At 60.9% G+C, this 57,184-nt stretch carries 52 protein-coding genes and 1 riboswitch (1 of these 53 cut by a window edge); of the genes, 27 read left to right on the top strand and 25 right to left on the bottom strand.

The window, feature by feature from the left end; all coding sequences use genetic code 11:
- On the bottom strand, positions 1-283 hold the 5' end (the start) of the coding sequence (dmeF, locus tag M0D68_RS30190) for a CDF family Co(II)/Ni(II) efflux transporter DmeF (protein WP_211707127.1). It extends 752 nt beyond the left edge of the window; the window shows 283 of its 1,035 coding nt (coding positions 1-283); its start codon is at positions 281-283; its stop codon lies beyond the left edge, outside the window.
- A 13-nt stretch (positions 284-296) separates the two neighbouring features.
- Positions 297-572 carry a metal/formaldehyde-sensitive transcriptional repressor gene (locus tag M0D68_RS30185; RefSeq protein ID WP_054035422.1) on the bottom strand — a complete coding sequence of 92 codons (276 nt, stop codon included), beginning with the start codon at positions 570-572 and terminating at the stop codon, positions 297-299.
- Positions 573-767: 195 nt separating this feature from the next.
- On the opposite strand from M0D68_RS30185, the gene M0D68_RS30180 reads away from it, so the two are divergent.
- Positions 768-1,601 carry a phytochelatin synthase family protein gene (locus M0D68_RS30180; protein WP_211707126.1) on the top strand — a complete coding sequence of 278 codons (834 nt, stop codon included), beginning with the start codon at positions 768-770 and terminating at the stop codon, positions 1,599-1,601.
- 65 nt (positions 1,602-1,666) lie between these two features.
- Here the strand turns inward: M0D68_RS30180 and M0D68_RS30175 are convergent, their stop codons facing one another.
- The 3 genes from M0D68_RS30175 to M0D68_RS30165 form a co-directional block, all read right to left on the bottom strand.
- Positions 1,667-2,314 carry a glutathione S-transferase family protein gene (locus M0D68_RS30175; protein WP_211707125.1) on the bottom strand — a complete coding sequence of 216 codons (648 nt, stop codon included), beginning with the start codon at positions 2,312-2,314 and terminating at the stop codon, positions 1,667-1,669.
- A 135-nt stretch (positions 2,315-2,449) separates the two neighbouring features.
- On the bottom strand, positions 2,450-3,922 hold the full coding sequence (locus M0D68_RS30170; protein ID WP_200618865.1) for a sodium:solute symporter: 1,473 nt from the start codon (positions 3,920-3,922) through the stop codon (positions 2,450-2,452).
- On the bottom strand, positions 3,919-4,134 hold the full coding sequence (locus M0D68_RS30165) for a DUF3311 domain-containing protein (RefSeq protein ID WP_154560458.1): 216 nt from the start codon (positions 4,132-4,134) through the stop codon (positions 3,919-3,921). Before M0D68_RS30165 ends, M0D68_RS30170 begins: the two co-directional genes overlap by 4 nt.
- A 347-nt stretch (positions 4,135-4,481) precedes the next feature.
- On the opposite strand from M0D68_RS30165, the gene M0D68_RS30160 reads away from it, so the two are divergent.
- Both M0D68_RS30160 and M0D68_RS30155 read left to right on the top strand, forming a co-directional pair.
- Positions 4,482-5,159 (top strand): MarC family protein, encoded by a 678-nt coding sequence (locus M0D68_RS30160; RefSeq protein ID WP_200561711.1) that lies wholly within the window; start codon positions 4,482-4,484, stop codon positions 5,157-5,159.
- A gap of 96 nt (positions 5,160-5,255) precedes the next feature.
- Complete coding sequence (locus tag M0D68_RS30155) at positions 5,256-6,089, top strand: class II glutamine amidotransferase (RefSeq protein WP_200654203.1); 834 nt, start codon at positions 5,256-5,258, stop codon at positions 6,087-6,089.
- A gap of 5 nt (positions 6,090-6,094) precedes the next feature.
- Here the strand turns inward: M0D68_RS30155 and M0D68_RS30150 are convergent, their stop codons facing one another.
- Positions 6,095-7,846, bottom strand: coding sequence for a cobalamin biosynthesis protein CobT (locus tag M0D68_RS30150; RefSeq protein ID WP_211707124.1), 1,752 nt, complete (start codon positions 7,844-7,846; stop codon positions 6,095-6,097).
- Positions 7,847-7,883: 37 nt separating this feature from the next.
- Positions 7,884-9,110 (bottom strand): AAA family ATPase, encoded by a 1,227-nt coding sequence (locus M0D68_RS30145; RefSeq protein WP_211707123.1) that lies wholly within the window; start codon positions 9,108-9,110, stop codon positions 7,884-7,886.
- A 285-nt stretch (positions 9,111-9,395) separates the two neighbouring features.
- On the opposite strand from M0D68_RS30145, the gene M0D68_RS30140 reads away from it, so the two are divergent.
- The 3 genes from M0D68_RS30140 to tkt all read left to right on the top strand — a co-directional run bounded on the left by M0D68_RS30140 (position 9,396) and on the right by tkt (position 13,329).
- Complete coding sequence (locus M0D68_RS30140) at positions 9,396-10,502, top strand: porin (RefSeq protein ID WP_200618882.1); 1,107 nt, start codon at positions 9,396-9,398, stop codon at positions 10,500-10,502.
- A gap of 267 nt (positions 10,503-10,769) precedes the next feature.
- Positions 10,770-11,015, top strand: coding sequence for a DUF6723 family protein (locus M0D68_RS30135; protein ID WP_093644253.1), 246 nt, complete (start codon positions 10,770-10,772; stop codon positions 11,013-11,015).
- Between the two features lie 229 nt (positions 11,016-11,244).
- Positions 11,245-13,329, top strand: coding sequence for a transketolase (tkt, locus tag M0D68_RS30130; protein ID WP_211707122.1), 2,085 nt, complete (start codon positions 11,245-11,247; stop codon positions 13,327-13,329).
- A gap of 34 nt (positions 13,330-13,363) precedes the next feature.
- Here the strand turns inward: tkt and zapE are convergent, their stop codons facing one another.
- The 4 genes from zapE to M0D68_RS30110 form a co-directional block, all read right to left on the bottom strand.
- Complete coding sequence (zapE, locus tag M0D68_RS30125; protein WP_211707121.1) at positions 13,364-14,482, bottom strand: cell division protein ZapE; 1,119 nt, start codon at positions 14,480-14,482, stop codon at positions 13,364-13,366.
- A 19-nt stretch (positions 14,483-14,501) separates the two neighbouring features.
- Complete coding sequence (locus tag M0D68_RS30120) at positions 14,502-16,823, bottom strand: PAS domain S-box protein (RefSeq protein ID WP_093644247.1); 2,322 nt, start codon at positions 16,821-16,823, stop codon at positions 14,502-14,504.
- Positions 16,824-16,827: 4 nt separating this feature from the next.
- Positions 16,828-17,634 carry an alpha/beta fold hydrolase gene (locus M0D68_RS30115; protein WP_093644245.1) on the bottom strand — a complete coding sequence of 269 codons (807 nt, stop codon included), beginning with the start codon at positions 17,632-17,634 and terminating at the stop codon, positions 16,828-16,830.
- A gap of 125 nt (positions 17,635-17,759) precedes the next feature.
- Positions 17,760-18,662, bottom strand: coding sequence for a YihY/virulence factor BrkB family protein (locus M0D68_RS30110; protein WP_093644243.1), 903 nt, complete (start codon positions 18,660-18,662; stop codon positions 17,760-17,762).
- A gap of 566 nt (positions 18,663-19,228) precedes the next feature.
- Here M0D68_RS30110 and M0D68_RS30105 point away from each other — a divergent pair.
- The 4 genes from M0D68_RS30105 to M0D68_RS30090 all read left to right on the top strand — a co-directional run bounded on the left by M0D68_RS30105 (position 19,229) and on the right by M0D68_RS30090 (position 25,091).
- Positions 19,229-19,687 (top strand): response regulator, encoded by a 459-nt coding sequence (locus tag M0D68_RS30105; RefSeq protein WP_175051437.1) that lies wholly within the window; start codon positions 19,229-19,231, stop codon positions 19,685-19,687.
- Between the two features lie 291 nt (positions 19,688-19,978).
- Positions 19,979-22,195: a glycogen debranching protein GlgX gene (glgX, locus tag M0D68_RS30100; RefSeq protein ID WP_211707120.1), complete on the top strand. Its 2,217-nt coding sequence runs from the start codon at positions 19,979-19,981 to the stop codon at positions 22,193-22,195.
- Between the two features lie 172 nt (positions 22,196-22,367).
- A complete protein-coding gene (locus M0D68_RS30095; RefSeq protein WP_200618875.1) occupies positions 22,368-22,547 on the top strand; it encodes a DUF2934 domain-containing protein in 180 nt (59 codons plus the stop codon).
- Between the two features lie 375 nt (positions 22,548-22,922).
- Positions 22,923-25,091, top strand: coding sequence for a hybrid sensor histidine kinase/response regulator (locus tag M0D68_RS30090; RefSeq protein ID WP_266226236.1), 2,169 nt, complete (start codon positions 22,923-22,925; stop codon positions 25,089-25,091).
- Positions 25,092-25,136: 45 nt separating this feature from the next.
- Here the strand turns inward: M0D68_RS30090 and M0D68_RS30085 are convergent, their stop codons facing one another.
- Both M0D68_RS30085 and M0D68_RS30080 read right to left on the bottom strand, forming a co-directional pair.
- Positions 25,137-26,156 (bottom strand): class I fructose-bisphosphate aldolase, encoded by a 1,020-nt coding sequence (locus tag M0D68_RS30085; protein WP_266226234.1) that lies wholly within the window; start codon positions 26,154-26,156, stop codon positions 25,137-25,139.
- Positions 26,157-26,197: 41 nt separating this feature from the next.
- The gene (locus M0D68_RS30080; protein WP_093644233.1) at positions 26,198-26,518 is read right to left on the bottom strand and encodes a thioredoxin family protein; all 321 of its coding nucleotides are present in this window, start codon (positions 26,516-26,518) and stop codon (positions 26,198-26,200) included.
- On the opposite strand from M0D68_RS30080, the gene M0D68_RS30075 reads away from it, so the two are divergent.
- On the top strand, positions 26,517-27,002 hold the full coding sequence (locus tag M0D68_RS30075; RefSeq protein WP_266226232.1) for a hypothetical protein: 486 nt from the start codon (positions 26,517-26,519) through the stop codon (positions 27,000-27,002). The genes M0D68_RS30080 and M0D68_RS30075 overlap by 2 nt on opposite strands.
- A 40-nt stretch (positions 27,003-27,042) precedes the next feature.
- Here M0D68_RS30075 and M0D68_RS30070 read toward each other — a convergent pair whose 3' ends face one another.
- Entirely contained in the window at positions 27,043-27,459 is a 417-nt protein-coding gene (locus M0D68_RS30070; protein ID WP_054035429.1) for a MarR family winged helix-turn-helix transcriptional regulator, read from the bottom strand.
- 184 nt (positions 27,460-27,643) lie between these two features.
- On the opposite strand from M0D68_RS30070, the gene M0D68_RS30065 reads away from it, so the two are divergent.
- The 5 genes from M0D68_RS30065 (at position 27,644) to M0D68_RS30045 (ending at position 32,262) form a co-directional block, all read left to right on the top strand.
- A complete protein-coding gene (locus M0D68_RS30065) occupies positions 27,644-28,024 on the top strand; it encodes a DUF2628 domain-containing protein (RefSeq protein WP_200652748.1) in 381 nt (126 codons plus the stop codon).
- 108 nt (positions 28,025-28,132) lie between these two features.
- Complete coding sequence (locus M0D68_RS30060) at positions 28,133-28,603, top strand: hypothetical protein (RefSeq protein WP_256458329.1); 471 nt, start codon at positions 28,133-28,135, stop codon at positions 28,601-28,603.
- A gap of 174 nt (positions 28,604-28,777) precedes the next feature.
- Entirely contained in the window at positions 28,778-30,097 is a 1,320-nt protein-coding gene (locus tag M0D68_RS30055) for a sugar efflux transporter (protein ID WP_266226229.1), read from the top strand.
- Between the two features lie 407 nt (positions 30,098-30,504).
- Positions 30,505-31,542: a phosphogluconate dehydrogenase (NAD(+)-dependent, decarboxylating) gene (gene gnd / locus M0D68_RS30050; RefSeq protein ID WP_200621878.1), complete on the top strand. Its 1,038-nt coding sequence runs from the start codon at positions 30,505-30,507 to the stop codon at positions 31,540-31,542.
- Between the two features lie 15 nt (positions 31,543-31,557).
- A complete protein-coding gene (locus M0D68_RS30045) occupies positions 31,558-32,262 on the top strand; it encodes an HAD family hydrolase (protein ID WP_093644223.1) in 705 nt (234 codons plus the stop codon).
- A gap of 43 nt (positions 32,263-32,305) precedes the next feature.
- On the opposite strand, the gene M0D68_RS30040 is transcribed toward M0D68_RS30045, so the two are convergent.
- On the bottom strand, positions 32,306-32,431 hold the full coding sequence (locus tag M0D68_RS30040) for a hypothetical protein (protein ID WP_266226226.1): 126 nt from the start codon (positions 32,429-32,431) through the stop codon (positions 32,306-32,308).
- Between the two features lie 324 nt (positions 32,432-32,755).
- Here M0D68_RS30040 and M0D68_RS30035 point away from each other — a divergent pair, with 324 nt between their 5' ends.
- From M0D68_RS30035 to M0D68_RS30020, 4 genes are all read left to right on the top strand, one after another.
- Positions 32,756-32,878, top strand: a complete 123-nt coding sequence (locus M0D68_RS30035; protein WP_266226224.1) for a hypothetical protein — start codon at positions 32,756-32,758, stop codon at positions 32,876-32,878.
- A 32-nt stretch (positions 32,879-32,910) separates the two neighbouring features.
- Positions 32,911-33,117, top strand: coding sequence for a hypothetical protein (locus tag M0D68_RS30030; protein ID WP_093644221.1), 207 nt, complete (start codon positions 32,911-32,913; stop codon positions 33,115-33,117).
- A gap of 377 nt (positions 33,118-33,494) precedes the next feature.
- Positions 33,495-35,888 (top strand): phosphoketolase, encoded by a 2,394-nt coding sequence (locus tag M0D68_RS30025; protein WP_266226222.1) that lies wholly within the window; start codon positions 33,495-33,497, stop codon positions 35,886-35,888.
- A 12-nt stretch (positions 35,889-35,900) separates the two neighbouring features.
- Entirely contained in the window at positions 35,901-37,073 is a 1,173-nt protein-coding gene (locus M0D68_RS30020; protein ID WP_266226220.1) for an acetate/propionate family kinase, read from the top strand.
- A gap of 2 nt (positions 37,074-37,075) precedes the next feature.
- Here the strand turns inward: M0D68_RS30020 and M0D68_RS30015 are convergent, their stop codons facing one another.
- Positions 37,076-37,345: a BON domain-containing protein gene (locus tag M0D68_RS30015; RefSeq protein ID WP_093644215.1), complete on the bottom strand. Its 270-nt coding sequence runs from the start codon at positions 37,343-37,345 to the stop codon at positions 37,076-37,078.
- A gap of 317 nt (positions 37,346-37,662) precedes the next feature.
- Here M0D68_RS30015 and tssI point away from each other — a divergent pair, with 317 nt between their 5' ends.
- The 4 genes from tssI to M0D68_RS29995 are packed head-to-tail and all read left to right on the top strand — an operon-like array spanning position 37,663 to position 45,538.
- A complete protein-coding gene (gene tssI / locus M0D68_RS30010) occupies positions 37,663-39,795 on the top strand; it encodes a type VI secretion system Vgr family protein (protein WP_266226218.1) in 2,133 nt (710 codons plus the stop codon).
- 41 nt (positions 39,796-39,836) lie between these two features.
- Entirely contained in the window at positions 39,837-40,259 is a 423-nt protein-coding gene (locus M0D68_RS30005) for a DUF1795 domain-containing protein (RefSeq protein ID WP_200652742.1), read from the top strand.
- A 13-nt stretch (positions 40,260-40,272) separates the two neighbouring features.
- Positions 40,273-44,730 (top strand): DUF6531 domain-containing protein, encoded by a 4,458-nt coding sequence (locus tag M0D68_RS30000; RefSeq protein WP_266226217.1) that lies wholly within the window; start codon positions 40,273-40,275, stop codon positions 44,728-44,730.
- Positions 44,708-45,538, top strand: a complete 831-nt coding sequence (locus M0D68_RS29995) for a hypothetical protein (RefSeq protein WP_266226216.1) — start codon at positions 44,708-44,710, stop codon at positions 45,536-45,538. Before M0D68_RS30000 ends, M0D68_RS29995 begins: the two co-directional genes overlap by 23 nt.
- A 69-nt stretch (positions 45,539-45,607) precedes the next feature.
- Here the strand turns inward: M0D68_RS29995 and M0D68_RS29990 are convergent, their stop codons facing one another.
- Positions 45,608-46,816 (bottom strand): D-amino acid dehydrogenase, encoded by a 1,209-nt coding sequence (locus M0D68_RS29990; protein ID WP_211700910.1) that lies wholly within the window; start codon positions 46,814-46,816, stop codon positions 45,608-45,610.
- A 175-nt stretch (positions 46,817-46,991) separates the two neighbouring features.
- Positions 46,992-47,085, bottom strand: a riboswitch (glycine riboswitch).
- A 137-nt stretch (positions 47,086-47,222) separates the two neighbouring features.
- On the opposite strand from M0D68_RS29990, the gene M0D68_RS29985 reads away from it, so the two are divergent.
- A complete protein-coding gene (locus M0D68_RS29985; protein ID WP_054035436.1) occupies positions 47,223-47,855 on the top strand; it encodes a LysE family translocator in 633 nt (210 codons plus the stop codon).
- Positions 47,856-47,886: 31 nt separating this feature from the next.
- Here the strand turns inward: M0D68_RS29985 and M0D68_RS29980 are convergent, their stop codons facing one another.
- Positions 47,887-48,414, bottom strand: a complete 528-nt coding sequence (locus M0D68_RS29980) for a GNAT family N-acetyltransferase (RefSeq protein WP_266226213.1) — start codon at positions 48,412-48,414, stop codon at positions 47,887-47,889.
- 12 nt (positions 48,415-48,426) lie between these two features.
- Positions 48,427-48,999, bottom strand: coding sequence for a helix-turn-helix domain-containing protein (locus M0D68_RS29975; RefSeq protein ID WP_266226211.1), 573 nt, complete (start codon positions 48,997-48,999; stop codon positions 48,427-48,429).
- A gap of 223 nt (positions 49,000-49,222) precedes the next feature.
- On the opposite strand from M0D68_RS29975, the gene M0D68_RS29970 reads away from it, so the two are divergent.
- Positions 49,223-49,927, top strand: coding sequence for a YceH family protein (locus M0D68_RS29970; RefSeq protein WP_266226243.1), 705 nt, complete (start codon positions 49,223-49,225; stop codon positions 49,925-49,927).
- A gap of 70 nt (positions 49,928-49,997) precedes the next feature.
- On the opposite strand, the gene M0D68_RS29965 is transcribed toward M0D68_RS29970, so the two are convergent.
- From M0D68_RS29965 to M0D68_RS29945, 5 genes are all read right to left on the bottom strand, one after another.
- Positions 49,998-50,837 carry a MipA/OmpV family protein gene (locus M0D68_RS29965; RefSeq protein WP_266226209.1) on the bottom strand — a complete coding sequence of 280 codons (840 nt, stop codon included), beginning with the start codon at positions 50,835-50,837 and terminating at the stop codon, positions 49,998-50,000.
- Complete coding sequence (locus tag M0D68_RS29960; RefSeq protein ID WP_093644195.1) at positions 50,834-51,718, bottom strand: carboxylesterase; 885 nt, start codon at positions 51,716-51,718, stop codon at positions 50,834-50,836. The genes M0D68_RS29965 and M0D68_RS29960 overlap by 4 nt, the downstream gene beginning before the upstream one ends.
- 3 nt (positions 51,719-51,721) lie before the next feature.
- Positions 51,722-52,492 (bottom strand): DUF4118 domain-containing protein, encoded by a 771-nt coding sequence (locus M0D68_RS29955; RefSeq protein WP_093644193.1) that lies wholly within the window; start codon positions 52,490-52,492, stop codon positions 51,722-51,724.
- 281 nt (positions 52,493-52,773) lie between these two features.
- Positions 52,774-53,292 (bottom strand): SLATT domain-containing protein, encoded by a 519-nt coding sequence (locus M0D68_RS29950; protein ID WP_054035484.1) that lies wholly within the window; start codon positions 53,290-53,292, stop codon positions 52,774-52,776.
- 102 nt (positions 53,293-53,394) lie between these two features.
- On the bottom strand, positions 53,395-54,453 hold the full coding sequence (locus M0D68_RS29945; RefSeq protein WP_093644191.1) for an LLM class flavin-dependent oxidoreductase: 1,059 nt from the start codon (positions 54,451-54,453) through the stop codon (positions 53,395-53,397).
- 185 nt (positions 54,454-54,638) lie between these two features.
- On the opposite strand from M0D68_RS29945, the gene M0D68_RS29940 reads away from it, so the two are divergent.
- Complete coding sequence (locus M0D68_RS29940) at positions 54,639-55,613, top strand: aliphatic sulfonate ABC transporter substrate-binding protein (protein ID WP_093644189.1); 975 nt, start codon at positions 54,639-54,641, stop codon at positions 55,611-55,613.
- A 70-nt stretch (positions 55,614-55,683) separates the two neighbouring features.
- Here M0D68_RS29940 and M0D68_RS29935 read toward each other — a convergent pair whose 3' ends face one another.
- The gene (locus M0D68_RS29935; protein ID WP_266226208.1) at positions 55,684-56,961 is read right to left on the bottom strand and encodes an acyl-CoA dehydrogenase family protein; all 1,278 of its coding nucleotides are present in this window, start codon (positions 56,959-56,961) and stop codon (positions 55,684-55,686) included.
- Between the last annotated feature and the right edge of the window lie 223 nt (positions 56,962-57,184).

Raw genomic sequence — 57,184 nt, 5'->3', positions numbered from 1 at the left:
GCTTGCCGGTGCCGAATACAAAGCGTGAGTCGCTCGCATGCTTGCGCGCGTACGTATAAGCGAGCGCGGCGATCAGCATCGCCCCCGCGTGCGTCGACATGTGCAGGCCATCCGCCACGAGCGCCAGCGAACCGAACAGGCTGCCGCCGACGATTTCCGCAACCATCATCACGGCACACAAAGCGATCACCGCCCATGTTCTGCGTTCGTTCTTTTCATGGGCTGCGCCCAGAAAAATGTGATCGTGTCCCGCGCCGAAGGCAGCGTTTCTAAAGTCACTCATGTCCTGCTCCGGTTTACTTGAAATAGCTGTGAACGACTTCGATGAGTTGTTCGGTGGCGCTGCCAGCAGGGTCTTCGTCAGTATGCGCATCCACCAGGTGGTTTCTGATGTGGTCCTCGAGCACGACCGCCAACAGACCATTCATCGCGCCGCGGCAACTGGTGATCTGCTGAAGGACATCGGCGCAGCCGCGTTCGTCTTCGAGCGCGCGTTCAATGGCCTCGATCTGCCCCTTGATGCGGCGAACGCGGTTGAGAAGCTTCTGTTTTTCCCGAATCGTGTGGCCCATGAATGCTCTCGAAAAATACCATAGGGGGGTATATATTATCAGATCGAGCGGAGGCGATTCAGTTCGTCTGCTTCTGGGCCGCGAACTCACGCGCCGATCCGTTTCGTGTTAAAAAATCGGGGCTTGCCGATGCGGGATGAAAAACGCATCGGCACGGCCGAAGTCGTTCCGAAGTCATCCGCAGCGGAAGGGTTAATGTCCAGACATTCGTTGATGCGCGCCATTGAGCGCGTAAGCCGGCCTGAGTGGATTGTTGTTGTGCTGACGGCAACACTGACGGCCTGCGCGCCGCTGCCGCCGGCTGCAAATCAAGCCTCGGATCAAACCGCGCATCAAGCCCCCGCAGCGGGCACGGCGCGCGCAGCCGACGGGCCGCTGCCCGTCCCGCCGAACCTGATCGCGCTGACACAGCCGGCTGGCCAGAAGCGCTTGATGGACGCTGCCCACAACCAGTCGTACTGGCCGCTGTCGCAGTACTTCGAAACGCAGCGCAACGAAGCCTACTGTTCGGTCGCAACTTCGGTGATGGCGCTCAATGCATTGGGCATTCGCCGTCCCGAGTCGACGCTGTACCCGGATTTCCCATACTTCTCGCAAGAGGATTTTTTTCGCAGCGTCGATCCGCAGGTGGCCAGCGCCGCGCGAGTATCGAGGGAGGGTATGACGCTCGACCAGCTCAGCACGGCCCTAAGCGCGTTTCCTGTCGAGGTGAGGAAATTCCATGCCGGCGACCTGACGCTCGGTCAGTTTCGCGATCTGATTCGTGACACGACGGGTCACAGCGACCGCTTTGCCTTATTGAACTTCAGGCGGGTGGAGATAGGCGAAGCAGGGGGCGGTCACTGGTCACCCCTCGCCGCCTACGACGCGGCGAGCGACAGCGCGCTGCTTCTGGACGTAGCGCGCTACAAGTATCCGGCAGTCTGGGTACCGGTTACGCAACTGTACGCAGGGGCGCAAGCGGTCGACAACGTGAGCGGACTGTCACGCGGCATCGTGATCGTCGGCACGCGAGCGAACTCGAACTAACTGACGTTTTTCATAGCTACGCGGTCACGCTAACCGACGACGAGCGAAAATTAGTTGCACGCGCATCAATCATCCTGATTGCGCCATTCCGTAAGCCCCTCCCGCGCATTCAATTCGATGAACGAGGGCAGCGCTCGCAGCCCGCGGATATAGCGGGCGAGATGCGGCCAGCCGAGAGCGGGGCGCGGCATGTTGCGTGTCCAGCGCATCACGACAACCGCGAGGAAATCGACCGTGCTGAGCTTGCCGCCGACCAGATAGTCACGTCCATCGGCGAGATCGGCGTTGAGCTGGTCACAGGCTTCTTCGATGCGGCGCCGCGCGAGTGCTTGAACTGCTTCGGCGCCGGCAGGCTCGCCGTCGACGTCGGCGTAAAACCAGTCGCGCATGGCGGGCAGCAGCGTGTTAGCCAGATAGATCATCCGTTCCAGCCACGCGGCACGGTCTGCGGAACCCGGCGCCGGCGCGAGGGCGGCTTCCGGATGCCGCTCGGCCAGCAGCATCAGCAATGCGGCTGACTCGTGGCGCGGCGTTCCGTCGACTACCAGCGTGGGAACGCGGCCTGCGGGATTCAGCCGCAGATAGTCAGGATTTCGCTGATTGCCGGCATCGATATCGACAAGCTGGACGTCGAACGGGATGCCCATTTCAATCAACATCCAGTGAACGGCCATGCTTGCCGCGCCCGGCGAGTAGTAAAGACGATAGTCCATTCATTCGCTCCGCATACTCATTCGATTCGGTCGACTTCAATTCGGGCGAAGTCTAGCGCGATTCGTGAAAAAAAGGGGCTGGCGCGCAAAGCGACCAGCCCCTTCAACTGCCATGCAAAAGATACGAAGAAAACCTCAATGCACCGGCGCGTGAGTCTGCTCGACCGAGCGCGGCTGCGTCATAGCGCTCACCAGGGCAAAAACAATCACGTTCACGGCCAATGCCAGGAAGCCGATATTGATGTCCTTCAGGGCGTCAGGCAAAAACGGCATCAATTGCCCGATACTCAGATGCATGGTCGTCGTCACCGTGACGACCGCAACGCCCGCAAGAATCCCGCAAAACGCGCCGTACTTGGTCGCGCGGTTGTGCGGCAGCAAACTGCAGATCACCGCCGGAAACAGCTGGGTCACGAAGCTGTAGCCCATCAGCAGCAACGCCACGATCGTCTCACCGCCATGCAGCGTAAAGCCTACCGCCACCAGCGCCACCACCGGCACCAGGATGCGTGCGAGGTTGGCCACCGTCGCGTCCGAGGCATTGCGGCTCACCATGCCGCGATACACGTCGTTGGCGAGCAGCGTGGACGCCGACGTCAGGATCATCGAACCCGGCACCAGCGCCGTCAGAATCCCGGCCGCACCGATCACGCCGACGAACCATGGATCGAAAGTCTGCAAGGACAAACGGAACAATGAGAGGTCGATGTCGCCGCCCTTCAGGCCCGGTACCTTCAGCGTCGCCGCAAAGCCCACGAAGAATACGAACAGCAGAATCAACTGATACAGCGGCAGCACCATCGCGTTGCGCCGGAAAATACGCTCGTCCTTCGCCGTGAAAATCGACCCGAACGTGTGCGGCCACATGAAGAAGCCCAGCGCGGTCAGGAGCACGGTCGACTGGAACCAGGTCACGCTCGAGCCCTTGGCCGGGAAGGTCAGGAAGCCCGGGCGCGCCGCGTCGATGGCGTGGAACATCTCGCCGAAGCCACCGTAGTAGTGCAGCGGCAGATAAATCCCGAGGAAGAGCACGATCGCCAGAATCAGCAGATCCTTCACCACCGAATTCCACGCGGAACCGCGCACGCCGGAGACGATCACGTAAGCCGTCACCACCGCGGCGCCGATCCAGATGGCCGCCGTCGACGAAATCGCGCCATACGAGGCCGTTGCCACAATGATGCCGAGTCCCTTGAGTTGCAGCACGAGGTACGGAATCAGCGCGGCCACACCAACCAGGGCAACGAGGGTGCCGAGCGCCGGGCTGTCGTACTTGCGCGTGAAGAAGTGCGGCTGCGAGACGAGATGGTGATTCTTCGCATAGCGCCAGATGGGCGGCAGCATCCAGTACGAGAGGATGTACGCGAGCGTGCCGTAGGCAAGAATGTAGTAGACCGGCGCGCCCTTGCCATAAGCAAAACCACTGCCGCCGAGGAAGGTGAAGGTGGTGTAGATCTCGCCCGCCATCAGCAGGAACACGAACGCGGTGCCGAAGCTGCGGCCGCCCACGGTCCACTGTTCGAGACTCATGTCGTGGCCGCGCCGCGCGCGCACGCCCAGGTACAGCGCAAACAGCGTAATGGCCGCAATGATGACGAGTGCGCTCATGATCGGACCTCCTCGGCATCCGTGGCAAGCTGCCGGTTGCTCGGGTCCAGACGGTAGATGATCGCCATGATGATTGAACTCAGCACCACCCACATGACGATCCAGGCCAGCACGAACGGCATACCGAGCACCAGCGGCTCGACACGATTCACAAACGGGACGCCGAGCAGAATGCCGATGAACGGCAGCGCAGCGAGTACACGAAGCAACATAGGGGCGACTCCTCGAACCGGTAAGTACGTCTCGTTGAAAGTGCGGCTTCGCTGGGGACTGTATGCCTGATGCTTCTGTTACGTAAAGTAAGTCAAAAAAGTGTAGGCTTTTCGAAAGTTGTGCGCGCATCTTTCTACGCCCGTCTGCTGCGGTGCAGCGCCGCGCGCTGTGTGCATCGCCCCGTTTTTCGCCAATTTGCGTGCCGCGCCGCGATATCATCTGAGCCACGCAACGCGAGCAACAATCTGGACCGCCCGAAGGCGTCCGGCACTTCAACCTGGCGTGGCGCGCTGGTGGGCGGTCAGTCGATCGGCCCGCCCGCGCCGCTGCCCGAAACGGATCGCATATGGTCGAAAGTCTGATCTCGGACATTCTCTTTGGCTTTACCGGGCTGATCAGCATCATCAACCCAATCGGCATGGCATTCGTCTTTCTCGACCGGACAGCATCGCTCACCACGGAAGACCGCACGGCGCTCGCGAAGAAGATCGCCTTCAACGTCATGTGCGTGCTGCTTGTTGCCTTCTTTGTCGGCACCCCGATTCTTCATTTCTTCGGCATTTCCATGGAGGCCTTGCGCATCGGCGGGGGCCTCGCGGTCGCGGTCGGCGGTTGGCAGATGCTCAACGCGCCCGACACGCAACCGGCCGAGCAGCCCGCGGTCAAGCGCGTGGACGCGGATAACGCCATGTCGAAGGCGTTCTTCCCACTCACCATCCCACTCACCACCGGGCCGGGTTCGATCGCTACCGCGGTCGCGCTGACCGCGAACCGCACGCATAAGCTCTCGGCGTTCGTGCTGTCGAGCATCGCTTCGGTGGTGATCTCGCTGCTGGTGGCGGCCACCGTGTATCTGATCTACAGCCGCGCGGTGGTGTTCGCCAAGTATCTCGGCGTGGACGGCACCAAGGTCGCCATGCGCGTCTCTTCGTTTCTGCTGCTGTGCATTGGCGTGCAAATTATCCTGACCGGTTTTTCGGAGTTCCTGACGCCGATCGCACAGCTGCAACCCGTGGTCAAATAGCGGTCGGCGGCACGTGAGCCTGATCGAGGCTCGCGCGAGTTTCGTCAGACATCTCGTCGCAATTCATCGCATTACGTCGCAACCGGAGGGGAACTCATGTGCCGCTGGCTCGCTTATACCGGTAACGCGCTGCAACTCGAAACGGTGCTGTTCAACGCCAAACACTCCCTGATCGACCAGAGTCTGCATTCGCGGCTCGGCCAGACCACCACCAACGGCGATGGCTTCGGCATCGGCTGGTACGGTCAGCCCACCGACATCCCGTTTCGCTATCGCTGCATCCACCCCGCGTGGAGCGACCGCAATCTGCGCGAGGCCGCGCGGGCGATTCGCGCGCCGCTGTTCGTCGCGCACATTCGTGCGGCCACCGGTACGCCCTCGCAGGAAACCAACTGTCATCCGTTCCGGTACGGGCGGTGGCTCTTCATGCATAACGGGCTGGTGCGTAACTTTCCGCTGGTACGCCGCGATCTGATGCTGGCGATCGATCCCGAGTTTTTCCCGTCAATCGAAGGTTCGACGGATTCCGAGGTGTTGTTTTTTCTCGCGCTGACCTTCGGTCTCGAACTCGCGCCGGTTACCGCGCTCGAGCGGATGGTGGGTTTTGTCGAGGACATCGGGCGCAAACACGGTGTCGATGAGCCGCTGAACATGACCGTATGTGCCACCGACGGCGAACAGATCGTCGCGGTTCGCTATTCGAGCGAAGGGCAGTCGCGCTCGCTCTTCCACAGCACCTCGTTCCGGCATCTGCACGATCTGTATCCAGACGACCCGCGCATCGCGACAGCGGGTGAAGACGCCTTCCTCGTGTTGTCGGAGCCGCTGTCGGATTTGCCTGGCTGGTGGGAAGAGATTCCGGAGAGCACGGCCGTGGTCGCGCGGGGCGGGGAGATCGATCAGTATCCGTTCAGGCCGCAGCTGGCGTAGGCGCGCTAGCGCGTCAGCAGCATCGAACTCAACACCGAGAAGACCGTCGACGGCAATTCGGCCAGGCGGCTCACCACCACGTTGTGAGGATAGAAGTCCTCGACCGCGTCGGTCAATACGCCGATCCCCAGCAGTTCGATGCCGCGTTTCTGGATCGCCGCGACGCGTTCGCGCAGATCGTGGCGCAATACCTGTGGATCGCCGTCGCCGGTCGACGGATAGCCGTCGGAGAACACAATCAGGATGCGCCGCTCGGCTTGATGATCCGCAAGCCGCGTTGCCGCCCAGGCGAGCGCCTCGCCGTCCGGATTCTCGTGACCGCAATCGATCGTGGCGATCCCGCTTGGATCGATCGCGCCAAAGCGTTTATAGACTTTCAGATCGAGTCGCTCGACAAAGCGGTTATAGCGCTGCAGATCAGCGCCGGCCGCGAGTTGCCGCTCATACAGTTGCCTCATCGGCGCGGACTCGAGCGAGCAATAACCGAGTACTTCACAGTCGAACGACAACTGCGTCAGCGCATCGCACAGCGCGGTCGCGCACAGGCGCGCGAGCTCGATCTTGCGCCCGGCCATCGAGCCACTGCGATCGATCAGCAAGCTCACGGCGACGTCGCGCCCTTTGGCTGCCCGCTGCGTGCGAAACGGCGTGCGGTAACCGGGCGAGGTCGCCAGTTTGGCGAGCGCGGTGCGGTCGATCTCGCCGCGTTCCTGTTCGCGGCGCCAACGGGTGCGTTCGTCGGCGCTCAGCGCACGCTCCAGTTTCTCCTTGAGCGGCGCGGTGTCCGCGCGGGCCTGCGCGCGAAGCTCGCGCCATGTCGCGCTATCGCCTTGACCGGTAACGTCGGTGATCTCGTCGAATTCGGTGGCGAGAGGAATCGAGAGTCGCGCGCGAGTGGTGTCTGACGCGGTACCCGCTTGCCCTTCAGAACGTGCCGACGCTTGCTGCGCATCGGCTAGGGATTGCCCCATGCCCACCGCGTTTTCCGCTTGTGCGCCACCGCTTTTATCGGACGGCGGTGAGGCTGCGTTGTCCTGGTCGGGCAGGGTGGTGTCGTCGTCGTTGAGTGGCGCCGAGGACGACGTGGCGGTTTCCGTGTCGATGTCTTCAACCGGATCCGCGGTGAACACCATGCTGTTGACATCGCCCGCCGATAAAGCCCGCACGCGCGCCACCAACGCCTGCGCGGCCGCGATGCTTCGCGCGGTCGAACGGCTTCTGCGCGACTCGTCCAGCAGATCCTGCGCGGCGTGCAGCGCGGCCAGCAGGGAATGGCTCGCTTCGGTCCGGGTCGGCCGTTCGTCCCACAGCGCGCGCTCCACCAGCCAGACCAGCCGGTCGCGCCAATGCAGCTTCGGCCAGCGCAGCCGCGCCTGCTCAGCGGCATGCACACGCAGTTTGCCGATGAACCAGCGCGCGCCCGGATACTCGTCGAGTAGTTGTACGCAGACGCGGCGATCCTCGATCACCTGCGCGAGATTCGCCGCCACGCCCGGCGGCAGCGCGTCCATCTGCGCGAGCGACGAATGTTTGGCGCGTGCCACCAGCAGATCCAGATAGCCGATCAGCACGTCGCGCTCGACGCCGCCGCTCAGCTCGTAGTCGGGAATCACGATGCGGCCGGGTTCCACACGCGGCCCATCCGGGCTGAAGGCGACCGTCACGCCGTATTGCCCGGTCAGCACGCGCGCCACTTTGCTCAGCGTCGATTCAAACGCGAAGCCTCGCGTGTCGCGCATTGCGTGCATGGCGTTCATTTGCGTGTCGTGGTCAGTGTGCTGTGGTCACTTAGCGTCAGGCGGCCGGCGCAATGTGATGGCGAACGATGCCGCGAATCAGGGCCGCGTCCTCGGGACTGACCTTCGCATAGATCGCAGGACCGGCGGCGCGTTCAGGGTCGCCGGTGCGCAGCATCAGCTCGGCCCAGTCGAGCAGGCGCCGCGTGGAGAATGCGCTCGACAGGTCTTCGCGAGCGAACGCCGCGCGGCAGTCGGCGGCAATGGCGGCGAGGGTGGTGGCGAGCGCGCGTGTCATATGCGGGGCGAGGGTGCGCATCAGTACGTCGGCTTCTTCGGCGGGCGTCAGATAATCCAGCATATAGACGCGCCAGCGATCGAGAAACGCCTCGTTCATCAGATTCGCGCCCTGATACAGATGACGGAACTGGCTCATCGCGCCGACTGCATTGGCCGTCGCGAACAGCCGGAACGCGGGATGCGGCGCGACGATCTCATTGCCTTTCTCTTTCAGCACGAGACGCCCGTGCGGTTCGAGCACGGCGGTGAGGGCGGCGAGAATCGACGGTTCGGCGAAATCGATTTCATCGACGATCAGCCAAAGGCCCTCGCGCATCGCCGTGGGCAATACGCCGTCCACCCAGATCGTTTCGCCACCCTTGACGGTCCAGAAACCGACAAAGTCACCGACGGTGGTTTGCCCGTTCATGTTCGAGCGCAACACGCCGTGATGCGAGCGCGCGGCGACCTGTTCGATCAGGCTGGTCTTGCCGGCGCCGGTGTGGCCGATCAGCATGACGCGCCGGTTCTCCACGATATCTTCGACGATGTCGTTAAAGCGTTCGGAAAACAGATAGGCCGGATTGACGCGCGGCACGAGCGGGTTGTCCACGCCGCAGGCCACGTCGACACGACCGATGCGCACCGTTTCACCCGCACCCTCTACTTGCAGATGGCGCTTCGCCGCCGAGGCCAGCGCCGCAACGCGCTGCAGCTCCGGCATGAAGGCCACGCGTTCTGCGGCGCCTGCTTCGTCCGCGGCATCGGGCGTATCGATTGCAAAGCCCTCGCGGCGCCATTTCTTCAGCTTCGCGCGCAGGTTTTCCGCATCGACCACGAGATCGATATCGACCGATCCGGCGCCGTTGCCGTCATCGACGCCATGTTCGAGCCGGTAGTTTTCGGGCCGGTCCGCTACGCTGACGCGCCACCATTCCGCGCCGCTCTCCGTCGCACGTTGGTAAAGGCCAAGGTTTTCGTCTTCGGTCAGTTCAGGCACGTTCATGGCGAGTGGCAATGGATGAATGGGCAAACGATTAGCGCGTTTCTATTTGGCTGATGCCGAATGAGCGACTATCTTATCGTGAGTACCTTTCGATCTCACCGATGGGGATTTCTTTTGAGGCACGCCGACTCCACTGCGGATTTTCAATGCCGGGCGCGCAGTCCGCAAAAGCTTATTGCGTCAAACGGATAGGCCAGCAAGCACCGATCACCTATAGTTCGTGCGCGAAACGTGTAGTTTTACAACATTCTATTCTCGACAGAAGAAACTCACGGCAAAACAATGATGAGACTACATACAAAATTAGTGGCCGCTCTGGCGGTGATCAGTCCGCTGGCATATGGTCAAACCAGCGTGTCGTTATATGGCCGTCTCGACGGCGGCCTGGAATACCTGAATCACATCAATAATGGCGCGGGCGGCAGTTCGACCCGTTGGAGCGCTGAAGGCGGCGATTGGGGCACCAGTATGCTGGGCCTCAAAGGCAATGAAGATCTGGGCGGCGGGTTGAATGCGATCTTCAACCTCGAAACCGGTCTGCAAATCATGAACGGCACCACAGGTGGCGGACGGCTGTGGTCACGGCGTGCTTTCGTCGGCTTGAAGAGCGACCAGTGGGGCACGCTGCAAGCCGGGCGCAATCTGTTTATCGATAGCGACGGCGTATGGGAATTCGACCCGTTCGTGCAGGAGGCATTTTCGTCGGCATCGCTCGTGCGCGGACGCAACTGGCAGCAGACCAGCAACAACGTCGAGTATCACAGCCCGGTGTTCTGGGGCTTCGACGTGCAGGCGCAATACGCTTTCGGCAATCAGGCGGGCGCATTCAACAGCGGTGCATCGGGCGAGTTTGGCCGCTCCGACGGCATCATGCTGACGTATCATTCGCCGCTCTTCGACGTGCGTGGCATCTACGACGAACTGCGTGACAGCAACGGCCGCTTCACCAACATCTTCCAGGCCTCGCGCGAATACTTCGCCGGTGCGAACGTGCATTTCGATGCGTGGAAAATCCAGGGCGCCTATACGCATTACTCGGCGCCGGATTCCCCGGTGGGCGTGGCCGACACTGCCGATCACTACTGGCTCGGCGCGACGTACAACATCCAGTCGCGCTGGGCGGTGACGGCGGGCGGCTATTACATCAAGGTCGGCGACGGCGGCAGCGATGCCGCGCACGACCCGTCCGGCCACGCGATGATGTACGTGCTCGGCACCACCTATAACCTCTCGAAGCGGACCTTCGTGTACGGCACGGTGGGCTACGTACGCAACGGCAGCAACTCGAATTTTTCGCTTGAAGCGTCGCCGCGCGATGCCACCAATAACACGAGTCCGCTTGCGGGCGAATCGCAAACCGGCGCGTATGTCGGGATGCTGCATCAGTTTTAAGGTAGCTTTCGCGGCACGTTCGTAACGGCCGTCCATACGACGGCAGCCGCAACCCGTTGCGGCTGCAACAACCTCATGTCGATTTGCCCAGGCGCACTCGAACCGGGTTCAACGGATTTCCAGTGCGCGCTGTTTTACTTCCCTCCCAATTTCGCGCTGAGCCCATTCCGCTTCGGGTGGAACGGGTATTGCTGGACGCCGGTACGCAGCTTGCTGCCATTGGAATTGGCGCACCGGACCAGAGGTGCAGGGATAAGGGATATAAACATGGCGCGACATAAGGCCGACGTGGTTGACGACGACTTCGAGATTTACGCCAGCTATCACGGAACAGGCGACGGCCGTTACATAGGTGGATTGAAGGTCGTCAGAAAAGCCGACCGGCGGATTCTGTTTCCATTCGATGGCGCACCCGAGATCGGCCCGTACGCGACCGCCGACGAGGCGCGCCGCGCGGCGATCGACTACGGCCGCGAGATTGTGGCCGCCGACCGTGCGGCCCCCGAGAAGTAACGCGCCTGGTAAAGCCGCAAGCCGTTTGAAAGAACTACCTCCAATCATCAGCACAACGCGGCACAGGATGTAACGCGCCGTGCAGATTTACGCGCATCGGCGCATCATCGATGAGCCTTGTGGTCCTCAAGCGTTCTTCCACGTTCTTCCAAATGAACACCGGTCGCCGACCACGCCGATTCAATGCGCGTCCCGGCGATGTCTCCAACCGCCGAACAAGGAGTGTCCCATGCAAAACGATCCCGCCCTCGATCAGTTGTGCATCAACACGATTCGCACGCTGTCGATGGACGCTGTGCAAAAGGCCAATTCCGGTCACCCCGGCACACCGATGGCCCTGGCGCCGGTCGCCTACCATCTGTGGCAAAACCACCTTGTTTATGATCCGGACGAGCCGCTGTGGCCGAATCGCGACCGTTTCGTGCTCTCAGTTGGGCACGCGTCGATGCTGTTGTACTCGCTGTTGCATCTGGCGAACGTCAAGGCGGTGGACCACGACGGCAAGCCGACCGGGTCGCCCGCCGTCTCGCTCGACGACATCGAACATTTCCGCCAACTCGACAGCAACACGCCTGGCCACCCTGAATACCGAATGACCACCGGTGTGGAGACGACCACCGGTCCGCTCGGCCAGGGGCTGGGCAATAGCGTCGGCATGGCGATGGCGGCACGCTGGCACGAAAGCCACTTCAACAAGCCCGATGCGCCGCTGTTCGATTACCGCGTCTACGCGCTATGCGGAGACGGCGACATGATGGAAGGCATCTCGCACGAAGCGGCGTCGCTGGCAGGGCATCTGAAGTTGTCGAATCTGATCTGGATCTACGACAGCAACCGCATCACCATTGAGGGCCACACCGACCTCGCTTATAGCGACGACGTGGAGAGCCGTTTCCGTGGCTACAACTGGCACACGCTGCATGTGAACGATGCCAACGACGCCGCGGCGCTCGAAGCCGCGTTTGTTGAAGCGAAAAGCATCACGGACAGGCCGACGCTGATCGTGGTCCATAGCATCATCGGCTGGGGTGCGCCGCACAAGCAGGACACGTCCGCCGCGCATGGCGAGGCGCTGGGTGTCGACGAAGTGGCGCTGACCAAGAAATTCTATGGCTGGCCCGAAGACAAGTTCTTCTACGTGCCGGACGGCGTGCATGAACGTTTCGCGCAGGGTATCGGCGCGCGCGGCAAGGCGGCGCGCGAGACATGGCAGGCGAAGTACGATGCGTACAACAAGCAATACCCGGAACTGTCACGCGAATTCGCGCAGATGGAAGCGCACGAATTGCCGGAGGGCTGGGACAGTGGCATCCCCACCTTCGATGCCGATCCGAAGGGCATCGCCTCACGTGATTCTTCAGGCAAGGTGCTCAACGCGATTGCCGCGCGCGTGCCCTGGATGATCGGCGGTGCAGCCGATCTCGCGCCGTCCACCAAGACGAATCTGAAATTCGAAGGCGCCGGCAGTTTCGAAGCCGACGACTATGGCGGGTGCAACCTGCACTTCGGGATTCGCGAGCACGGCATGGGCGCGGCGGTGAACGGGCTCGCGTTGTCGAATATGCGGCCGTTCGGTTCGACCTTCCTGATTTTCAGCGACTACATGAAGCCGCCGATTCGTCTTTCCGCAATCATGGAAGTGCCGGCGATCTACGTGTTCACGCACGATTCGATCGGCGTCGGCGAGGATGGTCCGACCCATCAGCCGATCGAACAACTGGCTTCGCTGCGTGGCGTGCCGGGACTGACCGTGCTGCGTCCGGGCGACGCGAATGAGGTCGCCGAAGCGTGGCGCGTGGCGATGTCGCATTCACAGCGGCCGTCGTGCATCATCGTGTCGCGTCAGGCCTTGCCGACGCTGGACCGCACGCGCTATGCGTCGGCGAAAGGCGTGCAGAAGGGCGCTTATGTGCTCGCCGATGCGCCTGACGGGCAGAAGCCTGAAGTGATTCTGCTCGCCACGGGCAGCGAATTGTCGCTATGTGCCGACGTCTACGAGAAGCTCAAGAGTGAAGGGATCGCGGCGCGGGTGGTGTCGATGCCGTCGTGGGACCTCTTCGAGCTACAGGACGAGGCCTATCAGGATTCCGTGCTGCCGCCCGATGTGGATGCGCGCGTGGCCGTCGAGCAGGCGGGAACGTTGGGTTGGGACCGCTATGTCGGCCGGCTCGGCGCGCAGGTGGTGATGCATACGTTCGGCGCGTCGGCGCCGCTCGCCGATCTGAAGAAGAAGTTCGGCTTCACGCCAGACCATGTGTATGACGCGGCGAAGCAGCAGATTGCGCGAGTGAAGGGGAAGCGCGGCAAGGCGTAGGGTGTGTGTCGGCAGAGGGTCGTTCACGCCGTTCTCACGGCTGGGCGACCGCCTGCGCTGCGGCGCTCTCGATCCTGCCGGCAGCGTTGTCGAGCGTGCTGCGATAGCCGCGCGATTGCATTTCGGCGAGCCTGCTGAGCGTTCTCGACAGATCGTGCGCGCCTTCGAGTCCGCTCAGCGCTGCCTCGATCGGCTGATCGGACGCGATGAACAGCGCGCATTTGCGGTCGTAGAAGATATCGACAAGCCATATGAGCCGCTGCAGCGTATGCGCCTGGGCAAGCCACTCAGTGCGCACCTGATCGAGAATCAGGCCGTGCCAATGCTCGGCGAGGTCCAGGTAGTCAAGGTGCGAACGGCTTGCCACGCACAGGTTTTCGAAGTCCGCCCATAGCAAAGCGGCTCCCGCGGCGTGCGCGGCGAGCGGCCGGCCTGCCGCGCTGACGGTGGCAGGCTCCAGTGTCTCGTTGCCTTCATAGCGCTCGAAAATTTGCAGGAGTGCGTCGCCGGTGGCCGCGTCGAGCGGCGCAAAAAAGTGCGACAGCGCGGCTTCTTCGCCGCCGAAACGGTAATCACGTGCGCCGTCGAAATGAATCACCGTGAAGCAACGTTTGATCTGTTCGATCGTGGGCAGGAAGCGCTCGTGAAACTCCGGGTCGGACAGCAGGGCGTCTGGTGCGTAGTTCGAGGTCAGCACAATGCGCGTACCCAAACCGATCGCGGTATCGAGAAACCGGCCCATCAGGAACGCGTCGGCGATATCGTGCACGTGGAATTCGTCGAAGCACAGCAACTCCAGGCCGTCGAGCCATTGTCGCGAGACTGACCCCAGCCGGTCGTCGCCGCGCGGCTCATTCACCAGGCGCCGGTTCATCTCGCGCAGGAATTCGTGGAAATGCAGGCGCCGCTTCCGGCAGCTTGCCAACTCGAACACCGTGTCGACTACCAGGCTTTTGCCACGACCGGGTAAGCCGTGGCAGTAGACGCCCTGATGTGTGGGCGTGGAGCCGGACTTTGCGCGGCGCCCGTTTGACCCGCTTGTTCCGCTTACGCCTAGTAACGTGACGAGCGCCGCGATGGCATCGCGTTGCGTTGCATCGGGAACGATGTCGCGCGCGGCGAGGGCGCTGACTACATGAGCTTCATCAAGCATAGGCTGGAGGTTCCGTCTGTTAGCGGTTCAATACGCGCTGTAATTCTCGCGGATCGACAGGCTTGGTGAAATGGTGGTCGAAGCCCGCTTCTTCAGCGGTCTGCTTGTCCTGCTGCTGGCCCCAGCCGGTAACGGCGATCAGCAGAATGCCTGCGTCATGATGATCATGGCGAATGCGCCGCGCCAATTCATAGCCGTTCAGGCGCGGCAAACCGATATCGAGAATCACCGCCTGCGGTGCGAATTCGCCGATCAGTTCCAAGCCGGCGATGCCGTCGCCGGCAGTGCGCACCTCGTGGCCCTCGAGTTCGAGCACCATGGCGAGGCTATCGGCGGCGTCCGCATTGTCGTCGACGATCACGACGCGCAAGCCCGCCGTGCGCGGCATTTCGGCCGGCGCATTCTCCGACTGCTGCGGGGTCGCTTTCGATAAGGGCAAGCGGATCACGAACTCGCTGCCGCTGCCAGGACCGCTGCTGAATGCGGCGACCGTGCCGCCGTGCAGTTCGGCGAGGCCGCGCACCAGCGCGAGACCGATACCGAGGCCGCCTTGCGAGCGCTCCAGCGCCGGGGCGAGTTGCGAGAACATTTCGAACACGCTGTCCAGATGCTCGCGCGGAATGCCGATGCCGGAGTCACGTACGACGATCACGGCTTCATCGCCTTCGCGCTCCGCGGCGAGCGAGATGCTGCCGCCGGGCGGCGTGTACTTCGCGGCATTGTTCAGCAGGTTCAGGATCATCTGCGACAGGCGTGTGGGATCGGCATCGAGATAGAGCGGCTCGCGCGGTAACGTCATGCTCAGATGATGCGCCGACGCCTGCACGGTGGGCTGCGCCGCTTCCATGGCGGATTGCATCGCACGCGCGAGTTCGAGCCGCTGCTTGCGCAATTCGAGTTTGCCCTGCGTGATGCGCGACACTTCCAGCAGGTCGTCGACCAGATGCGTCATGTGTTGCAATTGCCGGTCGAACACGTCGCGAGACCAGCTCAATTGCGGATCGGCGAATTCCTTCAGACGCAGGATTTCGAGCACATTGCGCATCGGCGCGAGAGGATTGCGCAGCTCATGCGCGAGCGTGGCGAGAAATTCGTCCTTGCGGCGATCGGCTTTTGAGAGCTCCAGATTCAGACGCTGCAATTGCTGTTCGGCACGCCTGCGCCCGGTGATGTCGCGGCTCACGCTGACCGCGCCATAGATGTCGCCGCGCGCATTCGCCAGCGGCTTGACCACCGTTTCGCACACGCCACGTGAGCCGTCGCGGCGCATGAAGGTCAGTTCGCTGCGCCACGTGCCATCTGCAGCGAGGCCGGCGAACGCTTCGCGGCGGATGCGTAGCGCATCTTCCGGTGGATGGAACATCGAAATCGGTTTGCCGAGAATCTCACGCATGCGATAACCCAGCATGCGTTCTCCGCCGACGTTGAAATCGGTGATGTTCCCACGGAGATCGGTGATCACGATCGCGTCGCTCAGATGCTCGAAAATCGCCGCCTGGCGCAGCAGCACGGTCTGTGCTTCCTTGCGCTCGGTAACGTCGATGCCGAGGCCGTAGATCGTCAGCGGCTCGCCGTGGCTGTTATAAGTGGCGCGGCCGCGGCCTTCCATCCAGCACCAGTCGCCGCTTGCATGCAGGAAGCGGAATTCAGCGACGTAGTCGTCACCGCTTTTCACCGCATGATCGACTGCCTCGTTGAGCGCAATCAGGTCGCCGGGATGAATCAGTTCGAAAAAACCACCGGGTATTTTCGCAAACCGTCCCTCGGCGTAGCCCGCGAGCGCTTCGAGTTCGCGGCTCCACCAGAACTTGCCCGACTTCGGTTCGTGCGACCACGCACCCATACGCGCACCGCGCATGGCGAGGCTCAGCACATCGCGGCTTTCCTGTAACTCTTTCTGTGCGAGTTGATGCGCGGCGACCGACGCCTCCGCATTACGGCGCGCGAGTAGCAATTCCTGCTCGTACTTATGGCGATCCGCGACGATCAGTACCGCCACTTCGACATAGGTGACTTCGCCATGACGACGGCGTACGGCGTTGAGCAGCATCGGCACCACGTGGCCTTCGCGATGCATCATGTTCAGTTTGACCTCGGCCACCGAGCCTTGCATCTGCAGAAGCGGCGCCCAGTGTGTCTGGTAGAACACTTTGCCGCCGGTGGTCAGCAGGTCCTGAATGCGCTTCGTGGTGGCGAGCTCAAGCGCTTGATAGCCGAGCCAACCGCAGAAGGTCGCGTTCACGCGCAGGATGCCGCCGTCGGTGTCGGTCACGAGCAGGCCGCAGGCGGCGTGCTCGAACAACACATCGGCAGACGGCAGCGGACGGTCCGTGCTTTGCATTGTCTTACAGACTCATCGGCTCGAGGAAGGCGCGCATGGCCGCGGCGCTCGCGCTGGGAGAACTCAGATGCGGACAATGGCCGACGTTCTCGATGACGTGCAGCGTGCTGGCCGGCATCATTCTCTTCATATATTCGCCAACCGAGCGCGGCGCGATGATGTCGTCGCTACATTGCAGGATCAGCGCAGGCGTGACGATGCGCGGGAGCAGCGCGCGGTGATCGGAGAGAAACGTGACGCGGGCGAAGTGCCGCGCGATCTCGGGGTCGGTGCGACAGAAGCTGTTGGTCAGTTCGATGCCGAGTTCGGGCTGCTCGGGCGCGCCCATGATGGCCGGCGCCATGGTGCTCGACCAGCCGAGGTAATTGCTTTCGAGCGTGCGTAACAGGTCCTCGATATCCTCGCGCGAAAAGCCGCCGACATAGTCGCCGTCATTCACATAGCATGGCGACGGACCTACCATGATGTGCGCGGCAAAGAGATCTGGCACTTCGAGACCGGCGATCAAGCCGATCATTGCGCTGACCGAGTGGCCGACGAACACCACCGGCCCCTCGGCGCCAACATCATTGACGATCTCGATCAGGTCGGCCGCATAGCCGTTCAGCGAGCCGTACTTGTCGAAGTCATAGGCCGACAGATCAGAAGAGCCGCTGCCGACGAGGTCGAACATCACGGTTCTGTATTCGCCATGGAACGACGGCGCGAGGTAACGCCACATGCTCTGATCGCAGCCGAAGCCGTGCGCCATCACCATGGTTCGTTGGCCGGAACCGGAAACTTTCACGTTATTGCGCTTGCTGATGCTCATTACCGATTCCTGAGGCCTGCGGGCCTAAGTGGCGGAACGCCAGGCCCGGCATGTTATGAGGCAATGTTACCGCAGTCTTGCCGTGAGGCCGTGCCCGATGTGCAGCCGCAAGGGTGCGATATCCCTCACGCTGTTTTTATTTCCTGCGGCGGAGCTTCAGCCGGCTCGAGCCCGAATCGTTCGTATTGCGAAATCACCTGCGCGCCGAACAGAAGCAAGGTAGCTAGCCACTCCAGACTGAACAGGATCACGATGGCCATGGTCAGCGACCCATACACCACACTGACCTGCGACAGCGTTGCAAAATACCAGACCAGCACATGCCGCGTGATCTCCCACAGCACGGCGGCAACGATTCCGCCGAAGAGCGCGTGTTTGAGGGAAGGTCGCCCAACGGGCATGACCATATAAATCGACGTCAACACAAAAACCTCGCCCGCGAGGCCGAGCAGATATAACACCGCGCGCGACAATCCCTGCAATGAAACATGCAGGCCGAATAGTTCGACACCCTCGGCCCCGACGGCCTCCAGGCCGCTCGACACAAACGTCACGATCAATAATCCAATGCCGAGAAAGAGGATGTAGCAATAGGGCAGCAGCGCAGAGAGCAAAAAGTGTCGGCGCCGCACCACCACCCGGTGTACGAAAATTAACGACATCGCGTTCTCGAGCACCGTGAATGCGAGCGAGCTGAAAAAAATCATGGTCAGCAATAGAACCCAGCCAATCACCGCGCGATGCGCCAGAAAGTTGGCCAGCTCTCGTACCAGCGCAGTGGACTGACCAGGCACCAGCCACTGCAACAGATGTCCCAGCGCTGCCAGCAGAACGTGCTGCGGCACGAGGCGTGACAACACGATCACGATAAGAATCATGAGCGGCACAATCGACAATAGCGCGTAATAAGCGACCGCCCCCGCGAGCAGCAAACCCTGGTTCGCGCGGAAGGCTTTCAACGTCTGCAGCACAAACGTGCCGGGATGTTTCGCCACATACAGCGCGTGCTCATCGATGATGGTTGGCATGGCTCCTCACGGTGTGCGTCTTCGGGCCTGATAGAAAGGCAATCCGTTTCAGCACCTACCGTAAATTCGTAGCAAGAACGCAGCCACCCCGGCGACCGTGCGGGATAACCCGCAGGCAGCGTTATCGATGCGACGCCGTTTTCCGACAAAATTTCGCGCATTTCTCCGACCGAGGTTTGGGTGTTTTCCCCAACTCGTCGCGACTATATTCGTTCGTATACAACGGGCCGATGATGCCATGGTGAATACGAAGCTATGCGCAATGCACGCAGCAAGGGCGGCATGCACGGCGGAAGTGCGTTTCATCTGTATTTCAGCGCAATATCCCGTGCTTGCGCACGATGTGTCGCGAGGCGTCAAGACAGCATAAATCAGGAAGCGGCAGTTCGCCCGTTGCGCTATGGTGAGGATGTGGCGCATGTGCAGCGGTGGATCGAGCGCGGCGTGGCGAAAACCGAAGCAAATGCCTGGCGAGCGATAAGCGCTTGCCGCGCGGTGGGAGCGAATCTTGCTCGCATGTTCCTCGATGCCCAGAAGCGGCACCAGAAAGAAGCCAGGAGACCAGGGTGACGTTCGACGACAGAATGGACGAGAGCGATGACGTCGTGGTTTGGCGGACTATTCAGTATGCGATGGCATCAAACCGTCGCGTACTGGTGGTCGACGATTACCGCGAAGCGGCCGAAGCATTGCAGATGCTGCTGAACGCCGACGGTTTCGAGTGCCGTGCGCTATGCGATCCGCTTGCAGTCTGCGGTATGGCCTGCGAGTGGCAGCCGTTCGCGGTTTTGCTTGACATCAAGATGCCCGGCCTTGATGGCCTTGAGCTGGCTCGTCGCCTGCGGGCCAATCCGTTGACTTCGGACATGTTGCTGGTGGCCTGTACGGCGTTTGCTTCGCGCGAAGACAAGGTGCGGGCCAAGGCCGCCGGTTTCGACGCGCATTGTGCCAAACCCTTGACACCGGAGCGGCTCTTGCGCGTGCTCGAGTCTGCCGCCGCGTTGCATACTGTGGGACCGCAGTAAAGACGGCGTAATCATGCCCGTTCGTTAATTTCTCTTCGAAGTTCCCACCGGTTAGCCGGTTCTGCGGACGCTCTTTAGTCCGCGTCATTCCTGTCTCCATTCATGCGCGGCGAACGCATCGTATGCAGTGCTTGCACTGCGACGTCCATGCGTTTTTCCGTAGTTGCCTGAAGGGCGCCTTGTTCCGTTGCATTCCAGTTGCGCAACGCTCAGGCCCATAATTTGCTGACGCAACAAGCTTGCACATTTAAAACACGTCTGCGAGCGCCCTCAGCTTTTACAGGAATCCCTATGTCATTCCAAGCCAGCTATTCGACGCGCATCGCGGAAGGCACGCCTTTCCCGCTTGGTGCGACGTGGAACGGAAGCGGCGTGAACTTCGCGCTGTTCTCAGCGCATGCAACCGGCGTCGAACTCTGTCTGTTCGACGAAACCGGCGAGACGGAAATCGAACGCATCGAACTTCCGGAGTACACCGACGAGGTCTGGCACGTGTTCGTGCCGAATCTGAAGCCAGGCGCGGTGTACGGCTATCGCGTCCATGGCCCCTATGAACCGGAAAACGGACATCGCTTCAATCCGAACAAACTCCTGCTCGACCCCTACGCCAAAGCGCATATCGGCGAGCTCAAATGGGCGCCGGAAATTTTCGGCTATACGCTCGATTCGGAAGAGGGCGATTTGTCATTCGACGAGCGCGACAGCGCGCCCTTTGTACCGAAGTGCAAGGTGGTCGACGCCAACTTTTCGTGGAGTCATCCGGAACGCAACGCGCTGCCCTGGGAGCGCGTGATTTTCTATGAAACTCACGTGCGCGGTTTTACCAAACGTCATCCCGAAGTCCCGGAGAATTTGCGCGGCACCTTCGCAGGGCTCGGCCAGCAGGTGGTGCTCGATTACATCAGGAGCCTCGGTGTCACGTCGGTCGAATTGATGCCGATCCAGACCTTCGTCAACGACAGCCATCTGCTCGATAAAGGCCTCACCAATTACTGGGGCTACAACACGATCGGCTTCTTCGCGGCCGACCCGCGCTTCTTCGCGTCGTCGATCGACTCGGTTGGAGAATTCAAAGAGATGGTGGATCGCTTTCAGAACGCCAACCTCGAAGTCATTCTCGACGTGGTCTACAACCACACCGCGGAAGGCAACGAGCGCGGTCCGACGATCTCCTTCAAAGGTATCGACAACGCGTCTTACTATCGCCTGATGCCTGACAATCCGCGCTATTACATCAACGATACCGGCACCGGCAACACGCTCAATCTGTCGCATCCGCGTGTGCTGCAGATGGTCACTGACAGCCTGCGCTACTGGGTGACGGAAATGAAGATCGATGGTTTCCGTTTCGACCTCGCCACGATTCTCGGCCGTGAAACGCATGGGTTCGACGAAGGCGGTGGCTTCCTCGACAGTTGCCGGCAGGACCCGGTGCTCTCCGCTGTGCGGTTGGTCGCCGAACCGTGGGACTGCGGCCCCGGTGGCTATCAGGTGGGTGGCTTTCCGCCCGGCTGGGCCGAATGGAACGATCGCTTTCGCGATACGGTGCGCGGCTACTGGAAGGGCGACGAAGGCGAGGTCCCCGATCTCGCCAAACGCCTGACCGGTTCGGGCGACAAGTTCAACCATCGCGGGCGCCGACCGTGGGCCAGCGTAAACTTCGTCGCCGCGCACGACGGCTTCACGCTCAACGATATGGTCTCGTACAACGACAAGCACAACGAGGCCAACGGCGAAGACAACAAGGACGGCCACTCCGACAACAAGTCATGGAACATGGGCGTTGAAGGACCAACGGACGATCCGGAGATCCGGCAGCAACGTGAGCGCCAGAAACGCAATCTGCTGGCCACGCTGCTGCTCTCGCAAGGTACGCCGATGATCCTCGCGGGCGACGAATTCGGCCGCACGCAGAAGGGCAATAACAACGCGTATTGCCAGGACAATGAAATCAGTTGGGTCGATTGGGAAGGCGTCGACGACGACGGCCGTGCGCTGATCGAGTTCGTCAAGAACCTGACCACCCTGCGCCATCGTCTGCCGGTACTGCGTCGTGGGCGTTTTCTCAGCGGCGAATATAACGAGGCGCTCGACGTGACCGACGCGCGTTGGCTTTCTCCAGACGGCACTGATCTTTCGCAGGAACAATGGGACGATCCGTCGATGCGCTGCTTCGGCCTCGTGATCGACGGACGTGCTCAGGCGAGCGGCATTCGACGGCCCGCGTCGGATGCGACCTTGCTGCTGGTGCTGAACGCGCATCACGACGTGGTCAATTTCACGCTGCCCGATGTTCCCGAGGGCGATCAGTGGACCTGTCTGCTGGATACGAATATGCCGGTGCGCGCCGAGTTGCCGCAATTCAGCGCAGGCGACGCGTATCAGGTGACCGGCCGTTCATTGCTGCTGTTCGCACTCGAAGCGCCGAGCCGCGCAACCCAACGCGTGTTTGATCGCCTGGAAGAACAACTTACCACTGACGAAAACGAACCTCCGGCCGGAACGTGACGAGGCTGGAGCCTCGCGCGAGTGCTGGCAGCCAGGTATAGCGCTTGCTCGATTCCGGATAGCTGCGCGCCCGTCGTTTGCCTTGAGTTTTCATCGACAGACGCGCGGTACAGCCGATATCGGTCTTCGTCAGCTCCAACCGAGGGGTGATCAAATGGAACAGGAAACACAAATGGAACAGGAAGCAACGTCTAAGGAAGAGCAGATTCGCACACGCGCTTACTACCTTTGGCAACAGGCGAGCGATCCGAAGGGCACGCCTGACGAGTATTGGGAACAGGCACGCGACGAGGTCGAGAAGGAAGCGCCGCCGACAGAAAGCGGCCCGGTGGCTGGGGCGCCGAAGAAGTGACAATGCGCTGGTCCACACGTCGACGCGCAGGCGCCATCGAAACACACAGATGAGGTGCAGAAGCGAGTTGCATCGTCGACGGCCCGCGGCCGTCGACGTGTGCCGCTCACTGACCCGTTACGCCCATTACGTCTGACTAAATAGGACCTACCCCATCTTCGCCGCGCTGCAACACGGTGAACAACCTATCAATGAACGCCCGCGAGAGCAATGCGTGTGCCGACTCTCCGCAACCCTAAGCGCGTCACTTTCGGCACGAGCCACGCTATGGAGAACGGCGGAAGTGCGGTAAATTCCGGGGAGCGGAAATAGCGCACGAACAACGCGGGGCGCGTTGTCGTTGTGTATGACTACCCCGACCCGTAGCCATCTTTCATGGAGATCGTGACCGTGCAACGTGCCGAACGTGTCGCAGTCGATTTCCCCATGCCGTCGCGTAATTTCGCGGCGACACGGCGTGTGCTTCTGATCGTACTCGTGGTTTCGATTGTGTTTCCTTTGGCATGCCTCGCGGGTTATGGGTATTTCGATTACCAGCGCCGGATTGCCGATTCGAATGACATGATCGACCGGCTCGCGCGCGTCACCGAGGAACAGGCCGTCAAGGTCCTGGACCTCAACCAGCAGATGGCCTCGCGCATCGTCGACTTGCTCGGCAACGACAATGACGCGCAGATTCGCGCGCAGGAAGCCGGCTTGCACGACCGTCTGCGGCAAATCGGCGGCGACTTTCCGCAGGTCGGGTCGATTTACCTGCTCGGTGCGGATGGAAAGTTGCTGGTGTCGAGCCGCGCTTATCCGGCGCCGGTCATGTCGAATAGTCAACGTGAAGACTTTACTGCCGCCAAGGCGATGCGGCCGCAACCCTATTTCTCATTGCCCTTATTCGGGCCGCTGTCGCAAACCAATGTGTTCAACACCGCGACCGGCCGCTCGGGCGAGAATGGGCAATTCCTGGGCGTGGTGTCCGTAGCGTTGCGCACGGATTACTTTTCGCGCTTCTACCGTGAGCTGACGAATGGCGATACGTCGCTCTCGCTAGGTCTGTACCGCCAGGACGGCAGCTTGCTGGTGCGTTATCCGGCGTGGCCGAGCGGCGCCAAGCCTACCCAGCAGAGCGCGTTCACCGCGGCATTGCGCGACAAACAGCTATTCGGCCACATCCGTCTGACGTCAACGGTCGATGGCGTCGAACGGCTGCTGGCGTTTCGCCGCGTCGGCGACTATCCGCTCTATGTGATGAGCGCCTATGAAGCCGGCTCGATCGGCGCGGCGTGGCGCGAGCACTTCATGGCGATCGCGGCGATCACGGCTGTGCCTTGCGTCGCGATCTGGTTGCTGGTGTTTTTCTCATTGCGCCAACTTGCCGACGAGCGCCGCGCGTGGGAGCGCTGGCAAGGCGAAGTGGCGATGCGTCTTTCGGCCGAGGCTTCTAGCCGGCAATTACAGCGCATGGGTGCGCTCGGCAATCTCGTCGCCAATGTCGCGCACGATTTCAACAATCTGCTGATGGTCGTATCGGCCAACACCGAACTCGCGCGTTTGAAGCGCTATAACAACCTGGAAAGAGAAGTGCAAGCTGTCGAGCGCGCCACCGCCACGGCGGAATCGTTGACGCGGCGGCTCTTGAGCGTGGCGAAAAAACAGCCGCTCAAGCAGGAGCCGGTCAACCTCGCCACATGGTTGCCGAGCGCCGCGCCACTCATCGACGCCGCGCTCGGCGACAACATCGAAATGGCCTTGAACATGGTCGAAAACGTCTGGCAGGTGCTGGCCGACCCGACCGACCTCGAATTCGCGATCATGAATCTGGCGGTCAACGCACGCGATGCGATGCCACGCGGTGGCCGTTTTGTGATCCGTTGCCAGAACAACCGTCTGGTGGGCAGCGACACCTTGCTGCCTGACGGCGAATACGTGCTGATTGCCTGTTCCGACGACGGCGAAGGCATGCCCGAAGCTGTCGCCCGTCGCGCGTTCGAGCCGCTGTTCACCACCAAGCTGCGCGGCTCGGGCTCCGGCCTCGGCCTCGCCCAGGTCCTCGCCATGTGCGAGCAAGCCGGCGGCACGGCCAAAATCGACAGCGTGCCGGGCAGTGGCACAACGGTCAGACTATATTTGCCGCGCTATCGCGAGCGGCAGAAGGCGACAGTGCCTGACGTAGAAACAGCGCAGCAGCCGGCACCGGAGCCAATGGGCGTCGTGTTGCTGGTGGAAGACAACGAGGATGTAGCGGCCGGCGTAGCCGCCGTGCTGGAAACCTTCGGCTGCGAGGTGCGGCACGAACCGACCGCCGACCAGGCGCTCGACGTGCTGAGCGGCGGTGCAAAGTTCGAACTCGTGCTGTCCGACATTCAGATGCCGGGCAAGCTCAACGGCATCGACCTCGCGGAGAAAGTACGCAGTGCGTGGCCGGCACAGAAGATCGCGCTGATGACCGGCTACGCCGACGAACTCGATCGGGCGCGCCGGCTCGGCATAGCGATACTCGCCAAACCCTTCAACATCGACGAGCTGCACGCACTGGTTGTTTGCGAACCGTAAGGCCGCCCTGGCAAGGGCGGCACGCGCGAACCGCCCGTCGTGGAACTAGCTCTTTTCCTGAGAAGCTTCGTACTTGCCAAGCGCCGCCGCGCTGTTCAAACGGGCGCGCTTGAGCAACGCCGCCTGGGCTTCCCTGACGTTACTCGCTTGCCCTTTCCATGCTTGCAGCGGCGGTTCCTGCAACGCGCGGCCATACGAGAAGCTCAGATTCCACGGCAGCGGCCCGAGGCGATTCATTGCATCGAGGTTGGCCGTTGCCTCTTCCGGGGATTGGCCGCCGGACAGGAATACGATTCCCGGCACCGCCGACGGCACCGTGCGCTTGAGTATCCGCACCGTGTGCGCCGCGATGTCCGCGGTCGACGATTGCTGCGCGTGTTCAGAGCCCGCCAGCACCATGCTCGGCTTCAGCAAAATGTGTTCAAGCACTACGCGATGCCGATGCAAAGCGTTAAAGACTTCGTGCAGCACGGCCTCGGTTACTTCCGCGCTACGTCCGATGGTGTGATCACCGTCCATTAGCACCTCCGGTTCGACGATCGGCACGATGCCCGCTTCCTGCGAGATCGCCGCGTACCGCGCGAGGGAGTCGGCGTTTGCTTCGAGGGCGAGACGGCTCGGCAAGCTTGCCGTGATGTTGTAGACCGCGCGCCATTTCGCAAAGCGCGCGCCTTGCCGCTTGTAATCGACGAAACGTCTGGCGAGGCCGTCGAGGCCTTCGGTGATTTCGTCACCCGGGGCGAGCGCGAGCGGAATCTTGCCGAGGTCCACCTTGATACCGGGCACGATGCCGTTCCTCGCGGAGAGTTGCGGGAAAGGCGTGCCGTCGTCCGCTTTCTGGCCGAGCGTTTCTTCGTAAAGGATCACGCCGCTCACGAATTCGCCGAGACCCGGCGTGGTCAGCAGCAGGTTGCGATAGGCGCGGCGGTTTTCCTCACTGGATTCGAGGCCGATCGTCTTGAAGCGCTTGGCGATGGTCGGGCCGCTTTCGTCGGCGGCGAGAAGACCTTTGCCGGGTTGGGCCATCGCATCGATGGTGGCTTGCAGCTCGCTACGGGTGTCCATGAAGTGTGCTCCCAGTAATCCGGTTAGCGGATGAAGTCTTGTCAGACCGACGCGAAAGCCTCTGCTATCTCGGTGGCGTTAGCCGGGCGCACAATGCGTGCGATTTCGGCGCCGTCGCGCATGAAGATCAGCGTGGGCCAGAGTTTCACCTTGAAGGACCGGCCCAGCGGGCGGCCGGGACCGTCTTCGATTTTCAGATGTCTGATGCCGGCATGCGGTTCGAAAGCTTTTGCAATCGATGCTTGTGCGCCTTGGCAGTAGCCGCACCAGTCGGTGCCGAATTCTATGACCGTGACGCCCGGGAAGGCGTCGATTTCGGCTCGTGCGGGTGCTTTGGGGGAATAGGCGGTTCGGGTTGCCATGAGTGCTCCGGTGCTTTTTTACCTGTGCCGGCAGGCTTTCCACTGTCGCGGAGTCTCGCTGCCCGTCGATTTTTGTAAGAGTAGCAGCTATGGTCAGGATCGTCAGTGCGGATGGCTTTGTCTGTGCGCAGGCAAACCCACAACGCCGCCCGAGGCGCAAAACCTGCTACCTCGTGCATTGCGTGACCGCCTGAGCCAAAGCATCCTGACCCGCGGGGTTCTGGAAAAAGTCCTCGACGCTAACGTGCTGTTCCTCGGCCAGCGCCTGCAAACAACGCTCGTTGTTGCTGCGTACGGCAGCGGGCGCGCAGGCAATCGCGATACCAAGCAGGACGCAAAGCAGGACACAAAGCGCAATCCCGATCACGCCGCCAAAAATCCAGTTCGCCGACCACCGCACATGGCCGGCAGAAAATCTTGCACCCTTGCGGATCGCTGTGCAGTGCTGACTCGCCAGATCATCCATTTACGCCTCTCGTTATAGTTAGCAAGACAACCATCTGGTTAAAAAAAAGCGCCTTACCTTATCCAAGCGCTTTTCGCACGCCGTGCATGGAGGTAACGGCCGCTTCAAACAACTCGGGCCCAATCTTCGCTCGCAGATTCTTTGCAATTTGCGCGCTGGCCTCGTTGATCGGCCGGTCCAATGCCTTGCCGGCCCGCGTGGCATACACGCGCCATTCGCGGCCGTCGGTTTCTCCCTGACGACGCTCGATCAAGCCCTTGTCGCTCAGGTTATCGATCAGCCGCGTGGCAGTGGGGCGGGCGATGCCCAGCAGATCCGCCACCTGGCTGCTCAAGCAACCGGGCGTGGCCAGCACGACGCGCAGCACGAAACCCTGCGGCGGCGTCAGCCCGAATTCGGCGTACACGAGACCCCATTCGCGCTCGGCAAGCCGCGCCAATGCGGATGAATTGAAGTAAAGGCAATGATCGAACATGAGCGCTATTGAAACTCAATATGGTTAGCAAGGCAACTAAAATTTGCCGGGATGCATCTCACTGTTTGGGAGCCACCAGCGGGTGCATCGTCGCGCAAATTTCACACAAACGCATATTCTTGCAAGCGTGACATGTTAAACGTCATGATTCGCTCTCGAAGCACCATCGCGTTCAGGAAAGGACATGGCAGAAAAGATCTACCTTCGGCACCCCGGCAAGGATGAAACCGTCGCGGTCGCCACCGGTTTCAGCTGGGGCGCGTTGCTATTGGGCTTCGTCTGGGCCATGTCGAAGAGAATGTGGTTTGCCACTTTCATCATGCTGGCGGTCAACACGTTGCTGTTTTTCTCGGGCTTGTGGGGCGAAACGATCGGCACGATCGGGCTGGTGCTGTCGGTGCTGTTCGGCGTTGCCTGTGGTGTTTATGGCAACCAGTGGCACCGTTGGACGCTCGAACAGCGCGGATACGTTGTGGTGCGTCCGGCGGGCGAGGGCAGTTCGGTGCGAGTGGATAGTGCTGAAGCTCAAGGCACTCATGCACGTCCCCCTAAGCAAATCCCCTGAAGAAGCAGGCCGCCAGGTCTTCTCACGCTGTCATGGAGATATTCGATGCCGATTGGAATTACCGTAAGGACCTCCGCCCCGTTTGACTCGTTTGCCACGCCTCGCGCCATGTTCCGCCGCAGCCTGTTATGCGCGGCGCTTATCTCCTCGCTCAGTGCGGCGCCGCTTGCGTACAGCGCCGATCCGGCCGTCGCGCCAACGCCTGGCCCTGGCGCACCGGCCGCGCCAGGCGCGCAAGCCGCCATGCCAGCCGCAGCGTCGGCTACGTCGCCCGACGACACCTTTCTGCTCACCATCTTCCTGCGTCACGACGAATCCAAACCGCTGCCGAAAATCAACGATCAGTTGCGCGCGCAAGGATTTTTCAAAGCCTTTCCGCCGCCCGGCATCGAGGTCGTGTCGTGGTACGTGATGATGGGCATCGGCCAGGTCGTCACGCTGCGCGTGCCGGCGAGCCGTCTGCGTGAAGTCAACCGGGCCATCGAGACGACGGCGTGGGGCGGCTATCGCACCGAGTTTTATCCGACCTACGATTACAAGTCGCAAGCGCAGCAAATGCGTTCAACGGACGGCAAGTAGCGTCGTCCATGCCGTCAGCGTGTCCGCAACGGCGCGCAACATGGATTTGGGATGCAGGGGGCGCAGGTTTACGCGTCCACAAGCTAGGCTGATAATGCCCCGGTTGTTCCGGCCACGACGTCTGCGCCGCGCATCGCGCGTCGCAGACTCGCTTTCCCTGACCCACCGCCACCCGTGTTGAAAACCTCCCGTTTTTTCGACCTGCTGCACATCCCTGGCTTCAAGCCGCTGGCCGCCGCCACGCTCATGCTCGGTGTGGCCATGTCCTTCACCGCTCCGTATCTGTCGCTGTTCGGCGTAGAGCGCGCCGGCATGACGCCGCTCAAGCTCGGCATCTTCATGACGCTGATCGCGGCTAGCGGGGTGCTCGCCAGCACCTTCGCCGGCCGCTGGAGCGACGCGAGCGGACGGCATCGGCCGTTGCTGCTGGCGGCGCTGGTGGCCGCCGCACTCGGTTATCTCTGTCTATGCGTAGTGCGTGACTACCGGTTGCTACTGGTGGTGGGCATTGTCTTCATCGGTGCGGGTGGCTCGGCCATCTCGATGGTGTTCTCCTTCAGCCGCGCGGCGCTGCCGGTGCCGGACCCCGCGGAGCGCGCCTTTGCCAGCGCCACCTTGCGGACCATCCTCTCGGCGGCGTGGGTGTTCGGGCCGTCGGTGGGCGCACTGGTGCTCGCCGGCGCCGGCTTCTATGGGCTCTTCCTGTTCGCGGCGGCAAGTTTCGCGACCTGCGCGACCATCGTCTGGCGCATGCGGGAGCCGCAAGGCCATCTGGGCGATCACACGGTCGAAGACACGGCCTCGGAGCCGTCGGCCTCGATCACCGTGCCGCCGCTGACCGCCCCCGGCGAAGATGCGCACGAGGACTTGCCGGGCGTCGCCTCGCAGAACGACATCCGCCGTGCCGTGGCCGCGCTCACCTTGCTGGGTCTCGCCGCGAACGCCACCATGATCGTGCTGCCGCTCTACATCGTGCACGGCCTGAACGGCACGCATCTCGACGTGTCGGTGATGCTCGGGCTCGGCGCCTTGACGGAAATTCCGATGATGCTCGCGCTCGGCGCGAAGTCGTCGACGCTGCACAAGCCGAACTGGCTGGCCGCCTGCGCAGCGGTTCACGCGCTGTATTTCGTCGCGATGTCGATGGCGGGGAGCGTCCACGTGCTGATTCCGATGCAGATACTCAACGCGTTCGTCGTTGCGGTGACTTCGTGCCTCGGCATGGTCTACGTGCAGGATCTGATGCCCCACGCACCGGGCCGCGCGACGGCGTTGTTCTTCAACGCTGCGCGGGTCGGCTCGATTCTCTCAGGCGTGTTGTCGGGTTTGCTGGTCCAGGCATTCAGCTATCGTGGCACGTTCCTGTTCTGCGGATTGCTGGCGCTTTGCGCGCTGGTGCTGTTTGCGGTGCCGGGTTATCGTTATCCGATCATGTGGCGCGCGGTGCGACGTATTGCACTCGCGCAATACGAGAAGGTCCAGGCGCGGCGGTGATAGGGCTTGCCGTTCGCACGTGCCACGCCCTTCGCGCGTTCAAACCGATCCGGTCCATGCCCACATGCGGCGGCGCCCGCGAAAGCGTCGCGCTTTATCCTGTGCAAGAAGTGTAAGAAGGCAGTTAGCTAAATCGAAGCCTTCGCGCTAACTACAGCGTGCACCGACGCACGTCCGGAACTTCCGGCTGCGCAAAACCTCTGCAAAGAAGCGTATCGTCGTTCGATGCAGACGGGGATGCGCGATTCAATGCATGAACGGTGCGAGCCTGCTACCGTGTGTCCGTCGGACCACGCGAAACGCAACTACCGTTAGGAGAGCCACTTGCCGCATGCAAAGCGCACGGCATGGCCGCAGCACACCGAGCCAGACCGAGCAGCGCAACGAGACATTTTCCGGAGCGAGATATGCAGCTAGGCATGATTGGATTGGGACGCATGGGCGCGGACATGGTGCGGCGCCTGACGAAAGGCGGTCAGCAATGCATCGCTTACGACGTGCAACCGGCAGCGGTGGGAAAACTGAAACAGGACGGCGTCGCGGGTGCCGCATCGCTGGAAGACCTGGTCGCGCAATTGCAAAAGCCGCGCGCGGTGTGGCTGATGGTACCCGCCGCGGTGGTCGACAAAACGCTCGAGAACCTCGTGCCTTTGCTGGAGCCCGGCGACATCGTGATCGACGGCGGCAACTCCTATTACCACGACGACATACGCCGCAGCGCAGAACTGGCGAAGCGCGGGCTTCACTATGTGGACGTGGGCACGAGCGGCGGTGTTGCGGGACGTGAGCGCGGCTACTGTCTGATGATCGGCGGCGAGCCTGAAGTGGTGAAGCGGCTCGAACCGATTTTCTCGACGCTTGCGCCAGGTGTGGGCGCAGCGCCTGCCACGCCGGGACGCGCAGCCGGCGGCAGCACGGCCGATCAGGGCTTCCTGCATTGCGGCCCGCAGGGCGCGGGGCACTTCGTGAAGATGGTCCACAACGGTATCGAATACGGCATGATGGCCGCGTATGCCGAAGGCCTGAACATTCTGCGTCACGCCGATGCCGGCAAACATGCGCGCGAAGCCGATGCCGAAACGTCGCCGCTGCGCCGTCCCGAGCTTTACCAATACGAACTGAATCTCGCCGAGGTCACCGAGGTATGGCGGCGCGGCAGCGTGATCGGCTCGTGGCTGCTGGACCTGATAGCAGGATCGCTTGTCAGCGACGCCGATCTGCAAAGCTACGCCGGGCGCGTATCGGATTCCGGCGAAGGGCGCTGGACGGTGGCGGCAGCGATCGACGAAGGCGTGCCCACGCCGGTGCTGAGCGCGGCGCTATTCGCGCGTTTCAGTTCGCGGGGCGACGCGGATTTTGCGAACCGGGTGTTGTCGGCCATGCGGCACGACTTCGGCGGTCACGTCGAGAAAGCGGCCACGCCGGCCGATGGACACAAGAGCTAATTCAGGGAAGCCGCGATGCCAGCCTCCAATACCACCCCTCACGACGTCGTCTTTCTATTCGATTGCGATAACACGTTGCTGGACAACGATCATGTGCTGGCGGATTTACGCGCGCAGATGAAACGGGAATTCGGCGAGCAGAACTGTGCGCGGTACTGGGAAATTTTCGAGGAGCTGCGTGCAGAGCTTGGCTACGCCGATTACCTCGGTGCGTTGCAGCGGTATCGACTGGAGAACCCTCGGGACACGCGCCTGTTGTTGATGTCGGCGTTTCTGATCGATTATCCGTTTGCTAACCGGCTGTATCCGGGCGCATTGGATGCGATCAAACATGTGTCGCAGTGGGGGCCTGCAGTGATTCTGTCCGACGGCGATGTAGTGTTCCAGCCGCGCAAGATCGCCCGCTCGGGCCTATGGGAAGAGGTCGGGGGACGGGTTCTGATTTACATCCACAAGGAGCTGATGCTCGATCAGGTGATGGAATGCTATCCGGCCCGGCACTATGTGATGGTGGACGACAAATTACGGATTTTGACCGCCATGAAGAAGGCTTGGGGAGAGACGCTGACTACGGTTTTTCCTCGCCAGGGGCACTACGCCTTCGATCCCAAGGAGATTTCCAGCAATCCGCCAGCGGATGTGACCATCGAGCGGATTGGGGAGCTGGCTGATATCGACGTCGACATGCTTCTGAGCGGTGGGACGGTAGGCGGCGCCTAGATTTTCTGCCTTTCGGCGCCCACCCGGTGGCTTCAGTGGCTTGCTAGCCAAGGCCCAGCAGTTTGACCAGCAAGCCGAACACGCCCACCAGCACGGCGACGCCGGCGCACAACAGCACAAGCGTGAGAAGGAGAATCAGAGGCCCTTTGAGGCGGCTGGGAGTCGACATGATGGCTGTTCAGATAGAGGGCGAGCAGCAGAGAGCGCGCCAGATGCGGCCCGCCGTCGCGCATTTAGCATGAAGAGCTTAATCGCATTCACTTAATGCTCACTTAAAGTCCGGCGCAAGACCGCCAGCCTCTGCCGCGCCAACGGCCCGCCAGCCGGACCGTCCAACACCGTACAGACACGGCGGCCAATTGAGCGCATGATCCTTGCTTGGCGCGCGTTGTAACCCCTGATTGACTCATAATCGGCCGCGCGCTCAATCGGATGCCCACTTTCACGTCGCAGGCGCTCAAACGCAGTGCGGCCGGCGGGCCAAGGAGAAATCATGACATCCGCAATCTGGGGCATCGTAGCAGGCATGGCGCTGATGGTCGGCGCTTCGATGTACCTGCGTCAGCTTCGTCTCCTGCACCGCCCGGACCCCCGTTGGACTGGCAAGAAACGTTGATTCGTCCCACATCCTCGAAAAAGGGAGGCACCATGTCACCAGTACCCGCTCCGCGACGTTCGCCGTCGCCGTTACGTCAGTCCGATTCGCCTGGCGCCGTGCGTGACCGGCGCGCTGAGTTGGGCCGCGCCGACGAAGCGCGTGCCGAGCAACGCGAACGCGACGACACGCGCAACGATCCCAATGCCAGCAAATGGCGCTACCAGCCACCACAGCGGAAAGAGAAAGAGCCGGTGTAAGAAGGACTGCAACTGAACACCCGCGAAAGAACGAACACACAATCGAACGGGCGCTAGCCAACGTTCGGGTCGGCAATCGGATCGGCCATCTCCCTATCGGCGCTTCCCGCGCCCACACGAAAGCGACGTACACGTGTCGCAAGATCAAGCTTTGGACGATCGCGCCGAACCATGACGCGCGCTTCCTGTCACACCCCTGACGATCACCGGCCCGCCCCCCAGGAGCCTTGTACAAGGGACCTTTTCCCTACGCTTGCGTTATGTCATGCGCATGACAAGGCGGCCGTCGTTGCCGGTTTTTCTTCACTGATCGCGTCGCGAACAATCGCTGAAGCACCCGCTAACCAGCCTGACAGTCCTTTTCAAGGAGTGGCGCCATGGCCGAAGCAACCTCCCGTCCGACCCCGCCGAAAACATTGGAGCCCGAAATGTTGCGCAAGATGGACCGCTACTGGCGTGCCTGCAACTATCTCTCGGCCGGCATGATCTACCTGCGCGACAACCCGCTGTTGCGTGAACCGCTCAAACCCGAACACATCAAGAACCGCCTGCTGGGCCACTGGGGCTCGGACCCGGGGCAAAGCTTCCTGCTGGTGCATCTGAACCGGCTGATCAAAAAGCTCGATCTGAACGTAATCTATATCGCCGGCCCCGGCCACGGTGCGCCTGCCACGCTGGCGCATTGCTACCTCGAAGGCCATTACTCGGAAATCTATCCTGACCGCAGTGAGGACGAAGCCGGCATGCGGCGCTTCTTTCGCCAGTTTTCGTTTCCCGGCGGCATCGGCTCGCATTGCACCCCCGAAACGCCAGGTTCGATTCACGAAGGCGGCGAGCTCGGCTATAGCCTGTCGCACGGCTACGGCGCTGCGTTCGATAACCCCGATCTGATTGTCACGGTGATGATCGGCGACGGCGAGGCGGAAACCGGTCCGCTCGCCACGTCATGGCACTCGAACAAATTCCTCAACCCGATTCGCGATGGCGCGGTGCTGCCGGTTCTGCATCTGAACGGTTACAAGATCGCCAATCCGACGATCCTCGCGCGCATTCCCCGCGAGGAACTCGAAGCCTTGCTGACCGGCTATGGCCACAAGCCGTATTTCGTCGAAGGCGACGATCCGGACACCATGCATCAACAGATGGCCGCAACGCTCGAACAATGCGTCGGCGAAATTCGCGCGATCCAGCAGCATGCACGCGAAGCGAATGATGCGACGCGCCCGCGCTGGCCGATGATCGTGCTGCGTTCGCCGAAAGGCTGGACCGGGCCGAAGGAAGTCGACGGCCATCAGGTAGAAGGCTCGTGGCGCGCGCACCAGGTGCCGGTGCTCGATCCGGTAACGAATAGCAAGAGCCTGAAGCTCGTCGAGAGCTGGCTGCGCAGTTATGAACCGGAATCCTTGTTCGACAAAGCAGGGCGTCTGGTCGAAGAACTGCGCGAACTCGCGCCCGAAGGCACGCGCCGCATCAGCGCCAATCCGCATGCGAATGGCGGCATGCTGTGCAAAACGCTCGACCTGCCGGCGTTTTGCGATTACGCGGTAGCGGTGAAAAAGCCCGCCGGCTCGTACACGTCGCCTACCGAGGTGCTTGGCACGTTTCTGCGCGACGTGATGCGCAACAACATGACGAACTTCCGCGTGTTCGGCCCCGACGAAACCGCGAGCAACAAACTGACGGCGATCTACGAGGTCTCCGAGAAAACCTGGCTTGCCGAAACTATGGCAAGCGACGCGGACGGCGGCGAACTCTCGGTGGACGGCCGCGTGATGGAGATGCTGAGCGAGCATACGCTCGAAGGCTGGTTCGAAGGTTACGTGCTGACCGGACGCCATGGGCTGTTCGCCACCTATGAAGCGTTCGTCCACGTGATCGATTCGATGTTCAACCAGCACGCCAAGTGGCTGGAGAAAGCGAAGCGCGATCTCGGCTGGCGGCAACCGGTGCCGTCGATCAACCTGCTGATCACGTCGCTGGTATGGCGTCAGGATCACAATGGCTTCACGCACCAGGACCCGGGGTTTCTCGATGTCGTGACCAACAAGAGCCCGGACGTGGTGCGTATTTATCTACCGCCGGACGCGAACTGTCTGCTGAGCGTCGCCGATCATTGTTTGCGTTCGCGTGACTACGTCAACGTGATCGTGGCCGACAAGCAGCCGCATCTGCAGTATCTCGACATGGATTCGGCCGTTACGCATTGCACCAAGGGCATCGGCATCTGGGATTGGGCGTCGACGGATCAGGGCGTCGAGCCGGACGTGGTGATGGCCTGCGCGGGCGACATCGCGACGATGGAAGCGCTTGCCGCCGTGCAGATTCTGAAGGAGCGCTTTCCCGAGTTGAAGATCCGCTTTGTCAACGTGGTCGATCTGTTTCGCCTGATGCCTGAACATGCGCATCCGCACGGTCTGTCTGATCGCGATTTCGATTCGTTGTTCACCACCAGCACGCCGGTGATTTTTAACTTCCATTCGTATGCTTCGCTGGTGCATAAGCTCACGTACAACCGGACCAATCACGGCAATCTGCATGTGCACGGCTACCACGAGAAAGGCAACATCAATACGCCGCTCGAGCTGGCGATCATCAATCAGGTCGACCGTTTCTCGCTGGCTATCGACGTGATCGATCGCGTGCCGGCGCTGCGCGGCGTTGGCGACCACGCGAAAGAGTGGCTGCGTGGGCAGATCATCGAGCATCTTGCTTATGCGCATGCCGAGGGCATCGACAAGGAAGAGATCCGCAACTGGACGTGGAAGGGCTGAGCGGAGCGTGCCATGGCGACTCATGAGAAGACCGACGACCCGGCTCCGACGATTCTGGTGTTGAACAGCGGTTCGTCGTCGCTGAAATTCGGGCTGTTTACGCGCTCCGCGCACGCTGGCGGCGATGAAACATTGTTGCTGGAAGGGAGTGCTGAAGGTATTGGGCGCGGCGACGGAAGCTTGCGTATCAAGTCGCCTGACGGTCGCGTGCTGGTGCAGGAGAAGGATGTGCTGGAGTCGCAGACCGACGCGTTGCAGAAGCTCGCGCGCGTTCTTGCTGAACAGAAGCACGGGCGTCCCGCTGCGGTGGGGCATCGCGTGGTGCATGGCGGGCCGCATCTGCGAACGCATCAACGACTGACACCCGAAGTCCGGCAGCGCTTGCAGGACGCTGTGCACTTTGCGCCCTTGCACATTCCACCGGCGCTGGCATTGATCGACGAGGCAACGAAGATTTTCGGCGACGCGGCGCATTTCGCCTGCTTCGATACGGCGTTTCATTCAACACTGCCGGCACGCGCGGCGCAGCTTGCGTTGCCGCGCCGTTACGCTGAGGCTGGCGTGATTCGCTACGGCTTTCACGGGCTGTCGTATGAATCGTTGGTAACTCGGCTCGGCGCTGATTTGCCGCCGCGAGCGGTGTTCGCCCATTTGGGCAATGGGTCGAGTTTATGTGCATTGCAGGACGGCGAATCCGTCGATACGTCGATGGGTCTCACGCCGACCGGTGGTGTGCCGATGGGCACGCGCAGTGGCGATCTCGATCCGGGTGTGCTGCTGTACTTGATGCGCGTGGAGAAGCTCAATGCCGATGCACTGGAGACGCTGTTGAATCGCCAGAGCGGTCTCGCCGGTTACGCCGATGGCGAGAGCGATATGCAGGCGCTTGAAAAGCGCGCCGCGGCGGGGGATGAGAATGCATCGCTGGCGCTGGATGCGTTTGCTACCGCCGTGCGCAAGACGGTTGGCGCCTATGCAGCTTTGTTAGGCGGGATCGATTTGCTGGTGTTCACGGGTGGAATCGGTGAGCACAGTGAGGAGATTCGTAAGCGGGTGTGCGCGGGGCTTGCGTTTTTGGGGCTATCCGAAGGGGATTCAGCGGGGAGGGTGAGGGCCATTCATACCGAGGAGGAGAAGCAGATTGCGAGGCATTGCCGGAGGCTGTTGCAGGCCGGTTCCGGCTGAGGTTATTCGTTTTTGATCGTGGTGCGGTCCGAGACGCCGGTTACACCGAACAGACGGGTGACATCTTCGAGTGCGGCGGTTCTTTGCTGCTCACGGTGAAGTTCGCCCTGCAGCGTGATGCGGCCGTGGGAGACCTTTACTTTTATCGCGTCTTTAGGCACCGCGGCGTCCCACGCTAGCCGCGTTCTGGCTTCAGCCGCAACCTGTCCATCACTCAGGCGCGAGCTGCCGATAATGCCTGCGCTGTGCGCAGCCTGGCGGGATTTACGCATACGAACTCCATCGAGGTGCCAAGTCACCGAACACTAACAGATGCAGACGATTCTGCCTTTGGCCGCAGCTATGGAAACCGCCTTCTGATACCGCCCTTAAAATCCCCACAAGTATTCAGGCAATAGCACAATCAATAGTGACTCCAATGTGAATTGATTATGAAATTGTTAAAAATTGCGACATTACGTTCGTTAATTCACAAGGCCTTGATATAGTGACCGCCGTCATGCGGTGTCAGATTAACTCCTGAAAAGAAACCTCCTGTGTATCGCTTTTATTGGCGATAAGACTCCCCAATAACCTGGCGGGGTAAATCATGAGTTTTGCATCAATTGGAAGTGGTAACGGCGCCGGTGGCAGTCCCATCGGATCGCTTGCGGCGGGCGGTGTGCTGGGTGATGTCGGCTCGATCGCCGGCCTTGCCGGTCAGGCGGGTTCGCTCGCCGGCGTGCCCGGCGCGGGCTTGATGGGCGGGGTAGCGCGCGCTGTGCAGCTTGCCCAGACGGGCATGTCGTTGCTCGGGCGAACGCCGGCCTCGATTGCCGATTCGATCAACGGTGCGTCCGGTTTAAAGCCCCAGCTGACGCAGGAAAACCGCTTTATCAAAATCGAGTCGCCGCTTGGCGGCAACGTGTTGCTGGTCAGTGCGCTGGTTGCCGATGAATTCGTCAGCCAGCTTCCGGAAATTCATCTCGATCTGCTATCCCACCAGAATAATATCGAGGTTGAAAAAATCGTCGGCCAGCGCGTGAAGATTACGCTGGATCCGCAGAGCGCCAATACGAATATTCTGACAACGACCGTTGCGTCTCCCGACAGCAGTCGCCGGTATTTTCATGGATATGCGGCATCGTTCAGCCGTGTTGGCAATTCCGGCACGGTCACCCGTTACGAAATGACGGTAGTGCCGTGGTTCTGGTTTCTCACCCGTTCGTCGGACTGTAGGATTTTCCAGAACGAGACCGCGCAGGACATTCTGACGTCGATCTTCAAGGAGCTGGGATTTTCGGATTTCGAGTTCCATATCCAGAGCGAGCGCCCGCAACTCGAGTATGTGGTGATGTACCAGGAGTCGTACTACAACTTCTGCGCACGTCTGATGGAGCAGGAGGGCTTGTTCTGGACCTTCCGCTATGAAAAAGACAAGCACGTGCTCGTGATCGGCGACTCGAATTCGACGTTTGCGCCGATCGAAAATCTGAAGACGATTCCCTATTACGCGGATAGCTCGGCCAGCGAGTTGAACGGTATCGACCGCTGGGACGAAGCATTCAGTTTCCGCGTAGGGAAAGTCACTTTCCGGGACTTCAACTACAACGCACCGTCGTCGCCGTTGATGCACGTCGAAGTGCCAACCGCTACGTTGAAGAATCCGAATATCGGCAGCACGGAGCGGTATGAGTATCACTCGCTCTATGACCATGGCAACGACGGCGAGCGCTACGCCCGGTACGCGATGGAGGCCGAAGAGGCGCAGGCCCGCCAGTTCACTGGCAGTGGCTACGCCTCTCGCATGACCACGGTTGGCCGCTTTACGTTGGTGAACCACCCGGTATCCACCTACAACAAGGATTTCGTGATCCTGCACGTGCGGCACCAGGCGGTGAACGACTACTCGCGGCATGAAGCCGAGATGCCTTACCGCAACACCTTTACGTGCCTGCCGCGCGATGTGCCATTCCGGCCCGAGCGACGCACGCCCAAGCCCTACATGCACGGCACGCAGGCTGCGATCGTGGTCGGCCCGAAGGGCGAAGAAATCTACACCGACGGCAGCCGCGTGAAGCTTCACTTCATGTGGGACCGGCGCGGCAAACAGGATGGTTCCGATTCGATGTGGGTCCGCGTGTCGCAGCCGTGGGCCGGTAAAGGTTGGGGCGGCTCGGCGATTCCCCGCATCGGCCAGGAAGTGATCGTGGCGTTCAACGAGGGCGATCCGGATAACCCCGTCATCGTTGGGCGTGTGTTCAATGGCGAGTCAGGCAATCCATACCACGGCAGCAGCGGTCAGACGATGGGCCTTAAAAGCCAGACGCACAAAGGGGACGGCTCGAACGAACTGCGTTTCTCGGACGTGAACGGTGCGCAGGAGTTCTTCATGCACGCGCAGAAGGACATGAATACCGTGGTGGAAAACGCCCAGAGTACTCAGGTGCTGAAGGGCGATAGGTCGATTGCCGTGGCTAAGGGCGACCACCTTACGACTGTGTCGGTCGGCGATCTGCAGGACGCTGTTACGAAGGGGAATACGACGCAGCAGACACCTGCAGGGGTGCACACGATCGAGGCGAAGGAGTTGTGGATCAAGGTGGGTGGGGAGGGGGGGACGAAGATTCACATGACAGCTGATGCGATTGAAATCTACAAGGGTTCGTCGGTCATCCATATCGACGACGGGCAGATCAAGGTTCAGGCCGGTAACACACACATCAATCCCGATAACGGCTGATTCCCGACTCATATCAACCTCCGTGTCACTGGAAGAACAACATGTATCAGATACAGGAAGGCTCACTGTCGTTGCCGGCCGACTGGCATGACAAGACGATGAACGTGTTTGTGTCGGCGGCCACGGGAACGGAAGGTGTGAGCTTTGTCGTGACCCGGGAGAGCTTGCCATGGGGGATGAAGTTTCATGAGTACACAGCCAACGAAATTCAGAAACTCTCGAAACAGGTCGCGGGTTACGAGCTAGTTGCCGGTGCGGAGTCCGAGGTGTCAGGCCGCGCTGCGTACACGCACGAATTCAGATGGCTCAATAACGGCAAGCCGATCCAACAGCTGCTTACGATGGTCGAGTATGGCAAGCGGGTCCTCATGCTGACGTTTACTGCTCCGGGCACGATAAGCGAAACGCAGAAAACTCAGGTACACGCGATGATCCAGAGCTTCTCGCTTAACGAGCCTAACTGAACACCGCAAGACCATGGCTGACCAGGACAACGACATTCCCGTTAGCACCGGCGAACCAACTGGTACCGCTAGCGAACGGCTGGCTCATCTGCAGACACTGGAAGATGGCGAGGCCGTCAAGCAACGGCAGATGGAATGGGTCGACGGCGCGAACTATGGGATGCTCGGCGCCGACGTTGGTTACGGCGCATACGCTGCAGGTTCTGCAGTCATTGGGGCCGGCGCGACCGGGGCTGCGGCGGCGGGCGCCGCAGCGCTTGCTGCGGTACCCGCGGTCGTTGCTCTCGCAGGGTCATGGGCGCTCGGTAAGTTGGGCGTCACTGGAGCGATCGCCGAGGGTGTGACGAAAGTTGGCGATGCACTCGGCCTGACCATCGGCCGGGGTGATCCCCACCCGGCGTGCGTTGGCGACGATATTGCACACTCGTCCGGCTTCCTCGGAATGATGGCTGGACTTGCGGTGGGTATCGCCATTGGAGCAATGGTCGCCGCGACGGTGGTGACCGGGGGACTTGCAGGGGCACTTATCGTTGGCGTCTGCATGGCCGGTGGGCTGAGCCTGGGCAGCGCACTTGCCTCGGCGAGTCAGAGTATGGGTAGCAATTGCGGGAAGATCTCGAGCGGATCGGGAAACGTCACATTTGAGGGAAAAGCCGCCGCTCGCGTCACCGATGTTGCGTCATGCTCCAAACATTCGAGCTCCCCGGAGCCACTGGTCGAAGGCAGCAAGACCATCACGATCAATAGCCTGCCGCTGGTGCGCATCGGCCATTCGACTCATTGCAGTGCTAAGGTCAATTCGGGTCGTAAAAGCGTTTGGGTTGACCGAACGACTGGGCAGTACGGACCGAAGAATCCCGAGCTTACCGCCGGTGAAGAGTTCTTCGCGGGTTTGCTTGGCGGCCTGCTTGGCGCGAAACTAGGTGGCATGCTCGGAGATGCGCTTCCGAAACGGGAGCCGACCCAATCTGCTGAGGTGTCGGGAAAGAAGGACGAAGTCTCCACGTGCAAGGAGGACCCGGTCGATGTAGCGACTGGCGAGGTGGTCGACGTCCGCACTGACATTTCAATTCCAGGTGTGTTGCCCTTGCAGTTCACGCGGCGTTACCGCACGCGTTCGGAAGACACAGGCGTTCTCGGGCCGAAGTGGTCGAACAACTGGTCGCAGTGTCTGTCGTTCGATGATGGTCACCTCGTGCGATTCCATAGTGCGAGCGGACAGACGATCAGCTTTATAGCGCCGGAAGTCGGTCTCGACGGCATCAACCTGCGCGAGCCTCGTTATCGCCTGATCGGCACGCGGGACGAACCGCGGATTTTCGATCACGAGACACGACAGGTATTGGTATTTGCACCGCTTGCCGAAGCTCATACTTCGAGGCTCGAGCGGATCGAGGATCTGAGCGGCAATGCTTGCACATTTACGTACGATGCGGATGGCCGTCTCGACGGGCTTGTGCATACGGACGGCTACAGGCTTGATATTCTGTATCGTGGTACGAAGCGCGAGGTCGACCAGATTGTCCTTTACGATGTATCGGGCAAGCCGCACACACTCGTCGAATACGGATATGACGGGGCGATGCTGGCGCGCGTCGCGAGCTTCCAGCACGGTCATTTCAATTACACGTACGATCACAATGGATGGATGACGGCCTGGCGAGACACCGATCAGACCGATGTCCACTACCTGTACGACGAGGTTGGCCGTGTGGTCGAAACGGGTACGCGGCAGGGGTATCACACCGGGCAATTCGTCTACGAGGACGGTCGCACGCGCGTCATCGACGGCGACGGCGAATGGGTCTACGACTACAACGCCGACGGCCTGGTCACTGTTGAGAGCAATCCGCTCGGCCACACCACCGTACGGGAGTGGAGACTCGGACGGCTGTTGACTCAGGTGGATGCGCTCGGCCGACGCACCCAATTTCTCTACGACGATACGGGCAATCTCGTGTCTGCCGAGGAACCAACTGGCCGCACGACACGGTTTGAATATGACGACACTCGGCTGATGACCGCGGTCGTGCTGCCCGCTGGAGTACGCATCAAGTTTGAATACGACCATCTGCAGCGCCTGATAGCTCGCACGGAGCCCGACGGGACGATTAAGCGTTACCGATATGGAGAGCGCGGCGAACTCTTGCGTGCCATCGATGGCGTTGGCGAAGTGCGGCTCGACTACGACGCGCGGCTGCGGCTGATCACGACTCGACTTCCGACCGGCGCGGAATTCCGTACGGTATTTGATGTCCTTGGGCGTCTCGTCGAAGAAGTTGATCCTGACGGTAACGTCACCCGGTATGACCATTCGGCGGGCGCTGAGAATCCCCGTGGCGCGGTCGCAAAGCTTATCCAGCCGGACGGCGCCGTTGTCTGTGCGCGGTACAACACCGAAGGTCTGCTCGTAGAGCAGAGCGATCAACTCGGCCGCGTTACCCGACACGAGTACGGGCCGTTTGACCTTGTTACGGCGTCGATTGACCCTGCCGGCCACATTACCCGATTTGAGTACGACCATGCTACGAGGCTGACGAAGGTCGTTAATGCACTGCGCGAGACGTGGGAATATCGTTACGATGGCGCAGGTCGCCTCATCACTGAGATCGACTGGGGTGGCCGCACGACGCACTACGAACGGGACGCGATTGGCCGTCTACTTGTAAAGACGCTGCCGGACGGGGGTAAATGGCGTTATGGGTACGATCCGTCTGGCCGCCTGGCCACGGTCGATGCCGGCGACGTAGGGTTGGCCTACACCTATGACGATGCGGGTCGGCTCGCTACGGCCGAAGTGCGAGGCGGGTCCGCCCACGTAACGCGCTTCAGCTATGACGAAAAGGGGCGTCTGATTGGAGAGGACCAGCACGGTGATCTCCTGAAACACATGTACGACGCCGAAGGTCGACGCAGTGCGCGAATAACGCCACATCGGCAAACGCTGTATGAATACGACAAGCTCGGCGCACTGACCAAGGTCGGCCCGATGTCGATCCTGCGCGATAGTCAGGGGCGGGAAACAGGCCGGCAGGCTGGCGAGTTCGTCATGCAGCGGCAATACGATGCGTTGGGCCGTGTGCGCCGGCAGGTCGCGGGGCCGCGATCGGCGTTCGACGAGATACAGTCGAACCCGGTTCACGCGTTGGAAAACCTCACGCGTCAACTGTATTCGTACGATGCGGCCGGGCAGTTGGAGCGTGTAGACACTGATTCCGACAGCGTGACGTATCAACGCAACTTACGTGGACAGATAGCGTCCGTGCATAGCCTCCGTCAGCCACCGGAGCACTACCGCTATGACGCGAACCTCAACATTGCAGCGCACGGCCAGCAGGGGCCCACTGACGCTCACTGTTACCTTCCAGGAGGGCTTCCGGAACGCGTCGGCTACGCGCGCTATCGTTACGATGCGCGCGGGCGGACGATCGAAAAGACGGTGGAGCAACCGGGGTTCAGGCCGAAGAGTTGGCAATACGCGTGGGACGGGTTGGACCGATTGGTGAAGGTGTGTACACCGGAGAAAGGGGTTTGGATCTATCGGTACGATGCGTTCGGCAGGCGCGTAGAAAAGAGGCTGGTTGGTGCGCGAACAGCGATTCGCTTTCTTTGGGACTGTGGACAGATCGCGGAGCAGTGGCAAGACAAGGACGGAACGTGTGCGTTTGTTAGGGGCTGGCACTTTTCTGAGAACGTCAACCCGCTAGCTCATGAAACAGACAGTGGTGTCTTTCCAATTCTGTCGGATCAGTCCGGCTTACCCAAGGCCATGTTCGACGAACGTGGCGCGAAAATCTGGGACGCTTCCTACACGATATGGGGGCGGCATCTCAAGTTAGATCGAGTCAACAATCACGTTGGGACCGACGAGCCGTCAGAAGTAAACCTCCGATTTCCCGGACAATGGGACGATGAGGAAAGCGATCTGTTCTACAACCTGCACCGATTCTACGATCCTCAAACAGGGCAGTACCTGACAGTTGACCCGCTTGGACTCGCTGGTGGCCTGCGTACCCATGCTTATGTGACGGTCCCGGACATGTTGATTGATCCGTTCGGGTTAGCAAGCTGTCCGGTTCGAGAAGTTAACGGAGCGAAAATACACGGCACCGGACAGAAAGACGGAACGCCAGGTCACGATCAATTTTCCGAGGTCATAGCAAACAAACTTGCAATGAGCGGAAAATTCACTGATATCTATTTGAATCGCTCGTACAATTACGCGAACAGTGGGGATGTGTCGCTCAGACGCCCCGATATCATGGCGGTCGATGTCAACGGCCAGACGCATGCAATAGAGCTCGCGTCGAGGACTGATATGGGGGCCAAGCTTCCAACGTTGACTGCTCGAAATAGGGCCGCCATGGGCAATCTGCCGGCATCAAATCGCGGCGAAATTATCGTTCTCGATCATCCGTACAACGCGTCCGACATCAAGAGCGTTTTGGATGACCTTATTTCCGGAATTTAGTGGGCGGATCATGTGCATAGGAATGGCGCTATATGGGACAGATCGAATAAGTCCGCTTGAAGCATACAAGGCCGGCCATGATTTCTTTTCAGCAATGTCGGTCGACATAACGACTGCGGGATATACACGTTACATTGAAGTCGCTGGCGAGAGGGACGTCGAACTTGTTGAGGTTCCTTTCGACGAGCTCAAGAGCCTGATTGAATCTGGAGTCGCAACCGATTTCCGGATATACAACAACGCAGGTGGCCAGATACCTTGGCGCGCTTCGTTCGGCTACAACACGCCTTCCTTTGGCGGTTTTTTTGGTATTGATGCACAGCTCGATGTTCAACTTGCGGATAGTGCCGACAAGTTTATCGACTACATCAAGCGAATAGCCACGAGTCTGAATGTCTCTTATGGAATAGCATATGAAGCGCCGAAGATGACCTCCGCGTTTTACTATGCAGCCGGGAGCAATCTCGCGAAACTGAAGCCATTTGAGAATCCGTCGGCCTTCGGCAAGGAAGTGCCAGGCGGATCTTATGGAGCGGCTCGCTATCAAGAAAGCATGCTAAGGATGGTGTATCCGATCAATGTTATAAGTGATCGTCACCTTAACATCGTGGTTGGTGGCATTCAGCTTAAAGAATGGATTGTCGCGGAAGACAATCGTGGATCCCTGCAGCCCATAGGGAATGACCTTTGGCTCTGGTTGGTGCCAGAAGCCGCCCTGGATTCAATCAATCAGCTATGCGGGGAAGCGGGAATCCTGATTTCATGGAAGCCGCAAGCAGTCCCGCGCCCAGGTCGAAAACTGCCTTGAAGGCACTGGAAACAGTGGAGAGTGCTGCCGGTGTCCTTGCGGGCACCGGGCCTGTCGCAAAAACGCCTACTAAATCACCCCCGCCAAAACCTGCGCCGTAGCCGCCGACAACGTCCACCCCAAATGCCCGTGCCCGGTGTTATAAAAAACACCTCGCCGTTTCCCACGCCCGACCTTCGGCAACATGCTCGGCAACATAGGCCTTAACCCCGCCCACGGAATCACCTTCGAAGTCGACACCTCAGGAAAATACCGTCGAGTCCAGTCGACCAGAGGCGCAATCCGATCCGACCGGATATCCCGATTGAACCCGTTGATCTCCGCCGTCCCCGCAACCCGAAACCGGTCCACGCCAAGCCGGCTCGTCACGATCTTCGCGCTGTCGTCGAGCAAACTGACCCACGGCGCGTTCTGCTGACTCACTTCATCATCGAGACATACGGTGATCGAATAACCCTTAACCGGATAGACGTTCACGTGATCGCCAAGCATCGCCGCGAAGTCGCGGCTCTTCACACCGGCGCACACCACGATCCGCTCGAAAGCAAACCGTTGCGACTCACCCTCCAGATTGACCATCAACGAAAAGCGTCCCTCAGCCGGCTGCTCGATCGCCGTAATTTCCGCGTCGTAGTGAAACTCGACACCATGCCGCACGCAAGCTTCAGCCAACCCGCGCGTGAACTTGTGAATATCGCCAGTGGAATCGGATGGCGTAAAAAATCCACCAAAAAAATCACCATGCAGCATGGGCTCGATCGCGTGCAACTCGCTCGACGTCACCGGATTCCGCTCCAGCCCGCCTTCGCGCAGCAATTCATTCACCTTGCTGGCCGCATCGAATTCCTTGCGCGTCTTGTAGATGTGCAAGATGCCGCGCCGCTCCAGATCGAAGTCGATCCCTTCGCGCTCGGCTATCGAAAACAGATGCTCGCGCGCCGCAATCGCGAGCCGCACCGTTTCGACGGTGTTCGTCCGGTAATGCGGAATCTGCCTTAGAAACTCGCCCATCCACGAATACTTGTGCCACGTGGGCATCGGATTGAGCAGCAGCGGGGCGTCGCGCGTGAGCATCCAGCGCAAGCCCTTGAGCACCGTGGCCGCGCTGTTCCAGACTTCGGCATTGCTGGCGGACAACTGGCCACCGTTGGCGAACGAGGTCTCCATCGCCGCATAGCGATGACGTTCGAACACAGTGACGTGGTGGCCGCGTTGCGCAAGGGCGTGCGCAGTCGTAACGCCGGTAATGCCGGCGCCGATAATGGCGATTCGTGACATGACATGGTCCAGAGTAGTTGAGCATCACCGGTGTCGATTTCGTGTCGAAACCGGCGTCGATGCCCCATCTGTCCATGTACCTGAGAGTTTCTTCCTGTGAGCATACGCATCGCGATACATGCGGTATGCAGGGAATCCCCTTCGGTGGGCGCGCATGGCGCCGCTCTCCAGATGTTCCAGCTGCGCGGTCCTTTTGCCTGAGAGTTTCCGGGGCGGTTGCTCCGTCGGCGTCGTCACAATCCTCTGACGATCTCTCCCGCGCTGCATTGCAGAACGGCTAGACGATACCGGGCAATAAATTTCGCCGCAAGTGTTTCTTTCGATGCAATGCGCCATCGGCACAGTACCAGTGGCATCGGCTATATTTAGCGGCACTGCCCGACTTCAAATCCCACAGGAGAACGCCGTGCCCGCTGCCACAACGCTGCTCGCCTTTGCCCTGGTCTCGCTCGGCATGGTGCTCACGCCCGGCCCGAACATGATCTATCTGATCTCCAGATCGCTCTGTCAGGGGCGGCGCGCAGGGCTCGTGTCGCTCGGCGGCGTCGCGCTCGGCTTTGTGTTCTACATGTTTTGCGCGGCGTTCGGTATCACCGCACTGCTGTTGACGGTGCCCTACGCGTACGACGCGCTGCGTTTCGGCGGCGCGCTCTACCTGCTATATCTGGCGTGGCAGGCAGTCAAGCCGGGCGGCCGCTCGCCGTTCCAGGTGCGCGACCTTCCGCACGACAGCCGCCGCAAACTGTTCACCATGGGGCTCGTCACAAACCTCGCGAATCCGAAGATCGCGGTGATGTATCTGTCGCTGTTGCCGCAATTTATTTCACCGGAGCACGGCAGCGTGCTCACGCAGTCGATCGCGCTGGGTTGCGTGCAAATTGTCGTCTCCGTCACGATCAACGCGTTGATTGCGATCATGGCAGGTTCAATCGCCGGGTTTCTCGCTGGGCGGCCGGTATGGCTGCTGGTGCAACGCTGGCTGATGGGCACCGTGCTGGCCGGTCTGGCCGTACGGATCGCGCTCGATTCGCGCCGTTAAGTCACGCGACGCAGACTCGCCTGCGTCACGCTCACAGCATCTTGTACATGATGGTGGTCGAATCAAGCCGCTCCTCCAGCGTGTCGCAGCAAAACTGCGGGATCACACCAGCCGTCTGATAACCGAGCGCGGCATAGAGCGGCTCGGCCTTGTCTCCGGTGCGCGTATCGAGCGTCAACAGGCTGCGCTGCAACTGGTGCGCACGCTGTTCCAGTTCCGCCATCAGCGCTTTGGCGATGCCCTGACGGCGGAACGACGGATGGACCAGCAGCTTGCGCACCTCGGCGCGATGACGCTGGTTCGGCATCGTGTCGTAATCGAGTTGCACGGTGCCGGCGATCGCCTCGCCATGGCGAGCAACAAAAAGCACCAGCGCGCCCGCACGCAGCGACGGCAGCACCTTGCCGCGCCAGAAAGCCTCACTTTCCTCGACGCTATACGGCAATACGAAGCCAACGCTCGCACCGTCATGGACGCAGGCACGCAGCAGCGCGCCGAGTTCGGGCAGATGGCGAACGAGGTCGTCGGCGGAAAAGGTCGTGATGCTGGTCGCGTTCATGGTGGCTCGAACTCAGACGATGAAGAGGATGTAGCGCGCCGCGCTATGCGAGGGCGTGACGAACGCGCTGGGACCGAACAGCTGGTAGCGCAGACAGTCGCCGGGTTGCAGATCGTGACTTCGGCCGTCGACGGTGATCTGCAGTTGCCCTTCAAGCAGGATCAGATGATGTTCGAGGCCGGCTCTCGGCGACGCGTCGTAGGTGATGCGTACGCCGGCATCGAGTTCGCACTCCAGCGCCTCGCCGCTCAGCGCCTGCGCCGGTGGCGACACGGAGCGGCGCCGGAAGCCGACGCTCGGGTCGGTCCAGACCGGCTGCGCATCGCGTGGCACCAGCGGCGCGAAGTCTTCTTCGACCATGTGCATGAGACGCGACATCGGCAGGCCGTAGGCCACGCAGAGCTTGCCCAGCACGCTCGCCGTGGGGCTCACGGCGGCGTTCTCGAGGCGCGAGAGAGTGGCGCGGCTGACGTTGCTCAGCTTGGCGAGATCGTCGAGCGACCAGTTGCGCTCGGCGCGTAGTCCCCGCAGACGCTGGGCGATGCGACGGTCGATGGCGTTGTCGTCGGTGAGTGCGTTTTCCATATTCGGGAAATTATCTCGAATATGGGAATTCGTCAACGGAACAAAAAAACGCCGAAGCGGATACGAATGCGTTCCGGGCACGCTTCGCCATTGCGGAGATTCGTACACTGCGAGCGGCCGGGCCGTTTATCATAGTGGCCACAAACTAAAACCTGCCGCCTGGCTGTGCAACGGTAAGGCACACCATCCACGAGACCCGGCGGCGCATGCCGCGACATCTTCTATGAACTCCACTCCCGACGCTGTTTCCCGTCCCTCCATCCGCGCTTTGACCTTGCTTGAAGGGCGTGTGCTCGGCGTGCTCGTCGAAAAGCAGCACACCGTGCCGGATAGTTATCCGCTTTCGCTGAACGCACTGACTTTGGGCTGCAATCAGAAAACCGGCCGCGCGCCCGTGATGAATGCGACCGAAGCCGAGGTGCTGACCGCCGTCGACGGATTGAAGCGGCTGAGCCTCGTTATGGAAGGCAGCAGCAGCCGCGTGCCGCGCTTCGAGCACAACATGAATCGGGTGTTGGGCTTGCCCAGTCAGTCGGCTGCGTTACTAACTACGCTGCTGCTGCGCGGTCCGCAGACCGCGGCCGAACTGCGTTTGAACAGCGCGCGCCTGCACGGATTCGCCGACATCTCCTCGGTCGAGGCGTTTCTCGACGAACTGGCTGCCAACGATCCGCCGCGGGTGGCGAAGCTGGCCCGCACGCCGGGCGAGCGCGAGAATCGCTGGATGCATCTGCTATGCGGCGAAGTCAGCGCAAGCGATCTTGCCCAGCCTGGCGGAGACGATGAGGTCGTGCCGCTGTCGGCGTTCGAGGCAGTCAAAGCTGAACAGAAGCGGCTTGCCGACGAGGTGAACCGGCTTCAGGTGGTGGTGCGCCGGATGGCTGCTGAATTGGGGATTGAAGTTGAAGAGCTGCGCACGGAGGATTGAAACGCGATTTGCGTCTGGTTTCTCGCACGCTGCGAGCGTTGGAACATGCGAGCGCGCAAGAAACCAGAAACTAGAACTTATAGTTCACCGAAGCGAGCGTGTTGAGCTCGAATCTCTTTTCGGTAATCGGGCTATTCGCGGCGTCATGCTCCAGTCGCCCGAAGGTCGCGGAAACCGAGCCATTCCAGTGCTTCGAAAAGTCGTAAGTCACCTGGGCGTTCATATGGACGTCCCGCACGCCTGCACTGGTGCTGTACGTAGGCAATCCTGACGCCGCGCTCTGCTGCTCAGACACGCCGAAAAACGTCCGCGTATAAGTGCCATTCGCCCAGGTGAAACCTGGTCCCACCGAGAACAACCAGCCGCCAACCGGGGCGGACGCCACGAAATCCGTGCTGACCGTCGTCCCCTGGTGATGCCCGGCGATATCCTGGTACAAGGCCACCGACCCGGTAAACGCCCACCACGTGTAGTCAGCGAAGAGCTTCAGTTTCGGCCCGCCATTCACATTGCCAAGTCCATGCAGGCGTGGATCGTCGGACTCCTTGCGCATCTGGAAATCGAAAGTCAATGCCGCGCCTACGTGATAGGCAGGGCCGCGCAGCACGTTCACGCCGAGCACGTCAGGGCCCTGCGAGAAAATCCGGTCGTCGTATGAGATGTCCAGCGCGGGGAACGGGAATACGCTCAACTGGCGGGACCCCGGGTACTTGGGCGTAATCACCACGCCAGGGCCCACGCCGATTTTCCATTTGCTGTCGGTGGCCGCGCCGGTGCTGGAGTCAGTCGTCGTGTTCGGAGTCGCATCGTCCGCGTAGGCCGCGCGTGCAGCGCAAAGACCGAGCGCCGCGGCGAGCAGTAGCGACATACGTGCGGGCTTGCTGAACCTCAGCGTGGTATTCGCCGTCATGCGCGCTCCTTGCCAAGCGCCGCAAGTTGCCTGAGGCGTCGCGCCAATGCCTTCGAGACGACCTGCTGTTTGCCGTCGTCGCCGCTATGGACGGCTTCGCTTTCGCGCAGAAACAGGGCGGTTTCGCGCGCGACGATTTCGCGCTCGTTGTCCGACGTAATCATGTGATACGAATCATCCAGCCAGATTGTGCGTAAGAAGGCCGCGCCGATATTCGCGGCGACAAAGCGGGCATTGCGCGGGCTCGACGTCTCGTCGTCGATCGCGTGGACAATCAGGCAATCGGTCTTGATGTCGCGTACCTGCGTGCGCACGCTCGCGGCAAGGCGGCTCGCCTGGTGCAAGGCCGGCAATGAAATCGTCGACGGACCGACTTCGCTGAAGTCGCTGCGCTGCATCGCGCGAGCGATCTTTGCTCGTAGCGCTTCATTGCGCAGGCCGAACGGCGCCTCTTCACGGTAGCGCCAGCGTTTGCGCATCGGCGTGAAGTACGCCCAGTTGAGCAGGAAACGATACCAGGGGATCGCCCAGCCGTCGTATGAGAGCGTCAGCGACAACAACACGAGCGACTGCGCCCCTGGACGGCGATGCGCGAGAGCCAGCGCCAAGGCCGCGCCGATCGATAGTCCGCAGATCGAGACGCGGGCAAAGCGCCCGGCCAAAGCGTCGTACTCGCGCACGGCGGCTTCGAGCCATGCCTCCATTGCCTCTTCTTCAGAGCCGGCGCTGTAGCCCGGCAGGACCGGCGCGCACGTAGTGAAGCCTTCAGCATTCAGAAAGCGGGCGAGAAAACGCAATTCGAGCGGCGAACTCGACAGGCCGTGCAACATCAGCACGGCATGATCGTCGCCGGGTAAGAAGAGACTCGTCGGTTGACTCATGGATCAGGCTCCGATCCGTAGGACGAGAAACTCGCCGGCGTGGGTGGTGAACCGCTCGCACATGCACTCGGTCAGCTTCGACGGACCGTCGCCGCTTTTCAGGTGCACGCGATGGCTGCCAGGCCACAGCGCTTTGCTGAGCCGCTGGATGTCGTCGGGATCGACGTCGGTAAAGCGCGGGCCTGGCGCAATCTCGTTGGGCAGACGCGGCAGCATGCCTTGCGATTTGATGTCGTTGCCGGGCTGTAGCGCGTTGCGCTCGAGCGCCTGAATGAAAATGAAAGTTCTGTGGTGATGGGATAGGTGGCGCAGCAGCCGATGCGTTTCGTCGACGCCGCGGCGCGCCAGCATGCGTTCGTTATCGTGACGCAGCAGCATTTCATAGCGCGATTGCGCAACCGATGCGATCAGTTCGGCACGAAACTGCGAGCGGCGCAGGCGTTCAATCAGCACGATGACAATCAGCGTCACCAACGGATACGAGACCAGCAGGACCACGTCGGCGCGATCGAATACGGCGATGGTGGCGTAGGGCGGGACGAACAGATAGTCGGCGATACCGAGGCCGAGAAACATGACGGTGAGCGCCGGGGCCAGCCCGCAAAAATACTCGACCAGGGCCGCCGCGATACAGAACGCGGTGCCCGGCATGATCGGTCCCAGCAGCGGATGGAGTACCAGGCGTACTCCGCTCGCGATCGCCAATGCGGCGGCCGCGGTGAGCCAGACGCGGGTTCCCCGTGGTGCCCAACGACGGGCGTTTTGGACTTCCATAATCTTTTTTTTAGGGAGCGATTGCGCTTCCCGATTGAGTGTGGCACTGCGCTTTTAAGCGCAGGTCGGACGATACCATAATCGGGCGGACGCAAAGGCCCGGAAAGACGTAAATACCGGAAGGCCGGGCGGGGCTATCGTGTTTCGAATGGGGGGCGGAAAAACATACCTGTGATTAGGGGTATTCTCACCAGCGTGGATTGTGCAGGCAGTGTCCTTAAGTGACGCTTAAGGACCGCAAATTGAAGTTGATGCCATTTACAAATGAGTGGCGCGGCCGCTCAGGCATCGCGACTGCGTCGCGGTTCGGCGGACAGGGTTCGCTGGGTGCGATAGAAAATGCGCGGCGGCACGTTGGGTGAATCTTCTGCGAGCCGGTCGAGTTCGTCGCGGATCGCGGTGAGATAGTGGCCATCGCGTGCGTCGGCGTCACCGGCGAAGATCGCTTCCAGCCTGCGCCGTACAGCGCCATAGCGGGCCCCCGCTGCGCGATGCTTTTCCGCGCGCTCCGCATATCTGAGGAAGGTTTGCAGCGCGGCTGAGACCGCCGCCGCAACGCTCACGAAGCCCACAAAGATCCTGAGCGCCGGCGAGACAGCGGTCGAACTCAACGACGCAAACACGGCCGTCCCCACGAACGCGGTCAATGCCGTGACCAGCCAGCCGACACTGCGGTCGCGCGCCGATAGCAGGTCGGCCATGTCGTAATGGCTCATCTGGGATTCACGCGCGCGCCGGATCCACTTCAGCAGAAGCTGGTCTTCGTCGACCGGGGGCTCGTACGCAGTCAGGTTCTTCATCTCGCTCATCGGGGCTGTCCAGTATCGCAAGCGTAGCGCATGCGTTTGACGATACTGTGCCACATGAGTGCGACGCGCTGAAAGCCGCGCACCTCGCCCAGATCAGCCGAGCAGGCGACGTACCCGTGGAATCACTTCCTCGGCAAAAATGCGCATGTCAGTCTCGAACGGCTGGAATTGCAACATGAACAACTCGATCCCCGCACGATGAAAATCGGCGATCCGTTGCGCGACTGTGTCATAGCTGCCGACCAGTCCGGCCGCCGTGCCGCCGTTCGAACCCACGCGCGGCGTTTGCGCGAAGGTCTGGAACATCACCGCCTTGGGGTCGATGTTCGATTTCTGTTGTTCACGGAGCGGAGCATCTTTTGCGGCCAGTGCGAACAGATGGGCAAGGTGCTGATCGGCGGCTTCGCCGGATTCGCGAGCGATGACGAAGGCCGACAAACCAAAACGTAACGGCTCATGCGGAGCAGGGCGCTTGCGGCCGGAGACATCCGCGATCAACGCTTTGACGGCATCCAATGGTTGGCCGTTGATGAACCACACGTCGCCCTTGTCGGCGACTAGCTCCCGCGCCGGTTCCGATTCGCCGCCCACATAGATGCGCGGACGGCTGCGAAACGGATCCGCGGGACGCAATAGATAGTCATCCACATTAAAATGCTCGCCGCGAAAGCGCGTACGCTCGCCGCGCAGCAAGGAATCCACCACCGTGATCCATTCACGTCCGTACGCATAACGCGCGTCGTGCTCCGCGAAGCCGATACCGGCGCGCTCCAGCTCCGGGCGATTCCACGCGTTGACAAGATTGATCGCAAAACGCCCGCCACTGATGTGTTCGATCTGCTGCGCCATCTTCGCCAGCACCACCGGGTGATACAGATATGGCTTGATGGCGGCGATGATCTCGATGCGCTCGGTCAGTGCCGCGAGCGCAGCCGAGGCGGTCCACGCTTCGAGCTGATCGAAGTCGGGATTGTGCGGATTGATCGTATGTTGCGCGACCAGCACGGAGTCGTAGCCAAGCCGCTCGGCTTCGAGAACGAGGGCTTTGTTCCGCGCCCACGACGCGTCGTACGGTTCATCGGGGTCCTGCAGCGCTGCGCGGCTGCCATGAACCAGCGCCCAGATACCGAAGCGGGGAGGGAGTGTCGACATAAAGCAGAAATCTCCACGGTAAAAGCGTGTGCTTCAACTCGCATCAAACCTCGAATGATGAGCGATGCCGCCGCCACGCGTTCCAATTTCTACCCATATCGATCGATGAAATCAGTCTTTGGCCATGCGTCGTTCTTTTATATATTCAGCGATTCCGCATACTCCCACCACATGGATCTCGATCGATGCCCCTCGCTTTCTCCGGCTCCCGAAGCCTGCGACGCCTCTGCGTATGCCTGACGTTGATCGGCGGCGTGCTGTCGACTGACGTGGCATACGCCAACGAAACGGTGTCGATCAGCTACCAGCGTTCATCGACGCTATTTATTCTGTTGAAACGAACTGGCGCGCTCGAGAAGAAGCTCAACGCGCTCGGCTATGACGTGAGCTGGCACGAGTTCTCGACGGGCCTGCTGCAGTCGCTCAACGCCGGCAGCGTCGATCTGCATGCGGATGTGGCGGATGCCTTTGCGCTCTTTACGCAGGCCGCCAACGCGCCGTTGACCTACTACGCCGAAGAGACTTCGGCGCCGACCGCCCAGGCGATCATCGTGCCGCCGGATTCGCCGATTCATTCCGTTGCGGACTTGAAGGGCAAACGCGTGGCGGTGTCCAAAGGATCGGGCTGCAACTTCCTGTTGTTGAGCGCTTTGGCGAAGGCGGGTCTGACGATCAACGATATACAGGTGCGCTATCTGGAAGCGCCCGACGCGCTCGCCGCATTCCGTGGCGGCAATATCGATGCATGGGCAATCTGGGACCCGTTTCTCGCGGCTCAGCAGCGTGAGGCGCATGTTCGCGTGATTGCGGACGGCAGCGGCGGCGTCGCTCAATACAACCGGTTTTATACAGCGACAACGGCCTTCGCCGACAAGCATCCGGATGTGCTGCGCGTCGTATTCGACGAATTGAACACGACCGGCAAGTGGGTCAAGGCGCATCCTCAGGAAGCCGCACAGATTCTCGGCCCGGTGTGGGGCAATATTCCTGGGCCGACTGTTGAGTTGGCCAATAGCCGCCGCAGCTACGACATCGTGCCGGTGAAACGCGATCAATTGGCCGAACAGCAGCGTATCGCCGACACGTATCGCGCGGCGGGGCTGATTCCCGCTACTTTGAAAGCGACGGACATCCGTATCTGGACGCCCTCGGCGAAGTGATTCAGGGGAGCCGCTGCATCTAGCAGCGGCCGGGCAAGAAGTTCTACGGCCGCGCGAGCGGCCTTAGTCGTTACAGTTGAGCAGCAGTCGCGGTGAGGACTTCCTGATTCCGCGCCACACCAAACCTCTCCTTGTGCGCATTCCCATTCAGATAGAAATCACCGATAGCAGCTTCACGGATGATCGCCGGATTGTGCGACGCCAGCACGCGAGCATTGCGCCAGTAGCGATCGAAGCGACGCTTTTCACTGGTCGCCGAAGCACCGCCCACTTCAAACAACAACGTCGCCGCCTGCAGGGTTTGTTCGATAACGATCTGCTGCGCCTGGAAAGTCTGGATGTCGAGACGCACATAGGTCTGTTCACCAGTGCGACCTTCCTGCCGCGCAACTGACACTTCATCGATCGCGTTGGCTAGCGAAGCGCTGATGCTCTGCGTCGAGTAAGCAAGGCTCGCGAGCCGGCCGACAACACGATGCACCAAGGGATTGTCACGCGGGCTCGATTCACCCGGAATACCGAAGGTCCGCGTTTTACCCTGCGTGAACGCCACCGCATCGCGCAACGCCGCACGACTGATGCCGGCAAGGTTCGCGACATGCAGTGCCTGATAGTAGGCAGTAAGCAGACTGTTACGGCGTGGTTCGGAGGCGTTATACCGCCGGTACAGATTGTCGAGCGAGACCGGCACGTGATCGAAACGTGCCGTACCGCTACCGGTCAGACGCTGCCCGAACCCATCCCAATCGTCGATACGGGCGAGGCCCGGCGTATCGGTTTTGACGAGTACGCGGACGTCGCTTTCGCCGTCGTGCGCGGTAACGTCGACCCAGTCAGCGTAGAGCGTGCCCGTGGTGTAGTACTTCTCGCCGTCGAGATGCCACGCCCCGTTGGTTTGGGTAAGACGCACGCTGTTGTTGGTCACGCCGGTGCGTTCGGAAACGGCGCCGCCGATAATTTCACCTTGTGCGATACGCGTGAACCATCGGTCACGCAACGATTCATCGCCGTTTTCCAGCAGCGATTCGATAAATCCACCGTGCACGCGCAGGATTTGCGGAAGGTTCGAGTCTGCTTCGCCGAGACGCGTGATCAGCGCAAAGAACGCTTTCAGGGAGATGCCTTCGCCGCCGAAGCGCTTGGGTACGCGCAGTTTGGTGTAGCCGGCTTCGCGCAGCCATTCCACCGGCGCGTAGGCCAGTTCCCGATTCTGTTCGCGTTCTACTGCGCCTTCGGCGATGCGGGCGAATACGGGCGCGAAGCGTTGGGTTAGTTCGTTGTCGCCGAACGGGGCTGCTGCGTCGGCGGTTGTGAGGTTCGGAAATGCGTGCAATTCAGAAGTTGGCATGAGTTCTCCAGAGCGGGCCGGGCGCCGAGCGCAATCTGAGAACGGTACGGGACGGGAAGGGGGCGGGCAACCAAGTATTTGGCTGATTCTTAGAACGGGGAGTGAAATGGTTTTTGTGCCTGCGGGGCGCTTGTTGTCAGTGTTCCTGGGGCTTTGGCCTTTCCTTGTTCTGGCCTTGGTGCCTTTCCTTGCATTGTTAGTGGTCTATTAGCGTTGCCCCTGT

The organism is Paraburkholderia sp. SEWSISQ10-3 4, from assembly GCF_030464785.1.
Classification (GTDB): Bacteria; Pseudomonadota; Gammaproteobacteria; order Burkholderiales; family Burkholderiaceae; genus Paraburkholderia; species Paraburkholderia aspalathi.
Note: the sequence above shows the minus strand (reverse complement) of the source record. Positions and strands in the feature narration are given on the sequence as shown.

Excerpts from the sequence above, each read along its gene's own strand:
- tkt (WP_211707122.1), top strand. The coding sequence starts at position 11,245 with ATGCAAAACGATCCCGCCCTCGATCAGTTGTGCATCAACACGATTCGC.
- M0D68_RS30170 (WP_200618865.1), bottom strand. The coding sequence starts at position 3,922 with ATGAGCGCACTCGTCATCATTGCGGCCATTACGCTGTTTGCGCTGTAC.
- M0D68_RS29970 (WP_266226243.1), top strand. The coding sequence starts at position 49,223 with ATGAACTCCACTCCCGACGCTGTTTCCCGTCCCTCCATCCGCGCTTTG.
- M0D68_RS29950 (WP_054035484.1), bottom strand. The coding sequence starts at position 53,292 with ATGAAGAACCTGACTGCGTACGAGCCCCCGGTCGACGAAGACCAGCTT.
- M0D68_RS30155 (WP_200654203.1), top strand. The coding sequence starts at position 5,256 with ATGTGCCGCTGGCTCGCTTATACCGGTAACGCGCTGCAACTCGAAACG.
- M0D68_RS30140 (WP_200618882.1), top strand. The coding sequence starts at position 9,396 with ATGAGACTACATACAAAATTAGTGGCCGCTCTGGCGGTGATCAGTCCG.
- M0D68_RS30070 (WP_054035429.1), bottom strand. The coding sequence starts at position 27,459 with ATGTTCGATCATTGCCTTTACTTCAATTCATCCGCATTGGCGCGGCTT.
- M0D68_RS30080 (WP_093644233.1), bottom strand. The coding sequence starts at position 26,518 with ATGGCAACCCGAACCGCCTATTCCCCCAAAGCACCCGCACGAGCCGAA.
- zapE (WP_211707121.1), bottom strand. The coding sequence starts at position 14,482 with ATGCTTGATGAAGCTCATGTAGTCAGCGCCCTCGCCGCGCGCGACATC.
- M0D68_RS30160 (WP_200561711.1), top strand. The coding sequence starts at position 4,482 with ATGGTCGAAAGTCTGATCTCGGACATTCTCTTTGGCTTTACCGGGCTG.
- M0D68_RS29935 (WP_266226208.1), bottom strand. The coding sequence starts at position 56,961 with ATGCCAACTTCTGAATTGCACGCATTTCCGAACCTCACAACCGCCGAC.
- M0D68_RS29990 (WP_211700910.1), bottom strand. The coding sequence starts at position 46,816 with ATGTCACGAATCGCCATTATCGGCGCCGGCATTACCGGCGTTACGACT.
- M0D68_RS29955 (WP_093644193.1), bottom strand. The coding sequence starts at position 52,492 with ATGGAAGTCCAAAACGCCCGTCGTTGGGCACCACGGGGAACCCGCGTC.
- M0D68_RS30115 (WP_093644245.1), bottom strand. The coding sequence starts at position 17,634 with ATGAGCATCAGCAAGCGCAATAACGTGAAAGTTTCCGGTTCCGGCCAA.
- M0D68_RS29980 (WP_266226213.1), bottom strand. The coding sequence starts at position 48,414 with ATGAACGCGACCAGCATCACGACCTTTTCCGCCGACGACCTCGTTCGC.
- M0D68_RS29940 (WP_093644189.1), top strand. The coding sequence starts at position 54,639 with ATGCCCCTCGCTTTCTCCGGCTCCCGAAGCCTGCGACGCCTCTGCGTA.
- M0D68_RS30110 (WP_093644243.1), bottom strand. The coding sequence starts at position 18,662 with ATGCCAACCATCATCGATGAGCACGCGCTGTATGTGGCGAAACATCCC.
- M0D68_RS30005 (WP_200652742.1), top strand. The coding sequence starts at position 39,837 with ATGTATCAGATACAGGAAGGCTCACTGTCGTTGCCGGCCGACTGGCAT.
- M0D68_RS30015 (WP_093644215.1), bottom strand. The coding sequence starts at position 37,345 with ATGCGTAAATCCCGCCAGGCTGCGCACAGCGCAGGCATTATCGGCAGC.
- M0D68_RS30145 (WP_211707123.1), bottom strand. The coding sequence starts at position 9,110 with ATGAACGTGCCTGAACTGACCGAAGACGAAAACCTTGGCCTTTACCAA.
- M0D68_RS30180 (WP_211707126.1), top strand. The coding sequence starts at position 768 with ATGTCCAGACATTCGTTGATGCGCGCCATTGAGCGCGTAAGCCGGCCT.
- M0D68_RS30020 (WP_266226220.1), top strand. The coding sequence starts at position 35,901 with ATGGCGACTCATGAGAAGACCGACGACCCGGCTCCGACGATTCTGGTG.
- gnd (WP_200621878.1), top strand. The coding sequence starts at position 30,505 with ATGCAGCTAGGCATGATTGGATTGGGACGCATGGGCGCGGACATGGTG.
- M0D68_RS30095 (WP_200618875.1), top strand. The coding sequence starts at position 22,368 with ATGGAACAGGAAGCAACGTCTAAGGAAGAGCAGATTCGCACACGCGCT.
- M0D68_RS30165 (WP_154560458.1), bottom strand. The coding sequence starts at position 4,134 with ATGTTGCTTCGTGTACTCGCTGCGCTGCCGTTCATCGGCATTCTGCTC.
- M0D68_RS30135 (WP_093644253.1), top strand. The coding sequence starts at position 10,770 with ATGGCGCGACATAAGGCCGACGTGGTTGACGACGACTTCGAGATTTAC.
- M0D68_RS30150 (WP_211707124.1), bottom strand. The coding sequence starts at position 7,846 with ATGAACGCCATGCACGCAATGCGCGACACGCGAGGCTTCGCGTTTGAA.
- glgX (WP_211707120.1), top strand. The coding sequence starts at position 19,979 with ATGTCATTCCAAGCCAGCTATTCGACGCGCATCGCGGAAGGCACGCCT.
- M0D68_RS30040 (WP_266226226.1), bottom strand. The coding sequence starts at position 32,431 with ATGTCGACTCCCAGCCGCCTCAAAGGGCCTCTGATTCTCCTTCTCACG.
- M0D68_RS30035 (WP_266226224.1), top strand. The coding sequence starts at position 32,756 with ATGACATCCGCAATCTGGGGCATCGTAGCAGGCATGGCGCTGATGGTC.
- M0D68_RS30025 (WP_266226222.1), top strand. The coding sequence starts at position 33,495 with ATGGCCGAAGCAACCTCCCGTCCGACCCCGCCGAAAACATTGGAGCCC.
- M0D68_RS30060 (WP_256458329.1), top strand. The coding sequence starts at position 28,133 with ATGTTCCGCCGCAGCCTGTTATGCGCGGCGCTTATCTCCTCGCTCAGT.
- M0D68_RS30030 (WP_093644221.1), top strand. The coding sequence starts at position 32,911 with ATGTCACCAGTACCCGCTCCGCGACGTTCGCCGTCGCCGTTACGTCAG.
- M0D68_RS30185 (WP_054035422.1), bottom strand. The coding sequence starts at position 572 with ATGGGCCACACGATTCGGGAAAAACAGAAGCTTCTCAACCGCGTTCGC.
- M0D68_RS30000 (WP_266226217.1), top strand. The coding sequence starts at position 40,273 with ATGGCTGACCAGGACAACGACATTCCCGTTAGCACCGGCGAACCAACT.
- M0D68_RS29995 (WP_266226216.1), top strand. The coding sequence starts at position 44,708 with ATGACCTTATTTCCGGAATTTAGTGGGCGGATCATGTGCATAGGAATG.
- M0D68_RS30065 (WP_200652748.1), top strand. The coding sequence starts at position 27,644 with ATGGCAGAAAAGATCTACCTTCGGCACCCCGGCAAGGATGAAACCGTC.
- M0D68_RS30045 (WP_093644223.1), top strand. The coding sequence starts at position 31,558 with ATGCCAGCCTCCAATACCACCCCTCACGACGTCGTCTTTCTATTCGAT.
- tssI (WP_266226218.1), top strand. The coding sequence starts at position 37,663 with ATGAGTTTTGCATCAATTGGAAGTGGTAACGGCGCCGGTGGCAGTCCC.
- M0D68_RS30085 (WP_266226234.1), bottom strand. The coding sequence starts at position 26,156 with ATGGACACCCGTAGCGAGCTGCAAGCCACCATCGATGCGATGGCCCAA.
- M0D68_RS29960 (WP_093644195.1), bottom strand. The coding sequence starts at position 51,718 with ATGAGTCAACCGACGAGTCTCTTCTTACCCGGCGACGATCATGCCGTG.
- M0D68_RS30090 (WP_266226236.1), top strand. The coding sequence starts at position 22,923 with ATGGAGATCGTGACCGTGCAACGTGCCGAACGTGTCGCAGTCGATTTC.
- M0D68_RS29975 (WP_266226211.1), bottom strand. The coding sequence starts at position 48,999 with ATGGAAAACGCACTCACCGACGACAACGCCATCGACCGTCGCATCGCC.
- M0D68_RS30075 (WP_266226232.1), top strand. The coding sequence starts at position 26,517 with ATGAGTGCTCCGGTGCTTTTTTACCTGTGCCGGCAGGCTTTCCACTGT.
- M0D68_RS29945 (WP_093644191.1), bottom strand. The coding sequence starts at position 54,453 with ATGTCGACACTCCCTCCCCGCTTCGGTATCTGGGCGCTGGTTCATGGC.
- M0D68_RS29965 (WP_266226209.1), bottom strand. The coding sequence starts at position 50,837 with ATGACGGCGAATACCACGCTGAGGTTCAGCAAGCCCGCACGTATGTCG.
- M0D68_RS30120 (WP_093644247.1), bottom strand. The coding sequence starts at position 16,823 with ATGCAAAGCACGGACCGTCCGCTGCCGTCTGCCGATGTGTTGTTCGAG.
- M0D68_RS30175 (WP_211707125.1), bottom strand. The coding sequence starts at position 2,314 with ATGGACTATCGTCTTTACTACTCGCCGGGCGCGGCAAGCATGGCCGTT.